42 protein-coding genes and 3 pseudogenes are annotated in these 44,837 nt (G+C 68.9%); 16 read left to right on the top strand and 29 right to left on the bottom strand.

The window, feature by feature from the left end:
- Positions 1-392: pseudogene (locus FCU40_RS11835) on the bottom strand (hypothetical protein); the annotation flags it as partial.
- A 24-nt stretch (positions 393-416) separates the two neighbouring features.
- Between FCU40_RS11835 and FCU40_RS11830 the strand changes: the two are divergent.
- The 4 genes from FCU40_RS11830 (at position 417) to FCU40_RS11815 (ending at position 3,885) form a co-directional block, all read left to right on the top strand.
- The gene (locus FCU40_RS11830; RefSeq protein WP_168075107.1) at positions 417-1,982 is read left to right on the top strand and encodes a cytochrome ubiquinol oxidase subunit I; all 1,566 of its coding nucleotides are present in this window, start codon (positions 417-419) and stop codon (positions 1,980-1,982) included.
- Positions 1,983-1,996: 14 nt separating this feature from the next.
- Positions 1,997-3,148 carry a cytochrome d ubiquinol oxidase subunit II gene (gene cydB, locus FCU40_RS11825; protein ID WP_168075105.1) on the top strand — a complete coding sequence of 384 codons (1,152 nt, stop codon included), beginning with the start codon at positions 1,997-1,999 and terminating at the stop codon, positions 3,146-3,148.
- 19 nt (positions 3,149-3,167) lie between these two features.
- Positions 3,168-3,287 (top strand): cytochrome bd-I oxidase subunit CydX, encoded by a 120-nt coding sequence (cydX, locus tag FCU40_RS11820; protein ID WP_004616215.1) that lies wholly within the window; start codon positions 3,168-3,170, stop codon positions 3,285-3,287.
- Positions 3,288-3,432: 145 nt separating this feature from the next.
- Complete coding sequence (locus FCU40_RS11815; RefSeq protein ID WP_004616214.1) at positions 3,433-3,885, top strand: chemotaxis protein CheW; 453 nt, start codon at positions 3,433-3,435, stop codon at positions 3,883-3,885.
- A 230-nt stretch (positions 3,886-4,115) separates the two neighbouring features.
- Here the strand turns inward: FCU40_RS11815 and FCU40_RS11810 are convergent, their stop codons facing one another.
- The 7 genes from FCU40_RS11810 to FCU40_RS11785 form a co-directional block, all read right to left on the bottom strand.
- Entirely contained in the window at positions 4,116-4,685 is a 570-nt protein-coding gene (locus FCU40_RS11810; protein WP_004616211.1) for a DUF3035 domain-containing protein, read from the bottom strand.
- A gap of 97 nt (positions 4,686-4,782) precedes the next feature.
- The gene (gene lspA, locus FCU40_RS11805; protein ID WP_004616210.1) at positions 4,783-5,280 is read right to left on the bottom strand and encodes a signal peptidase II; all 498 of its coding nucleotides are present in this window, start codon (positions 5,278-5,280) and stop codon (positions 4,783-4,785) included.
- Between the two features lie 142 nt (positions 5,281-5,422).
- A complete protein-coding gene (ileS, locus tag FCU40_RS11800; RefSeq protein ID WP_168075103.1) occupies positions 5,423-8,332 on the bottom strand; it encodes an isoleucine--tRNA ligase in 2,910 nt (969 codons plus the stop codon).
- Between the two features lie 79 nt (positions 8,333-8,411).
- A complete protein-coding gene (locus tag FCU40_RS23100) occupies positions 8,412-8,456 on the bottom strand; it encodes a hypothetical protein (RefSeq protein ID WP_175582077.1) in 45 nt (14 codons plus the stop codon).
- Positions 8,457-8,619: 163 nt separating this feature from the next.
- The gene (locus FCU40_RS11795; RefSeq protein WP_004616207.1) at positions 8,620-9,561 is read right to left on the bottom strand and encodes a bifunctional riboflavin kinase/FAD synthetase; all 942 of its coding nucleotides are present in this window, start codon (positions 9,559-9,561) and stop codon (positions 8,620-8,622) included.
- Complete coding sequence (locus FCU40_RS11790; RefSeq protein ID WP_168075101.1) at positions 9,561-9,986, bottom strand: MaoC family dehydratase; 426 nt, start codon at positions 9,984-9,986, stop codon at positions 9,561-9,563. Before FCU40_RS11790 ends, FCU40_RS11795 begins: the two co-directional genes overlap by 1 nt.
- Before the next feature lie 28 nt (positions 9,987-10,014).
- Positions 10,015-10,875 carry a TIGR01459 family HAD-type hydrolase gene (locus FCU40_RS11785; protein WP_168075100.1) on the bottom strand — a complete coding sequence of 287 codons (861 nt, stop codon included), beginning with the start codon at positions 10,873-10,875 and terminating at the stop codon, positions 10,015-10,017.
- A 173-nt stretch (positions 10,876-11,048) separates the two neighbouring features.
- Here FCU40_RS11785 and FCU40_RS11780 point away from each other — a divergent pair, with 173 nt between their 5' ends.
- On the top strand, positions 11,049-11,615 hold the full coding sequence (locus FCU40_RS11780; protein ID WP_168075099.1) for an NnrU family protein: 567 nt from the start codon (positions 11,049-11,051) through the stop codon (positions 11,613-11,615).
- 122 nt (positions 11,616-11,737) lie between these two features.
- Here FCU40_RS11780 and FCU40_RS11775 read toward each other — a convergent pair whose 3' ends face one another.
- The 3 genes from FCU40_RS11775 to FCU40_RS11765 form a co-directional block, all read right to left on the bottom strand.
- On the bottom strand, positions 11,738-12,439 hold the full coding sequence (locus tag FCU40_RS11775) for a 2OG-Fe(II) oxygenase (RefSeq protein ID WP_168075098.1): 702 nt from the start codon (positions 12,437-12,439) through the stop codon (positions 11,738-11,740).
- The gene (locus tag FCU40_RS11770) at positions 12,436-13,161 is read right to left on the bottom strand and encodes a methylated-DNA--[protein]-cysteine S-methyltransferase (RefSeq protein WP_168075097.1); all 726 of its coding nucleotides are present in this window, start codon (positions 13,159-13,161) and stop codon (positions 12,436-12,438) included. Before FCU40_RS11770 ends, FCU40_RS11775 begins: the two co-directional genes overlap by 4 nt.
- Positions 13,162-13,489: 328 nt before the next feature.
- The gene (locus FCU40_RS11765) at positions 13,490-14,764 is read right to left on the bottom strand and encodes an EAL domain-containing protein (protein ID WP_194246539.1); all 1,275 of its coding nucleotides are present in this window, start codon (positions 14,762-14,764) and stop codon (positions 13,490-13,492) included.
- Positions 14,765-14,953: 189 nt separating this feature from the next.
- Between FCU40_RS11765 and FCU40_RS11760 the strand changes: the two genes are divergently transcribed.
- From FCU40_RS11760 to FCU40_RS11745, 4 genes are all read left to right on the top strand, one after another.
- A complete protein-coding gene (locus FCU40_RS11760) occupies positions 14,954-15,277 on the top strand; it encodes a FeoA family protein (protein ID WP_004616192.1) in 324 nt (107 codons plus the stop codon).
- A gap of 85 nt (positions 15,278-15,362) precedes the next feature.
- The gene (feoB, locus tag FCU40_RS11755; RefSeq protein ID WP_168075109.1) at positions 15,363-17,207 is read left to right on the top strand and encodes a ferrous iron transport protein B; all 1,845 of its coding nucleotides are present in this window, start codon (positions 15,363-15,365) and stop codon (positions 17,205-17,207) included.
- Between the two features lie 49 nt (positions 17,208-17,256).
- The gene (locus FCU40_RS11750) at positions 17,257-17,526 is read left to right on the top strand and encodes a hypothetical protein (RefSeq protein WP_168075095.1); all 270 of its coding nucleotides are present in this window, start codon (positions 17,257-17,259) and stop codon (positions 17,524-17,526) included.
- Positions 17,510-17,890 carry a type II toxin-antitoxin system VapC family toxin gene (locus FCU40_RS11745; RefSeq protein WP_168075094.1) on the top strand — a complete coding sequence of 127 codons (381 nt, stop codon included), beginning with the start codon at positions 17,510-17,512 and terminating at the stop codon, positions 17,888-17,890. The genes FCU40_RS11750 and FCU40_RS11745 overlap by 17 nt, the downstream gene beginning before the upstream one ends.
- 2 nt (positions 17,891-17,892) lie before the next feature.
- On the opposite strand, the gene FCU40_RS11740 is transcribed toward FCU40_RS11745, so the two are convergent.
- From FCU40_RS11740 to epmA, 6 genes and pseudogenes are all read right to left on the bottom strand, one after another.
- The gene (locus FCU40_RS11740) at positions 17,893-18,771 is read right to left on the bottom strand and encodes a 3-hydroxybutyryl-CoA dehydrogenase (protein WP_004616184.1); all 879 of its coding nucleotides are present in this window, start codon (positions 18,769-18,771) and stop codon (positions 17,893-17,895) included.
- Positions 18,772-18,935: 164 nt separating this feature from the next.
- Positions 18,936-19,970: a lysine-2,3-aminomutase-like protein gene (locus FCU40_RS11735; RefSeq protein WP_168075093.1), complete on the bottom strand. Its 1,035-nt coding sequence runs from the start codon at positions 19,968-19,970 to the stop codon at positions 18,936-18,938.
- A 65-nt stretch (positions 19,971-20,035) separates the two neighbouring features.
- Positions 20,036-20,737 carry a VIT family protein gene (locus FCU40_RS11730; RefSeq protein WP_004616179.1) on the bottom strand — a complete coding sequence of 234 codons (702 nt, stop codon included), beginning with the start codon at positions 20,735-20,737 and terminating at the stop codon, positions 20,036-20,038.
- Positions 20,738-20,815: 78 nt separating this feature from the next.
- Entirely contained in the window at positions 20,816-21,202 is a 387-nt protein-coding gene (locus FCU40_RS11725) for a TerB family tellurite resistance protein (protein WP_168075092.1), read from the bottom strand.
- Positions 21,199-21,475 (bottom strand): annotated as a pseudogene (locus tag FCU40_RS11720) (hypothetical protein). The gene FCU40_RS11725 and the pseudogene FCU40_RS11720 overlap by 4 nt, the downstream one beginning before the upstream one ends.
- A gap of 128 nt (positions 21,476-21,603) precedes the next feature.
- A complete protein-coding gene (gene epmA, locus FCU40_RS11715; RefSeq protein ID WP_168075090.1) occupies positions 21,604-22,659 on the bottom strand; it encodes an EF-P lysine aminoacylase EpmA in 1,056 nt (351 codons plus the stop codon).
- A gap of 111 nt (positions 22,660-22,770) precedes the next feature.
- Here epmA and efp point away from each other — a divergent pair, with 111 nt between their 5' ends.
- Positions 22,771-23,337 carry an elongation factor P gene (efp, locus tag FCU40_RS11710; protein ID WP_004616172.1) on the top strand — a complete coding sequence of 189 codons (567 nt, stop codon included), beginning with the start codon at positions 22,771-22,773 and terminating at the stop codon, positions 23,335-23,337.
- A 146-nt stretch (positions 23,338-23,483) separates the two neighbouring features.
- Here the strand turns inward: efp and FCU40_RS11705 are convergent, their stop codons facing one another.
- The 3 genes from FCU40_RS11705 to FCU40_RS11695 form a co-directional block, all read right to left on the bottom strand.
- Entirely contained in the window at positions 23,484-25,970 is a 2,487-nt protein-coding gene (locus tag FCU40_RS11705; protein WP_168075088.1) for a TonB-dependent receptor, read from the bottom strand.
- Between the two features lie 111 nt (positions 25,971-26,081).
- Positions 26,082-30,104: an ice nucleation protein gene (locus tag FCU40_RS11700; protein ID WP_168075086.1), complete on the bottom strand. Its 4,023-nt coding sequence runs from the start codon at positions 30,102-30,104 to the stop codon at positions 26,082-26,084.
- A gap of 141 nt (positions 30,105-30,245) precedes the next feature.
- Positions 30,246-31,160 (bottom strand): LysR family transcriptional regulator, encoded by a 915-nt coding sequence (locus FCU40_RS11695; RefSeq protein ID WP_168075076.1) that lies wholly within the window; start codon positions 31,158-31,160, stop codon positions 30,246-30,248.
- A 92-nt stretch (positions 31,161-31,252) separates the two neighbouring features.
- Here FCU40_RS11695 and FCU40_RS11690 point away from each other — a divergent pair, with 92 nt between their 5' ends.
- On the top strand, positions 31,253-32,221 hold the full coding sequence (locus tag FCU40_RS11690) for an NAD(P)H-binding protein (protein WP_168075074.1): 969 nt from the start codon (positions 31,253-31,255) through the stop codon (positions 32,219-32,221).
- A 24-nt stretch (positions 32,222-32,245) separates the two neighbouring features.
- Here FCU40_RS11690 and FCU40_RS11685 read toward each other — a convergent pair whose 3' ends face one another.
- From FCU40_RS11685 to FCU40_RS11675, 3 genes are all read right to left on the bottom strand, one after another.
- Positions 32,246-33,958 (bottom strand): ATP-binding protein, encoded by a 1,713-nt coding sequence (locus FCU40_RS11685; protein ID WP_168075072.1) that lies wholly within the window; start codon positions 33,956-33,958, stop codon positions 32,246-32,248.
- Between the two features lie 255 nt (positions 33,959-34,213).
- Positions 34,214-35,155, bottom strand: a complete 942-nt coding sequence (locus tag FCU40_RS11680) for an electron transfer flavoprotein subunit alpha/FixB family protein (RefSeq protein WP_168075070.1) — start codon at positions 35,153-35,155, stop codon at positions 34,214-34,216.
- The gene (locus FCU40_RS11675) at positions 35,155-35,901 is read right to left on the bottom strand and encodes an electron transfer flavoprotein subunit beta/FixA family protein (RefSeq protein ID WP_168075068.1); all 747 of its coding nucleotides are present in this window, start codon (positions 35,899-35,901) and stop codon (positions 35,155-35,157) included. The genes FCU40_RS11680 and FCU40_RS11675 overlap by 1 nt, the downstream gene beginning before the upstream one ends.
- 204 nt (positions 35,902-36,105) lie before the next feature.
- Between FCU40_RS11675 and FCU40_RS11670 the strand changes: the two genes are divergently transcribed.
- Positions 36,106-36,369, top strand: a complete 264-nt coding sequence (locus FCU40_RS11670; RefSeq protein ID WP_168075066.1) for a hypothetical protein — start codon at positions 36,106-36,108, stop codon at positions 36,367-36,369.
- 1 nt (position 36,370) lies between these two features.
- On the opposite strand, the gene FCU40_RS11665 is transcribed toward FCU40_RS11670, so the two are convergent.
- Complete coding sequence (locus FCU40_RS11665) at positions 36,371-36,949, bottom strand: cob(I)yrinic acid a,c-diamide adenosyltransferase (protein WP_168075064.1); 579 nt, start codon at positions 36,947-36,949, stop codon at positions 36,371-36,373.
- 34 nt (positions 36,950-36,983) lie between these two features.
- Entirely contained in the window at positions 36,984-37,190 is a 207-nt protein-coding gene (locus FCU40_RS11660) for a twin transmembrane helix small protein (protein WP_168075063.1), read from the bottom strand.
- A 343-nt stretch (positions 37,191-37,533) separates the two neighbouring features.
- On the opposite strand from FCU40_RS11660, the gene FCU40_RS11655 reads away from it, so the two are divergent.
- The 3 genes from FCU40_RS11655 to FCU40_RS11645 all read left to right on the top strand — a co-directional run bounded on the left by FCU40_RS11655 (position 37,534) and on the right by FCU40_RS11645 (position 39,096).
- Positions 37,534-37,764 carry a hypothetical protein gene (locus tag FCU40_RS11655; RefSeq protein ID WP_004616148.1) on the top strand — a complete coding sequence of 77 codons (231 nt, stop codon included), beginning with the start codon at positions 37,534-37,536 and terminating at the stop codon, positions 37,762-37,764.
- On the top strand, positions 37,761-38,408 hold the full coding sequence (locus FCU40_RS11650; RefSeq protein WP_004616145.1) for a TetR/AcrR family transcriptional regulator: 648 nt from the start codon (positions 37,761-37,763) through the stop codon (positions 38,406-38,408). The genes FCU40_RS11655 and FCU40_RS11650 overlap by 4 nt, the downstream gene beginning before the upstream one ends.
- Positions 38,409-38,487: 79 nt before the next feature.
- Positions 38,488-39,096 (top strand): TetR/AcrR family transcriptional regulator, encoded by a 609-nt coding sequence (locus FCU40_RS11645; protein ID WP_004616144.1) that lies wholly within the window; start codon positions 38,488-38,490, stop codon positions 39,094-39,096.
- A 22-nt stretch (positions 39,097-39,118) separates the two neighbouring features.
- On the opposite strand, the gene FCU40_RS11640 is transcribed toward FCU40_RS11645, so the two are convergent.
- From FCU40_RS11640 to FCU40_RS11635, 3 genes and pseudogenes are all read right to left on the bottom strand, one after another.
- Positions 39,119-40,726, bottom strand: coding sequence for a serine hydrolase (locus FCU40_RS11640; protein WP_168075062.1), 1,608 nt, complete (start codon positions 40,724-40,726; stop codon positions 39,119-39,121).
- Positions 40,720-40,919, bottom strand: a pseudogene (locus FCU40_RS23340) (hypothetical protein); the annotation flags it as partial. The pseudogene FCU40_RS23340 and the gene FCU40_RS11640, both read right to left, overlap by 7 nt.
- 9 nt (positions 40,920-40,928) lie before the next feature.
- A complete protein-coding gene (locus FCU40_RS11635; protein ID WP_168075061.1) occupies positions 40,929-42,623 on the bottom strand; it encodes an acyl-CoA dehydrogenase family protein in 1,695 nt (564 codons plus the stop codon).
- A 122-nt stretch (positions 42,624-42,745) separates the two neighbouring features.
- On the opposite strand from FCU40_RS11635, the gene FCU40_RS11630 reads away from it, so the two are divergent.
- Positions 42,746-43,372 (top strand): glutathione S-transferase, encoded by a 627-nt coding sequence (locus FCU40_RS11630; RefSeq protein ID WP_168075060.1) that lies wholly within the window; start codon positions 42,746-42,748, stop codon positions 43,370-43,372.
- A gap of 1 nt (position 43,373) precedes the next feature.
- On the opposite strand, the gene FCU40_RS11625 is transcribed toward FCU40_RS11630, so the two are convergent.
- Positions 43,374-44,429, bottom strand: a complete 1,056-nt coding sequence (locus tag FCU40_RS11625) for an alpha/beta hydrolase (RefSeq protein ID WP_168075059.1) — start codon at positions 44,427-44,429, stop codon at positions 43,374-43,376.
- Positions 44,430-44,837: the final 408 nt, after the last annotated feature.

Raw genomic sequence — 44,837 nt, 5'->3', positions numbered from 1 at the left:
GTCTCCCGCGCCGCCTGGGCGCCGGCCGAGGCGGCCAGCAGCGACAATCCGCCGCGCAGGGCGCTAGCGGCCAGGACGAGGCCCAGCCAGACGGCCAGCGCGCCCGGACCCTTGCGCTCGGCGATGGCGTCGACCCCGAAGGCGAGGCCCGCGGCGAAGCCGATCGCGGCCGCGCCGTCCATCAGGACCCACAGCCCGGCCCGGCGAGCGGCGGGGCCGCCCAGCCGCGCGGTCCTGGTCAACCAGGCCTTGGCCTCGTGTTCGGAATTCAACTGTGCTGTGACGGCGCCCATGGGCAGAGTGTAGGGTGGCGGCGTCTCCGGTCCTTGATGCTGATCAAGGACTGGGTGGTCGCACGGGTCTAGAGCGGGGCTCTCGGTCGATGCGATCATTGGCCGTTCGTCTCGGAGTTGTCCATGGACCCCGCCGTCATAGACCTATCGCGCCTCCAATTCGCGCTCACCGCTCTCTACCACTTTTTGTTCGTGCCCCTGACCCTGGGGCTCTCCTTCATGCTGGTCATCATGGAGAGCATCTATGTGATGACCAAGCGCCCGATCTGGCGAACCGTCACGCGCTTCTGGGGCGTGCTGTTCGGGATCAATTTCGCCATCGGCGTCGCCACCGGCATCACGATGGAATTCCAGTTCGGCATGAACTGGTCCTACTACTCGCACTATGTCGGCGACATCTTCGGCGCCCCGCTGGCGATCGAAGGGCTGATGGCCTTCTTCCTGGAAGCGACCTTCGTCGGCCTGATGTTCTTCGGCTGGGACAAGCTCAGCCGCGTCGGCCACCTGGCGGTGACCTTCTTGACGGCCCTGGGCACCAACCTGTCGGCGCTGTGGATCCTGGTCGCCAACGGCTGGATGCAGAACCCGATGGGCGCGACCTTCAACCCCGACACCATGCGCATGGAGGTCTCCAGCTTCCGCGACGTGCTGTTCAACCCGGTGGCCCAGGCCAAGTTCGTCCACACCGTCAGCGCCGGCTACGTGATCGCCGCGGTGTTCGTGCTGGGGATCTCGGCGCTCTATCTGCTGCGCGGCAAGTACGTGGCGGTGGCCAAGCGGTCGATGACCGTCGCGGCCGCGTTCGGCCTGGCCTCGTCGTTGTCGGTCGTGGTGCTGGGCGACGAGAGCGGCTACGCCCTGACCGATAACCAGAAGATGAAGCTGGCGGCCCTCGAGGCCATGTGGAACACCGAGCCCGCGCCCGCCGGCCTGACCGCCTTCGGCATTCCCGACCTGAAGACGCGCACCACCCATAACGAGATCAAGATCCCCTATGTGCTGGGCCTGATCGCCACGCGCAGCGTCGACAAGCCGGTCGAGGGCATCTTCCAGCTGGTGGCCAAGGCCCAGACGCGGATCGAGTCGGGCGTCGTCGCCTATGGCGCGCTGGAGACCCTGAAGGCCAATCCCAAGGACATGGCCGCCCGCGCCACCTTCGAGGCCCATCGCCGCGACCTCGGCTACGCCCTGCTGCTGAAGCGCTATGTCGCCGATCCGCGCCAGGCCTCGCCCGACCTGATCAAGAAGACGGCCTGGGACGTGGTGCCGCCGGTGCCGGTGATGTTCTGGTCCTTCCGCGTCATGGCGGGGGTCGGCTTCCTGATGATCGCCCTGTTCGCCACGGCCTTCCTGCTGGTCACCCTGCGCAAGCATGACACCAAGTGGTTCCTGGTCCTGGCCGTGGCCGCCCTGCCGCTGCCGTGGCTGTCGGCCGAGCTGGGCTGGGTGCTGGCCGAGATGGGCCGCCAGCCCTGGGCGGTGGACGGCGTGCTGCCCACCTTCCTGGGGGCCTCCAGTCTCTCGGTCCCGCAGCTGCTGATCAGCATCACGGCCTTCACCCTGCTCTACGGGGCGCTGGCCGTGGTCGAGATCGGCCTGATCGTTCGCACCATCAACAAGGGGCCGTTCGCCAAGCACGACCCCGTCCCCGGCGGCTCGCTCCCCGAGCCCGAACCGGCCGTGGCCTAAAGGAGCGCATAGTCATGGAACTTCCCCTCGACTACGCCACGCTGCGCGTCATCTGGTGGGCGCTGGTCGGCGTGCTGCTGATCGGCTTCGCCTTGACCGACGGCTTCGACATGGGCGTCGGCGCCCTGCTGCCCTTCGTCGCCAAGACCGACGAGGAGCGCCGGATGGTGATCAACACCGTCGGCGCGACCTGGGAGGGCAACCAGGTATGGTTCATCCTGGGCGGCGGCGCGATCTTCGCGGCCTGGCCGTTCGTCTACGCCGTCAGCTTCTCGGGCTTCTACCTGGCCATGTTCGTGGTGCTGGCGGCGATGATCATGCGGCCGGTCAGCTTCAAGTACCGGTCCAAGCGGCCCAATCCGCGCTGGCGGTCGTTCTGGGACTGGGGCCTGTTCGTCGGCGGCTTCGTGCCGGTGCTCTGCTACGGCGTGGCCCTGGGCAACGTGCTGCAAGGCGCGCCCTTCCGCCTGGATGGCGACCTGCGGGCCTTCTACGACGGCGCGTTCATCGCCCTGTTCTCGCCGTTCGCCCTGCTGTGCGGCCTCCTGTCGGTGGCCATGCTGGTGCTGCATGGCGCGGCCTGGATCACCATCAAGGCCGAGGAGGGCCCGGTGACCGAGCGCGCCCGCCTGTTCGGCGAGATCGCGGCCCTGGCCAGCATCGTGCTGTTCGCGGCCGGCGGCTTCTGGGTGGCGTTCGGCGGCATGGGCTTCCGGATCGACGGCCTGGCCGACGCGGCCGGACCCTCCAACCCGCTGCGCGGCGTCGCCGCCGTCCGCGCGCCCGGCGCCTGGCTCGACAACTATGGCCGCCACGCCTGGATGATGGCCGCTCCGGTGCTGGGCTTCGCCGGCGCGGCCCTGGCCCTGGCCGGCCTCCGGTTCAACAAGGCCTGGGCGGCGTTCACCGGCTCGTCGGCCTCGGCCGCCGGGATCGTCGGAACGGTGGGTCTGTCGATGTTCCCGTTCATCCTGCCCAGCTCGATCGACCCGCGCTCCAGCCTGACGGTGTGGAACGCCTCGTCCAGCCACATGACCCTGTTCATCATGCTGGTCGTGACCGTGGTCTTCCTGCCGCTGATCCTGGCCTACACGGCCTTTGTCTACCGGGTGCTGTGGGGCCGCAGCACCACCGGCGCCCTGGCCACCAACCCCGATCTCTACTGATCCGAAGGAAACGACTCCCATGTGGTACTTCACCTGGATCCTGGGCCTGGGTCTGGCCGTCGCCTTCGGCGTGCTGAACGGCGTCTGGTACGAGTTCAACCTCGCCGACGACGGCGACGAGGGCCTGGACGAGGCTTGAGACTCATTGTGGGCGGAACGCGACAATTCGGCGCGCTCCGCCCATCTCAGCCTTAACGCTTGTTAAAGGACGATCGGGCTCTTCTAGGGACCGACCAACGCCAGACCGCTGTTCTGGTCCGTTCATTCGACCCGGGACCTTCGCCATGACCGACAACACCGCGCCCGCTCTGGAATTGATCTCGTTCTGCATCGGCGAGCAGGAGTTCTGCATCGACGTGAAGACCGTCCGCGAGATCCGCGGCTGGACGCCCGCCACCCCGATCCCGCACGCCCCGGCCTATATGCGCGGCGTCATCAATCTGCGCGGCGCGATCATGCCGGTCATCGATCTGCGCAATCGCCTGGGCCTGGGCGTCACCATCCCCGAGACCCGCCACGTGATCGTGGTCGTCGAGTGCCAGGACCGCCTGGCGGGCATCCTGGTCGACGCCGTGTCCGAGACCTTCACCGTGCCGCGCGAAAGCCTGCAGCCGGCGCCGGACGTCGGCGTCGAGGAGCTGCGCTACATCCAGGCGATCATCTCGATGGAAAACCGCCTGATCACCTATCTGCGGATGGACGACGTGTTCCCCGCCCACATCCGCGAAGCGGCCTGATCCGAGATCGAACCGACGGCGGGCCTTGACCCGCGCGGTTGATCGCCGGTCGCGCTAAAAACAACGGCCCGGAAGCATCGCCTCCGGGCCGTTCTGTATCTCAGGCTAGAGCGTGATAGCCGAAAGTGTGAGCGGTTTCGGCGGTTATCACGCTCTAAATGTTTGATTTAGAGCCTTATTTTTCCGCTCGAATGATTCCATTCGAGCGGATAAGGCTCTAAGGCCAGCCCTTACAGGCCCGGAAGCTTAATGCCGGTCTTCTTTTCGCGGGTGATGACCACGCCGCCCGTGCCGACCAGCTTCTTGAGGCGGGCCTCCTCGGCGGCGGCGTCGACCTCGACCGGGGCGTTGGCGCCCGAGGCGGCGGCGGTGGCCACCGTGGTCTTGGACTGGCCCTTGCGCCAGAACATCACCTTCTGGGCGAAGCTCTCGTCCTTGTGGGCCAGGTCGCCGTTCTCGTCGTCGACCACGAAGCGGATCAGCGGATCGGCTTTTTCGGAGCCGGCGCGGGCGACCAGCAGCTTTTCGCCTTCCGAGCGGTTGGCCGCGTTGCTCTGGCCGATCAGGGCGGCGCGAGCGGCGCTTTCCGGCTGCAGCTCCTGCGGGCGCGGCTCGCCGGGCGCCGGCGGGCGCAGGGCGTAGTCCGGCGGCACGGCCAGCGGGGCCTTGCTGACCACGCGGAATTCGTCGGGGACCACCTTGCTCATGCCCAGAGCCTTCTGGGCCGAGGTGCAGCCGGACAGCGCGATAGCGGCCACGGCGGTCAGGGCGCTCACGGTCGCGACCCGATTGAAACTCATCAAACCATGCTCCAGCAGGCCGACCCCCGGCCCAAATTTCGGACGCTCTCGATACGACATCCTCGCGCGGGCGCCAATCTCCCACGCGAATGCGGCGTCATTCGGTCTGGTGGGACAGCTTGCTTTCCTCGCCCAGGAAGCTGTCGAGCAGCAGCAGCGCTACGCCGACCGAGATGCCGGAGTCGGCGACGTTGAACACCCAGGGGAAATAGAGTCGCGAGACGTCGATGAAATCGACGACGTAGCCGTACAGCACCCGGTCGATCAGGTTGTTGCCGATCGCCCCGCCGATGATCATGCCGACGCCCAGGGCCGGCAGAAGCTTGGTCATCTTGCGGGCCCAGATGGACAGGCCCACTGCCACGACGAGCGAGAAGCCGATCAGCAGCCAGCGGCCCCAGTCTCCGTTCCGCAGCAGGCCAAAGCTCATGCCGTAATTATGGACCATGGTCAGGTGGACCGGCCCCAGCAGCGGCAGGCTGGCCCCCTGCTCGCGGCCCAAGAGGCCCAGGATCCAGAGCTTGGACGCCTGGTCCAGCACGACCGTAGCGGCGGCGACGGCGTAGGCGATCCAGCCGAGGCGGGTGATTTTCAAGCGCGTCGTCCCCCGTTCTGAAATCCTCTCCCAGAGGGAGAGGAGGGACCCGCCGCCTGGGCGGCGGGAGGTGAGGGGTTACGCCGACGGCCGGCCTATCCCCTCACCCCTGCCCCTCTCCCCATGGGAGAGGGAGATTTCCTTAGCCGTGCGTCGCGTCCCAATAGGCCACGGCGTCGGCGTCGCGAAGGCTAAGCTCCGGATAGCGCGGATCGGTTCCGACCTCCGGCAGGATGCGCCACGAGCGGGCGCACTTCTTGCCTTCGGCCTTGTTCGGATCGACCGACACGCCCTTGACCTCGTCGATGCGGAACGCGCCGGCGTCGCCGGCCGTCAGGGTCGCGGCCGAGGTTCGGAACACCTCGGCGGCGTCCAGGCCCTCGAAGGCGGCCAGCAGCTCGGGATCGGCGACATGCACGACCGGCGCGGCCTCCAGGGCCGAGCCGATGCGCTTTTCGCGGCGCTCGACCTCCAAGGCGCCCATGACGACGCTGGTGACGGTCTCGACCTTGGCCCAGCGGGCGGCCTCGGCGTCGTTGCGCCAGGCGTCGACGCGCTCGGGGATGACCCGCAGCGCCACCGGACCCGCCTCGGGGAAGCGCGTCACCCAGGCTTCTTCCATCGTGAAGCTGGCCAGCGGGGCCAGCCAGATGGTCAGGCGGTTGAACACCTCGTCCAGCACCGTGCGATAGGCCCGGCGCTTCAGGGCGTCGGGGCGGTCGCAATAGAGGCTGTCGCGGCGGACGTCGAAGTACAGAGCCGACAGGTCGCCCTGGCAGAACTCGATCAGCGGCCGGATCACGTCGCTGAAGCGATAGGCCTCGTAGGCGGCCTTCACCTGGCCATCCAGCTCCCAGAGGCGGTGCAGGATGTACTTCTCCAGCGGCGGGAAGTCGGCGTAGTCGGTGACGCGCTCTTCCTCGGTGAAGCCGGCCAGGGCCCCCAGCAGGTAGCGCATGGTGTTGCGCAGCTTGCGATAAGCGTCGGTCGTGGTGGCCAGGATCGTCTTGCCGATCCGCTGGTCCTCCGAATAGTCGACCATGGCCGCCCACAGGCGCAGGATCTCGGCGCCGGACTCCTTGGTGATCGCCTGCGGCTCGATCGTGTTGCCCTTGGACTTGGACATCTTCTCGCCGTTCTCGTCCATGGTGAAGCCATGGGTCAGGACGGCCTTGTACGGCGCGCGGCCGCGCGTGCCGGAGCCTTCCAGCAGCGAGGACTGGAACCAGCCGCGGTGCTGGTCCGAGCCTTCCAGATAGAGGTCGGCCGGCCAGTGGCTGTCTTCGCGGCCCTCGATCGTGAAGGCGTGGGTGCAGCCGCTATCGAACCAGACATCCAGGATGTCGGTGATCTTCTCGTATTGGGCCGGGTCGTGATGGCCCAGGAATTCGCTGTCGGGGCGCGTGAACCAGGCGTCGGCGCCGCCCTCGCGGATGGCGTCCAGGATCCGGGCGTTGACCTCGGGGTCGTTCAGCGGGTGGCCGGTCGCCTTGTCCACGTACATGGCCAGCGGCGTGCCCCAGTTGCGCTGGCGGCTGATCAGCCAGTCGGGTCGGGTCTCGACCATGGCGCCGATCCGGTTGCGGCCGGCCTCGGGGTGGAAGGCGGTGTCGGCCAGCGACTGGACCGCGACCTCGCGCAGGGTCTTGCCGCCCAGGCTGTCCACGGCGTGGTCCATGCGGATGAACCACTGCGGGGTGTTGCGGAAGATCACCGGGGCCTTCGAGCGCCAGCTGTGCGGATAGCTGTGCTCGACCCGGCCGCGCGCCAAGAGGTTGCCGGCCTCGATCAGCTTCTCCATGACCGCGCCGTTGGCGGGCCCGAACTTGCCGACCTTCTTGCCTTCGGTTTCGAGGACCTTCAGGCCCGCGAACAGCGGCACGTGCGGATAGTAGGCGCCGTCGGGGTCGACGGTGTCGGGGATCTCGCGGTGGCCGTGGGCCAGCCAGACCTGGTAGTCGTCGGCGCCGTGGCCCGGGGCGGTGTGGACGAAGCCGGTGCCGGCGTCGTCGGTGACGTGGTCGCCGGCCAGCATCGGCACCGCGAAGCCGTAATGGCTGTCGAGGTCGGCCAGCGGGTGGGCCAGCACCATGCCTTCGCAGTCGACGGCCTCAACGGTTTTCCAAGACGCGACCTTGGCGGCCTTGAAGACGTCGGCCGCCAGCTTGTCGGCGATGATCAGGCGGTCGCCCGGCTTGGCCCAGGGCTCGAACTCGAGACCTTCCTCCAGCGCCGTCACCTCAAACACAGAGTAGGGGATGTCGGGGTTGTAGGAGACCGCGCGGTTGGCCGGGATGGTCCAGGGCGTCGTGGTCCAGATCACCAGCTTGGCGCCGACGGCGGCGTCCGAGCCTTGCGTGACCGGGAACTTCACCCAGATCGTCGGCGAGACGTGGTCGTGGTACTCGATCTCGGCGTCGGCCAGGGCCGTGCGCTCGACCGGGCTCCACATCACCGGCTTGGAGCCGCGATAGAGCTGGCCGCTGGCCAGGAACTTGTGGAACTCGGCCACGATCGTGGCTTCCGACGAGAAGTCCATCGTGGCGTAGCGGTTCCACCAGTCGCCCAGCACGCCCAGGCGCTGGAACTCGGTCTTCTGGGCCTCGATCCACATGCCGGCATAGGCGCGGCATTCGCGGCGGAACTCCTCGGCCGGGACCTCGTCCTTGCGGCGGCCTTGGCTACGGAACTTCTCCTCGATCTTCCACTCGATCGGCAGGCCGTGGCAGTCCCAGCCGGGCACGTAGTCGACGTCGTAGCCGAGGGCGAAGCGCGACCGGACCACGAAGTCCTTCAGCGTCTTGTTCAGGGCGTGGCCGATGTGGATCGCGCCGTTGGCGTAGGGCGGGCCGTCGTGCAGCACATAGAGCGGGGCCTTGTCGGCCTGGCGACGGCTGCGGATCGCGCCGTACAGGCCCTTGGGCGACAGGGCGGCCCAGCCCTCCAGGATCTCGGGCTCCTTCTTGGGCAGGCCCGCGCGCATCGGGAACGGGGTGTCGGGAAGGAAGACGGTTTCGCGATAGTCGCGGGCGGTCGTGGCGTCGTCGGCCATGGAAAGGTGTCCGGCTTTGAAAAGGTGTCGGAAGAGAGGGCGGGAAAACCCGGCGCGCGCTGGAAATCGTCCGGCGGCGTCACGCCGGGCGGATAATTCGCGAAATCTTCCGAACGAAACTCATGGCGTTGGGGATAGCAGAGGGTTGGCGGCAAGGCCAGAGCCTGCCCCCTCCACCGGCTTCGCCGGTCCCCCTCCCCCAAAAGGGGGGAGGAGAGATCTCTCCGCCACCCTCCTGGGGGCGGACAGACCTCGCGGCGCGAGGTCAGGTGGGGGAGAATGCTGAGTCAGAACCCCGGCGCCACGATCGCCCGCGCGGTCTGCTCGTCGCGGCGGATCTGCTCGATCATCAGCTCCAGGCTGTCGAACTTCAGCTCGGGGCGCAGGAAGGCGATCAGGTCGGTTTCGATGACCTGGCCGTAGAGGTCTTCGTCGAAATCGAACAGCCAGGTCTCCAGCCGGGTCTCGACCTCGCCGGTGGTCGGGTTGTTGCCGAGGTTGGCGACGCCGGGAACCTCGCGGCCGTCGGGCAGGCGGGTGCGGGTGGCGTAGACGCCGAGCTGGGGGACCACATAGTCCTCGACCTCGACATTGGCGGTGGGGAAGCCCAGCTGGCGGCCCAGCTGCTGGCCGCGCCGGACCACGCCCTCGATCGCGAAGGGCCGACCCAGGATGTGCGCCGCCCGCTCGGGCCGACCGTCGCGCAAGGCGACGCGCACGCTGGTCGAGGAGAACTTCTCGCCGCCGTCCACGCCCACCGGCTCGGCCACGGAGACGGTGAAGCCGTACTCGTCGCCATAGGCCTTCATCAGCTCGGCGCTGCCCGAGCGGCCCCGGCCGAACGAGATGTCGAAGCCGACGGCGACGTGTTTCACGCCCAGGCCCTGGACCAGAACCTTCTCGACGAATTCGCGGTCGCCGAAGCTGGCCATCTCGAAGTCGAACGGCAGCAGATACAGAAGGTCGACGCCCAGCCCGCCCAGCGCCCGGGCCTGCTGGCCGTGGGTCATCAGCTTGAAGGTCGGTTCGGTCGGACGGAACAGGCGGCGCGGGTGCGGGTCGAAGGTGACGACGCCCAGCGGCGCGTGGGTGGCCAGCGCGGCCTTGGCGGCCTGGGCGATCACCTGCTGGTGGCCGCGATGCACGCCGTCGAAATTGCCCAGCGCCACGGCGGCGCCGCGCTCTTCGGCGGGGAGGTTCTTCCAGGCGTTGACGGTCTTCAGGGGCATCAGGCGGCCTTGCGTGGAACCATGACCACGGCCTCGCCGTCGACCACCGCCTTGCCGTTGACCGTGCAGACGGTGGAGAGGGTGACCTGGGCCTTGGTCTCGTTGATCTCGGTGATGGTGACTTGCGCGGTGACCTCGTCGCCGATCTTGACCGGGCGCTTGAACTTCAGCGCCTGCGACAGATAGATCGCGCCGGGGCCGGGCAGGGTGGTGCCCAGCACCGCGGAAATATAGCCGGCCGACAGCATCCCGTGGGCGATGCGCTGGCCAAAGCTGGTCGTGGCGGCGTAGGCGGCGTCCAGGTGCACCGGATTGGTGTCGCCGGTCACCTGCGCGAACGCGACGATATCGGCCTCGGCGACCGCGCGCGTCAGCGACGCCGACTGGCCGACGCTCAGCTCTTCCAGAAACTTGCCCTGCATCACCCTATCCCCTTGTTCTTGGCCGCGCCGATCACCAGACCAGGTCGGCGATCGCGTGGGTCGCGCCCACCGCCTCGGCGTCCAGCAGCGCGTGGACCGCGTCGGGCTCCAGTCGGCCATCCGGCCCGATCGCCTTGTCGCCATGGATGCCCTTGGCGACGAACAGGCAGGCCAGCTTCTGGTCGTGGGCGCCCTTGACGTCGGTGATGACCCCGTCGCCGATGCATAGCACGCGGGCGCGATCGACCGGCCGGCCCAGCAGCTCGGCCGCCTTGGCCATGGCCAGGTCGTAGATCGCGCCATAGGGCTTGCCGGCCATCTCGACCTTGCCGCCCAGGCTCTCATAGAGGTCGGCCAGGGCGCCGGCGCAGAAGATCAGGCGGTCGCCCCGCTGAACCACCCGGTCGGGATTGGCGCAGATGAACGGCAGGCCCCGGCCGGCCGCGACCGTCAGGCGGTCGCGATAGTCCTCGGGGACCTCGGTCTCGTCCTCGTAGAGGCCCGAGCACAGGATGAAGTCGGCGTCCTCGGGACCGGCCAGGGTCAAGTCGAAGCCGGCCCACAGCGGCCCGTCGCGTTCGGGGCCGATCTTCCAGACCTTGGCGCCCCGGTGCGGCTCGAGCAGCGCCCGGGTCGCGTCGCCCGAGGTGACGAAACCTTGCCAGGCCGAGCGCGGCACGGACAGGCCGTCCAACTGGGCGACGACGTCGTAGGACGGCCGCGGCGAGTTCGAGATCAGCACGACCGGCCCCTGGGTCCGCCCCCATTGGGTCAGGGCCTCGCAGGCGTCCGGATAGCTTCGGACCCCGTTGTGGATCACGCCCCAGACGTCGCACAGCACCACGTCGTAGCGGTCGGAGAGGGCGGAGAGGCCGTCGGGAAAGTCCATCATGACTGGGCGGTACCGGTCGCGAGCGGGAGCGTCAACAGGCGCCCTCCAGATCAACTCAGATCGGAAAGGGTTCTAGGCGTCTGGCCGTCCCGGCGCCAGTCAGGCCGCCGCGCGCCGGCTTTCGGAGATCGTTGTTCCGTGATTATTCTCCGCGTGAAGAGGGGGAGGGGCTGATGACGATTCTGATCCTGGGGCTGGTCGTGTTCCTGGGCGTCCACTCGGCGCGGATCCTGGCCGGGCCGTTCCGCGACGCCCAGGCCGCCGCCAATCCGAAGCGGTGGAAGGGGCTCTATTCGCTAGCCTCGGGGCTGGGCTTCGTCCTGATCATTGTCGGCTGGATCCAGTTCCGCCCGGCCGCGCCGCGACTTTACGATCCGCCCGCCTGGGGGCGTCACGCGACCATGGCCCTGGTCTGGATCGCCTTCGTGCTGCTGGCCGGCGCGAACGGACCGGTCGGCCGGATCAAGGCGACGGTGCGCCATCCGATGCTGCTGGGCGTGATCCTCTGGTCGACCGGCCACCTGCTGGCCAATGGCGACCAGGCCTCGACCCTGCTCTTCGGATCGTTCCTGGTCTGGGCCGTGATCGACCTGTTCGCGGCCGTGAACCGCAAGGAGCCCGCGCCGGTGGCGACGAAACCGATCGCGGACCTGATCGCGCTGGCGGCGGGGACGGGACTTTATCTGGTGTTCGTGTTCTTCCTGCATCGCCTGCTGTTCGGCGTGTCGCCGCTGGGGTGAGTTTGCTCCCCCGCTATGCGGGGGAGCTGCCGCGGAGCGGCTGAGGGGGCCAATGCGGTAGGGGTCCAGCTCGCCCCCTCCGGCCCTCCGGGCCACCTCCCCCGCGCTGCGGGGGAGGAAGACTACGTCGCGTCGTGAAAGATCACGCCCAGCGTCCTGCGTCGTCCGCCGCGCACCGCGCTGACCCCGTGACGCAGCACCCGGCGATGGACGCCGCGCGCGCCGGGCGCCGGGCGCTCGCGCACCGCGAAGATCACGCCTTCGCCCTGTCTCAGTGGGACGACCGCCGGCGCCGACTGCTGCCTTGGCCGCTGCTCGACGATCACGAACTCGCCGCCGTCGAAGTCGCGGCCCGGCTCGTCCAGCAGGAACGCCGCCTGCAGCGGAAAGACATGCTCGCCATAGAGGTCCTGGTGCAGGCAGTTGTAGTCGCCCGGGCCGTAGGTCAGCAGCAGGGGCGTGGGCCGCGCCTGCCCGGCGTCGCGGCAGCGGGTTAGCATCGCGTCCAGGCTCTCGGGGAAGCGGCGCGTCTCGCCCAGCTGTTCGGCCCAGCGGTTGGCGATCGCCGACAGCGGCCCGTACAGCCCCTGCCGCAGCCGCTGGACGACCTCCGGCAGGGGATAGCTGAAATACTTGTACTCGCCGCGCCCGAAGCCGTGGCGGGCCATGACCACCCGGCTCCGAAAGCCCTCGTCGCGCGGATAGAGGTCCGCGATGGCGGCGCAGGTCTCGGGCTTCAGCAGCGGGCCGGTCAGGGCCCAGCCGCGATCGTCCAGCTCGGTGGCGATGCGGGTCCAGTCCAATCTGGCTTGGGCGAGGCTCACGCCGCTTCCCGCGCCAGGAGGGCTCGCTTGCGCTCGACGCCCCAGCGATAGCCGGAGAGGCTCCCATCGGCGCGGACGACACGGTGGCACGGCGTGATCACCGCCAGCGGATTGGCGCCGCAGGCCTGGGCCACCGCTCGGAAGGCGCCGGGACGGCCGACGGCCTTGGCGATGTCGGCGTAGGAGGCCGTCCGGCCGGCTGGGATCTGGCGCAGGGCGGCCCAGACGGCCTGCTGCAATTCGGTCCCCCGGGTGTCGATCGGCAGGGTGAGGCGGCGGTCGGGATGGTCGATCAGGTCGGCGACGGCCTCGAGCTCGGCGGTCAGGCCTTCCGCGTCCGGGACGATGCGGGCGCGCTTGAAACGCGCTTCCAGGTCGGCCCGCAGCGCCTCGACGTCGTCGCCCAGGATCACCAGGCGCAGGCCGGCCTCCGAGCGGGCGACGAGGGCCAGGCCCAGGCTGGTGCTGGTCACCGCCCAGCGCAGGGTCTCGCGGTCGACATCGGGCTGGCAGCGCAGGCAGGCGCGCAGGCCGGCGGCGCGGGCGGCCTCGCGGGTGGCGTGGAAGTCGACGTTCTTGCGCAGCGGACGGCCGCCGCAGCTGGCGACGCAATAGACGCCCGTGGTGCGCACGCCGATATAGAAAGCGCCCTCGGCGGCGCGGTCCTTGGCCCGCAGGGCGGCCCAGCGGGCGTCGTCGTTCGGGTAGGTCGGAGCGGTCATGAGGATTGATCTCCTTTCGTAGGAGACGATGCGCCAGGCTTCGGGCCGGGTCATTCCGATGCTTGCGGTCCGACGCCGGAAACGGTCAGCAGGCTGCGTTGGTAGAAGCCGCGCCACCGCCGCCTCCACTTTCCCGTCATCCCGCGCTTCATGCGCGGGACCCATGGTTCAGCTTCTACGTGAGGGCGTAAGATCGCACTTCACCAGCAGCGGACATATGGGTCCCGCGCATGAAGCGCGGGATGACGGATGAGGAGGCGTGACCCCCAAAAACGAGAGGGCCGCCGCGATCGCCGCGACGGCCCTCTTGCTTGCTTGTCCGTGGGCCTTACCAGCCCACGGCCCGGCGACGCAGCGCGCCGCGAATGAAGTCCTGCGGCGGCTCGGCCTCGGCCAGGACGGCGTCGCGGATGGCGCGCGGCTCGCCGAACAGGTGGCCCTGGCCGTAGCCGATATCGAGATCCAGGATCTCGGCGATCTGCTTCTCGGCCTCGACCTTCTCGACGATGACCTCGATGCCGTAGCGACGGGTCAGGGCGGCGAAGTCGCTGGCGTTCAGGTCGGGCAGCGAGGTGATGACCAGCTTGCCGTCCTGCTCTTCCAGCTGGTCCAGCATCATCTGGGCGCCGACCTTCAGGTATTTCACGTCGGCGCGGGCCAGGTCCTGGAAGTCGAGATCCAGGTCGTTGACCTTGTCCAGGCTGAAGCTGAAGCCCAGGCCGGCCAGGCGGGCCATGTGGCGGGCCTCGACGGGACCCCGGCGCTCGAACGCCGCCTGGCCCAGCTCGAAGATCACCGCCCCGGCCAGGTCCTTGTTGCCCTGCATGAACTCCAGGAACTGCGGGAAGAACGTCTCGTCGCCCAGGCTGGCCAGCGAGATGTTGCAGAAGATCCCGACCTTGCGGTCCTGCTTGGCCAGCCGCCGCACGATCTGCACGCAGCGGAACAGCAGGAGGTTGTCGATGGCCGTCATCAGGCCTTCCGGCTCGGCCACGGCCAGATATTCGGCGGGCATCATGACGCGGCCGGCCTCGTCGCGCAGCCGCGAGAAGCTCTCGTAGAAGACCGTGCGGCGCTGGGGCAGGCTGACGATCGGCTGCAGGTAGAGATCGACGCGGTTCTCGGCCAGGGCGTCCTGCACCACCTGCAGCATGTGGCTGGCGTGCGGCGCGCGCTCGCGGCCCAGGCTGGTGTGGCGGGCCGACGCGGCGGCCACCTGATGGCTCAGCTGATGCTCCAGCCGGTCGTTCATCTGCTGGATCAGGTCTTCCAGCTGGTGGACCTCGGTCGACAGGGCCTCGGAGCGACGCTGGGCGTCCTGGGCGACCGACTCCACCAGGTCGGTGACGCGCGCGTCGACCTTCTCGATCTGGTCCAGCAGGATGGCGTGGGCCTCGCGCACGGTCTCGATCTCCAGGCGCAGGCCGCCGCCCATGAAGGTCTGAGAGATCAGGCCGTGAAAGGCGAAGCAGAGCCCCAGCGCGCCGATGAACGCCGAAAGACCGACAGCCGGCGTCGCCCCCGTCCTCCAGAGGAGGAGCGCGACGATCAAGGCCAGGCTGAGATACCCGCCCGTCCAGAGCGCGAACGTCAGTTTACGCATGTTTCGCCTACACGAATCGATACGGACAATCAGACCGGTCCGCGCGGCGGGAGTCGAATAGATTAACGCGCCTGCGCCATTCCGTCTCAAGACCCTGAATGGATTCAAACATATCGTACTTCAGTAGGATCCCTGAATCGACATTGGCGGCTTCGACTGATAATCGTTCGCAATCCGATCGGAGCCATTATGTCCGAAGCGTTCGCTTTGTCCCCTGATTTCAACTCGGCCGAGAGCCGCGCGGAGGTCCCGCGCTCGTTGGGCCTGGCCCGGCGCGGCGATCGCGGGGTGATCGTGAAGGTTACCGGCGTGTCGGGCGCGGCCGAGGCGATCGACGCCCAGGAACTGGAGCGCCGCCTGCTGGAGATGGGCTTCGTCGAGGGCGCGCGGATCGAGGTGCTGCACGAGGGCCTGTTCGGCCGCGACCCGATCGCCGTGCGCGTCGACGACACCCGCGTGGCGCTGCGCCGCCGCGAAGCCGGCGCGGTCGCCGTGAAGTTCGACGGACGCTAAGATCTTGGCTCTCGACACGCCTGTTCGTCAGGATCCTGGCCTTGCTTCCTCCGATCCCAAGGCGTCGGACGCCGCGCCGGCCCGCATCGCCCTGGTCGGTAATCCCAACTCCGGCAAGACCGCCCTTTTCAACGCCCTGACCGGCAGCCGCCAGAAGGTGGCCAACTATGCCGGCGTCACGGTCGAGCGGAAGGAAGGCGTGCTGACCACGCCCGCCGGCCGCCAGATGCGCGTGCTCGACCTGCCGGGCACCTATTCTCTGCGCGCCCGCAGCCCCGACGAGGTCGTCACCCGCGACGCGGTGCTGGGCCGGCTGGCTGGCGAGGCCGCGCCCGAGGCCCTGATCTGCGTCGCCGACGCCACCAACCTGCGGCTGGTCCTGCGCCTGGTGCTGGAGCTGAAGCGGGTGGGGCGGCCGTTCGTCCTGGCCCTCAACATGTACGACATCGCCCAGCGCCAGGGCCTGCGCATCGATTTGGAGCGGCTGTCCCGCGAGATCGGCGCGCCGATCGTCACCACCGTGGCGACCCGCAAGCGCGGCCTGCCCGAGCTTCTGGAACAGGTCGAGCGCCTGGTCGCCCCGCGCGGCGACGCCGTCGACAGCGTCTGGCGCGAGCCCAGCGCGGCCGAGATCCGCGCGGCCCACGCCGAGGCCCAGCGCATCTTCAAGGCCTGCGTGAAGCCGCCCGAGCGGCCCGACACCATGACCGGCAAGGTCGACGGGGTTCTGCTGCACCCGGTCGCGGGCCTGGCCATCCTGCTGACCCTGCTGTTCGTCATGTTCCAGGCGGTGTTCACCTGGGCCAAGATCCCGGCCGACGCCATGGACCACATGTTCGGCGCCTTCGGGGCCTGGACCGCCGCCCACCTGCCTCCGGGGCTTCTGGCCAGCTTCGTCTCGGACGGCCTGATCGCCGGGGTCGGCAGCGTGCTCGTGTTCCTGCCGCAGATCCTGATCCTGTTCTTCTTCATCCTGATGCTGGAGGACAGCGGCTACATGGCCCGCGCGGCCTTCCTGATGGACAAGATCATGGGCGGGGCGGGCCTGCACGGCCGGGCGTTCATCCCGCTGCTGTCCAGCTTCGCCTGCGCCATTCCCGGCATCATGTCGACGCGGGTGATCGACAACCGCCACGACCGGCTGACCACCATCCTGGTCGCGCCGCTGATGACCTGCTCGGCGCGGATCCCGGTCTATGGCCTGATCATCAGCGCCTTCATCCCGCCGCGCACGGTCTATGGCGTCCTGTCGCTGCAAGGCCTGGTGATGTTCGGCCTCTACGCCGCCGGCATCGTCAGCGCCCTGCTGGTCTCGTTCGTGATCCGGCGGGTCTTCTGGCGCGGGGCGGTCGAGCCCTTCATGATGGAGCTGCCGACCTATCGCTGGCCCGAGCCGCGCAATCTGCTGATGAACCTCTGGACCCGCGCCCGGATCTTCCTGGAGCGCGCCGGTCGGATCATCCTGCCGCTGATGGTGCTGGTCTGGGTGCTGTCGACCTTCCCCTATCCGCCGCCCGGCGCGACGGGACCGGCCATCGACTACAGCATCGCCGGCCGTATCGGCCATCTGGTCGAGCCGCTGATGCGGCCCATCGGCTTCAACTGGCAGATGACGGTGGCCCTGGTGCCGGGCTTCGCGGCGCGCGAGGTGGCGGTGGCGACCCTGGGCACGGTCTACGCGGTGGGCGGCGACGCCGACTCCCACGCCGCGCTCAGCACCTTGTTGCAACACCAGTGGTCGCTGGCCACGGCCCTGTCGTTCCTGGCCTGGTACGTCTTCGCCCCGCAGTGCGCGGCGACCCTGGGCGTGGTCAAGCGCGAGACCAACGGCTGGCTGTGGCCGTCGGTGATGTTCGCCTACATGCTGACGCTGGCCTACATCGCCTCGTTCGTCACCTACCACGTGGCCGTGGCGCTGGGAGCGGGGTAGGGGCTAACGCCAAGGTTGTTCTTCTTATGTTCCGTGCTATGCTGGGGGCATGATCGAACTCGACGTGAACGCCCCTGATGCGCGCGATCGTCTCCTAGCCCATCTGGAGGGTGGCGAGGAGGTTCGGTTGACGCGTGATGGCGTGGTCGTGGCCATCGCCAAGCCGGTCAACGCCGCCACGAAGACCAAGCGTGTCTTGGGCGTCTGGGATCATCTGGGACTAGACCTGCCCGAAGACCTGTTCATTGGGCCGGACGCGGACACCTTGGCCGGTGTCGATGGTCCGCTGTTTCCGGGCGACGATGAAGCTGCTGCTTGATACCCATGCCCTGGTCTGGGTGCTGGCCGCGTCGTTCCGGCTGCCCGCGCGCGTCGTTGGGCTGCTGGAGGACCGCGCCAACGCCGTGAGCGTCAGCGCCGCCTGCGCCTATGAAATCGAATTCAAGCGCGCCCGTAGCGCCGAGATCGCGCGCCTGCCCGCCGATCTCGAAGACGCCGCCCTGTCGCTGGGGTTCGAATGGATGCCGATAGGCGCGCGTCACGCGGTCACGGCGGGACGCTTGCCGCGCCAACACGGGGATCCTTTCGATCGGCTGATCGCGGCCCAGGGATTGGTCGAGAACGCGACGGTGGTGACCCGCGACCCTCTCGTGGCGGCCTACGGAGTCCCCACCGTCTGGTAGCCCTACCGCGTCGGGACCGGCGTCTCGCCGCGATAGTCGTAGAAGCCGCGGCCGGTCTTCTTGCCCAGCCAGCCGGCCTCGACATACTTCACCAGCAGCGGGCAGGGGCGGTACTTGCTGTCGGCCAGACCCTCGTGCAGCACGTTCATGATGCTTAGCACGGTGTCGAGACCGATAAAGTCGCCCAGCTCCAGCGGGCCCATCGGATGGTTGGCGCCCAGCTTCATCGCCGTGTCGATGGCGTCGACCGTGCCGACCCCTTCGTACAGCGTGTAGATCGCCTCGTTGATCATCGGCACCAGCACGCGGTTGACGATGAAGGCGGGGAAGTCCTCGGCGTTGCTGGTGATCTTGCCCAGCGACTTGGCGAAGGCCACGGCCGTCTCGTAGGTCGGGACGTCGGTGGCGATGCCGCGGATGATCTCGACCAGCTTCATCAGCGGGACCGGGTTCATGAAGTGCAGGCCGATGAAGCGCTCGGGGCGGTCGGTGGCCGAGGCCAGGCGCGTGATCGAGATCGACGAGGTGTTCGAAGCCAGCAGCGTGCCGTCCTTCAGGTGCGGCTGCAGGCTGCGGAAGATCGACTTCTTGATCTCCTCGTTCTCGGTGGCCGCCTCGATCGCCAGGTCGGCGGCGCCGACGGCTTCCAGGCCCTCGGCCGGCTGGATGCGGGCCAGCGCGGCCTTCATGGCGGCGTCGTCGATGATTCCGCGGCCCACCTGGCGCGCCATGTTCTTCTCGATGACGGCGATGCCCGCCTCGATGCGCTCGCGCGACACGTCGTGGAGACGCACGTCATAGCCGCCCAGGGCGACGACATGCGCGATGCCCGACCCCATCTGGCCGGCGCCGATCACGCCGACCGTCTTGATTTCACTCATGAACGCCAAGCCTTCGCTTGAAATCGCGCCGGGCCTTCGCGCCCACGCCTCGGTATGTGTCGACTTTTCTAGCACGAGAAACAGGGCTCTCGTCTAGGATTTGCTGCAATGCAACGCGAAGCGCGGCCGCAACCCCTTGCGGGGCTTGGATCTCGGCCTCTCCGTCAGGCTCGCGGCGGATAGACGCGGACGACGCCGTTCGGATCCTCGACCCCGGTTTCCGTCAGATAGTCGGGGCCGACCGGAACCTTGCCGTGGCCGCCGGGGATATCCAGCACATAGGTCGGCTGGGCCAGGCCCGACAGGGTTCCGCGCAGGGCCTTCATGATCGCCTGGCCCTCGGCCAGGGTGGTGCGCAGATGGGCGGTGCCGGGCGCATGGTCGCCATGATGCAGGTAATAGGGGCGGATGCGCGTCTCGACGAAGGCCCGCATCAGCGCGGCCAGCGTCGTCGGGTCGTCATTGACCCCCCGCAGCAGGACGGTCTGGCTCAGCATCGGAACCCCGGCGTCGATGATCCGGGCGCAGGCGGCCCGAGCGGCCGGCGTCAGTTCGCGGGCGTGGTTGGCGTGCAGGGCGACATAGACTGCCTTGGTCGAGCGCTTGAGCGCGGCGACCAGCGCCTCGGTCACCGCGTCGGGATCCACGGCGGGGACGCGGGTATGGAAGCGGACGATCTTGACGTGGTCGATCGCCTCCAGCCGGTCCATCAGTTCGGCTAGGCGGCGGGGCGACAGCACGAACGGATCGCCGCCGGTGACGATGACCTCCCAGATCTCCGGTCGGCCGGCGATATAGGCGAAGGCGGCGTCCAGCTGGGCGGGGGTCAGGTTGGCCAGGCCCTCGGGCCCGACCATCTCGCGCCGGAAGCAGAACCGGCAATAGACCGCGCAGGTGTGGGTCGGCTTGAGCAGCACCCGATCGGGGTAGCGATGGACGATTCCATCCACAGGGCTGTGGATATTGTCGCCGATCGGGTCGCCGTCCTCGCCGGGACTGACGACCAGCTCCTCGGACGCGGGGATGAACTGGCGGGCGATCGGATCGTCGTCGTCCGCGCCGTCGATCAGCGTCGCCATCGCCGGCGTGATCGCCACCGCGTAGCGGGCGGCCACCGTCTCCAGCGCCGGCAGGCGCTCGGGCGGCACGAGTCCGGCCTGGGCCAGGGACCGTGCGTCACGGAGGGTCTTGGAGGTCATGAGGCGGCGGGATATGCGGGATTTCCGGCCGGGACGCAAATTTCAGCGCCTGGAGCCCCTTGGCTTTAGACGACGGCTCCGAAGAGCTTGCCGATCAGGGCCGTCGCGGCCAAGGCGAGCGCGCCCCAGAACATCACCCGCAGCATGGGCTTCAACGGCTTGGCGCCGCCCGCCCACGCTCCCAGGGCGCCCAGCACGGCGAGAAAGACCAGGGTGGCGATCGAGACGGCCGGCATGATCGCCGCCTGGGGCGCCAGCATCGAGACCGCCAGCGGCATGGACGCGCCCACCGCGAAGGTGGCGGCCGAGGTGAGGGCCGCCTGGACGGGGCGGGCGCTGAGGTGCTCGGAAAGACCCAACTCGTCGCGCGCATGGGCCGCCAGGGCGTCGCCCGCGTTCAACTGGATGGCCACCTGCCGCGCGAGCTCCGGCGTCAGGCCGCGCGCGACATAGATGGCCGTCATCTCGTCCAGCTCCGCCTCGGGCTGGGTCTCCAGTTCCAAACGTTCGCGCGCGAGGTCCGCCGCTTCGCTGTCGGCCTGGGACGCCACGGAGACGTATTCGCCGGCGGCCATCGACATGGCGCCGGCCACCAGCCCCGCCGTCGCGGCCAACAGGACCGGCTCGCGCCCGGACTGGGCCGCCGCCACCCCGACGATGAGCGAGGCCGTCGAGACAATGCCGTCGTTGGCGCCCAGCACGGCCGCGCGGAGCCAGCCGATCCTTGAGACGGCGTGCCGTTCGCCGTGAGTCGAGCCATTGGCCATGCGTCGCTCCTGTCGCCGCCCCGGATAGCGCCGTTACAGGACGCTCGGCCTTGATCGCGGTCAACCTTCGCGTGGAGCCTAGAGGATGCGCGCGGGGCTGACGCCCAGCCACCGGCACAGGTCGAGGACCACCGATCGCTCGTCGGCTTCCAGTCCGCCGTCGATCGCCACCGCCGCGGCGGCGGCCGCGATCGACTCCGCCTCGGGGCGCCCCTTGAGCCGCCGGATCATCAGCTCGGCCTCGACCCAGGCCTCCTCGGGCCGCGCGGCGAAGCGCGCTTCCAGGGACTCGAACGCCTCGAGGGCCTCGTCGACGCCGACACGCGGCGCGTCCGTGGCCAGCTGGGCGACCATCTGTCGGCGCTCGTCGGGCGTCACCTGGCCGTCGATCTGCGCGATCAGAAGGCAGGCGGCGACGAAGGCCTCCAGACGCTCCCGGTCGCTGGGTTCGCGCGCGGCGTTCATCGCCAGCGCGCCGCCGTCGCGTTCATCTCGAGGATCCAGAGTTGCTCCTTGAGCCGTTCGCGGCGCAGGTCCCAAAGGCGAACCAGGCTCCGGTCGGGCTCGGGTTTGCGCGCTTCCTCGTACAGCGCGCGCGTCAGCCGAGCGATCTCGGCGCGCAGTTGTCGGGCGTTCAACAGGGTCAAGGCGTGCGCTCCTCCATCAGAGGGGCGCGCTCGACGGCGGGGCGGGGAAGGCGGGGAGGGGACATCCGCCAGGACCCGGCATCGAGCGCACCCGATGCGGTCCGACATCACGTTCGACGAGGGGTGTCGAAAACGCCAGAGGGGCCCGGCCCGCTTTCTGGATTTGGGCGGCGCTCACCGGGTCTCAAGAGGGGTGCGCGAAATTTTTTCGTCGGCGCGTCAGCCGGCCACGGGCGTCCAGAGCACGTCCTCGATCCGCCGCGCGCCGGCGGCCAGCAGCGCCAGGCGGTCGAAGCCCAGGGCCGCGCCCGAGGCTTCCGGCATGTGCGCCAGGGCGGCCAGGAAGTCTTCGTCGATCGGGTATCGTTCGCCGTAGATCCGCGCCTTTTCGTCCATCTCGATCCTGAACCGGCGGCGCTGTTCGGCCGGGTCGGTCAGTTCGCCAAAGGCGTTGGCCAGCTCGACGCCGCAGGCATAGAGCTCGAAGCGCTCGGCCACGCGCGGATCGTCGGCCTTGGGGCGGGCCAGGGCCGCCTCCGAGATCGGATATTCGCACAGCACCGTCGCGCGGCCCTCGCCCAGGCGGGGTTCTACCTTCTCGACGATGATCCGGCTGAAGATGTCGGCCCAGCCGTCGTCCTCGGCCACGCGGATCCCGGCCGCGCGGGCGGCGGCGGCCAGGGCGTCGCGATCCGTGGCCCCGTCGGCGGCCACGCTGGCCAAGAGGTCGACGCCGGCGTGGCGATCGAACGCCTCGGCCACGGTCAGGCGTTCGGGCTCGGCGAACGGATCGCAGGCCATGCCCCGGAAGTCGAAGCGCCGCCCGCCCGCCGTCTCGGCCGCCAGGGCCAGCAGGTCGGCGCAATCGTCCATCAGGCTCTGATAGGACTCGCCGGCCCGGTACCACTCCAGCATCGTGAACTCGGGATGATGCAGCGGCCCGCGCTCGCGGTTGCGCCACACCTTGCCGAGGCTGAAGATCTTCGTCTCGCCGGCGGCCAGCAGCTTCTTGCAGGCGAATTCCGGCGAGGTGTGCAGATAGAGCGGCGAGGCCTCGCCCGAGGTGGTCAGGGCCTGGGTGGCGAAGGCGTGCAGGTGCGCTTCGTTGCCGGGCGAGACCTGCAGGGCGGCCGCCTCGATCTCCTCGAAGCCCCGCGCCTCGAACCAGGCGCGGAAGGCCCGCGTGATCCGGTTACGCGCCAGAAGAAACGGGCGACGGTCGGCGTGGACGCCGGGGCGCCACCAGGTCGGGGAGGTATCGGACAAGGCTAACAACCGAAGAGACTGGAGATTTCGGCCCGTTCGCTATACGAGGGCGCTCACGGATCAATAGCACGAACGCGCCCGCGGCCTCGCGCGCGCTTTCCACCCAAGGACGGTAACTACGTGAAGGTCGCAGCCAGCTCGCTCCGCAAAGGCTCCGTCGTCGATCTGGACGGCAAGCTCTATGTCGTTCTGAGCGCCGAGAACATCCACCCCGGCAAGGGCACCCCGGTGACCCAGCTGAACATGCGCCGCATCTCGGATGGCGTGAAGGTTTCGGAACGCTACCGCACGACCGAGCAGGTCGAGCGCGCCTTCGTCGACGACCGCGACCACACCTTCCTGTACCAGGACGGCGAAGGCTTCCACTTCATGAACCCGGAAACCTACGACCAGCTGGTCGCCACCGAGGACGTGATCGGCGACGCCGCGCCGTATCTGCAGGAAGGCATGACCGTCATCCTGTCGACCCACAACGACGTGCCGATCGCCATCGACCTGCCGCGCACCGTGATCCTCGAGATCGTCGACACCGAACCGTCGGTGAAGGGCCAGACCGCCAGCTCGTCGTACAAGCCGGCCGTGCTGAGCAACGGCGTCAAGACGACCGTGCCGCCGTACATCACCTCGGGCACCCGGGTGGTGATCCTGACGGAAGACGGCTCCTACGTGGAACGCGCCAAGGACTAAGCGCTCCGCGGCGACGCCGAAAAGACGAAAGGCCCGACGGGAAACCGCCGGGCCTTTTTCTTGCGCTGTCCTTGTCGTTCGACAGGCCCGGGTCGGAAACCTCACCCTCGGCTTGTCGAAGGGCGAGGCTTCCGCTCTCCCCGGTTCTAGAAGTCCGCCGACAGCGTGACGAAGCCCTGGCGCGGCGGTTGCGGGAAGGCCGCGTAGCCGCCCGAGTTGCTGGTGACGCCGGCGCTCGAGACGCCCTTCTTGTCGAACAGGTTGGTGACATTGGCGGTGACGCGCAGGCCCTTGACCAGGCTGTCGGCCGGCATGTCGAAGGTGTAGCCGGCCTGCAGGTCCACCAGCATCAGGCCCTTCACCGACAGGTCGTTCAGATAGGTGACGTAGCGGCGGCCGACATAGTCGCCGCTGATCTGGGCGTCGAACTTGCCGAAGTTGAAGCGGGCGATGGTCTTGTTCATCCACTTCGGCGTCAGGGGCACGTACTTGCCGCCGGTGGCCACGGTGACCGGGGTCGAGACGCCGTTCACCAGGGTTGTGCCGCTCTGATAGTCCTGATCGTACTTCGACGAGTTGTACGACACGGCGTTGTAGAGCTGGAAGTGCTCGCCGAACTTCAGCGTGCCGGCCACGTCCACGCCCTTGGTCGTGACGCCGCCGACATTGGCCAGGATGGCCGGCGCCGGGTTGATGAAGTTGTAGGGCGCGATGTTCAGCAGGCGGTTGCTGAACTTGACGTCATAAGCGTTGATCTGGCCGTCGAAGCCGGTGATCACGCCCCAGTTCACGTCGTGGCGGGTGCGCAGGCCGGCTTCGTAGGTCCACGAGGTTTCCGGCTTCACCGTCGACTTGAAGAGGTCGAAGGCCGCCTGGGTGCCCAGGCTCCACGGCGAGAAGCCGTAGAAGCCGCTGCCCGCGCCGTAGGGGATGATCTGGCGCATGTTCTGCTGGACGTTGACGAAGATCTGCTCGTTCGGGGTCACGTCCCACAGAACGCCGACCTGCGGCAGGAACCACTTGTCCGACTTGATCGTGCCCGACGGATAGTGGACCGGCACGGCCACGGTCGGCAGGTTCTGCTGGTTGATCGGGAACTTGCCGGTGGCGTTCTGCAGGCTGGACTTGAAGCCGGCCTGCAGAAGCAGGTTCGGCGCGATCCGCCACTGGTCCTGCAGGTGCAGCTGGACGTCGTTGGTGAAGAAGGTCGCGTAGTACTGCGTGAAGGCCTTCTTGCCGCGCGGCACGTCATAGGGCGACAGGTCGTTGTTCTCGGCCGTCATCGGATACCAGACGCGGTGCTGGGCCGGCTCGTTGTGCTCGAGCCAGACGCCGCCCTTGATCTGGTGATCGCCCAGCGTCCACTCGGCCGTCGAGATCAGGCCGGGGCGGTTGATGCGATATTCGGTGGTGCGCACCGCGTAGCCGCTGCCGCCCATCAGGTTGACGATGTTCTGCAGCGTGGCCGCGCTGGTGGTCGAGCCGACGACCAGGTTCGGATAGTAGGTGGCGAACAGCCCCGGCAGGCCGGCCGTGTTGACCGGGCCCGACACGATGCCGCGGCCGAAATTGTAGTGGTAGTAGGCCTGGTTGGTCCAAGTGAAGTTCGGGACCGGCTTCCAGGCGTACTTGACGTAGGACAGGATGTCCTCGCGCTGGGCGGCGCTGAAGCAGTTCGAGAAGTTGTTGCCCTGGGCCGGGGGCGGCGTGCCCGGGCCGCCCGTCAGGTTGGCCGTGCAGCCGGCCAGGTTCGGATAGATGAAGGGGCGCGAATAGGGCGTGAAGCCCTGGGCCGCGGCGGTCTGCTGGTTGCCGAAGGCGGTCGCGTCTTCGTTGGGCTCCACCTTCATCTGCCAGTCGGCGTAGAAGGTCAGTTGGCCGTGGTCGTCGTCGTGGACGATCTTCAGGTTCACCTGGTGGCCGCGCTGATGGCCGTCGAAGTCCCAGGCCTTGGCGTCCTGGTAGACGTAGGAGATGAAGCCCTTCCAGCCATTGCCCAGATCGCCGCTGTCGGCGCGGACGAAGGTGCGGGTGGCTTCATAGCTGCCCAGGGTCTGGCGCAGGTTCAGGCCGCGCTGGGCCGACGGGTCGCGGCTGTAGGTTTCGATCGCGCCGCCCAGGTTGCTGGTCGAGGCCACGCCCAGCGAGCCGGCCCCCGACGACAGGGTCACGCGGCTGACGTTCTCGGACGTCACCGCGCGCGAGACCGACAGGCCGTTGTAGTTGCCGTAGGCCTGGTCGCCCAGCGGCACGCCGTCCATCGTGAAGCCCAGCTGCTGGGTCGAGAAGCCGTGGACGAACAGCGACAGGTTCTGCTCGTTGTTGCCCCACGGATCGGCGGTCCGATAGATGACGCCGGGCAGGAACTGGATGGCCTTCAGCGGGCTGGCGCCCGGCAGGACGCGCTGGATCTGCTCGCTCTGCATCGCCACGGCCGAGCGCGTCTCGCGCTGGCCGGTGATGACGATCTGCTCGACATTGGTCGAGTCGGTGTCGGCCGGCGTCGCCGCATCGGCGGCCGCCGGAGCGGCGGGGGCCGTGGCGGCCTGGGCGCCGCCGGCGACCAGCAGGGCCGCCAGGGCCGCGCCGCACCACAGGCGCGACTGAAGGTTGGAAATCTTGGTCGATTGCATCTTGCCTTATCCCCTCGGCCAATGCGGCTTCTGGGAGGGCAATAGGATCGGCTCAAGACGGCTGGACGACAGTCGTGCGACGCCCTTGTGACGCTTGTTATGAGAACGTTATCAGAGGCCGATCGCCTGCAACTGGGCGGGGCTCATGGCGTCCAGCTGAGCGACCGTCAGCTTGTTGACCTGGGCCCGCGACAGGGTCGACAGCTGCCCCGGCGAGAAGGCCGCGATCTGGGCGCCGGTGAAGCCCGGGATCTGGCTGGGCATGATCTGGCCCATCTGGGCGGTGGTCAGGGTCTGGATCGCCGAGGTCGGCAACTGGCCGATCTGGGTCGTGGTCAGCGCCCCCAGCTGGAAGCCCGACATCCGCGACAGCCCATCGCTGGCGAAGGCGTCCAGCTGGCCGGCCGAGAATCCGCGCACCTGGGTGGCCGAGAGGCTGGCGAACTGGTCGTCGCTGAGCGCGCTCAACGCCGTGTTCGACAGGGCGCCGACCTGAGACGCGGTCAGGGCGGCCACCTGGGCCTTGGACAACTCGCCGATGTCGGCCGCCGACAGGCCTCGCACCTGCACCGGCGTCAGGGCCGAGATCTGGGCCGAGGTCAGGGCCGCCACCTGGGTGGCGGTGAAGGCCGAGATGTCGGCGGGCGAGAAGCCCTCCATCTGCGCGGCCCCAAGGGCGCCGATCTGGGTGGCGGTGATCTCGGCGATGTCGGTCGTGGTGAACCGCTCGATCTGGCTGGTGGTCAGGCCCCGGATCTGGGTGGTGGTCAAGGCCGCGAACTGGCTGGCGTTGAGGCCCGACAGCACCTCGCCGGGCAGGGCGCCGATCTGCTGCGCCGACAGGGCGGCCACTTGGCTGGCGGAGAACGCGCCGAAGGTCGCGGCGCTCAGGCTGGCCATTTCGCTGGTCGACAGGCCGGACAGCTGGGTCGGGCTGAGCGCGGCAAGGCGACTGGCGCCCAGGGCCGCGAAGGCCGTCGTCGACAGGGACCCCAGCTGGGCGCCGCTCAGGCCGGCCAGCTCTGTGGCGGTGAGGCCGCCGATCAGGGCGGCCGACAGGCCTCCGGTCTGGGTGGCGGCCAGCTGCGAGAGCCGGCCGCGCACGACCGTGTCGGGTAGGGCCGCCAGCTGGGTCGGCGTCAGGCCCGAGAACTGCGTGGCGGTCAGGCCCGCCAGCTGGGTGGTCGACAGGCTGGCCAGGTTGGTCGGCGCCAGGGCGGCCAGCTGGCTCGGCGTCAGGCCCGAGACCTGGGTCGCGCTGAACTCGCCGAAGTCGGCGGCCGAGAGGCCCGATATCTGGGTGGTCGACAGGGCCTGCAACTGGGTGGTCGACAGCCGCGCCACCTGCTCCGGGGTCAGGGCCGAGAAGGCCGTCGCGCTCAGGGCCGACAGGAAGCCGCCGGTCAGGCCGCCGACCTGGGTGGTCGCCAGCGCCGCCAGCTGGGACCCGCTCAACGCCCCGGCCTGGGTGGACGACAGGCCCGACAGCTGGGCCGAGCTGAGGGCGGAGACCTGGGTGGTCGACAGCGCCGGCAGGATGTCGCTGGCCGCCGCGCCAAGCTGGGTGGGGGTCAGGACCGCCAGCTGGGTGGTCGACAGGGCCGGAACCTGGCTGGGACGCAGGGCGGCGATCTGCGAGGGGACCATCGCCTTGATCTGGCTGGTGGTCAGGGCCGCCAGTTGGCCCGCGCCCAGCGCCGCGACCTCGGTGGCGGGCAGTCCGGCCAGCTGGGTCGGGGCCAGCGCCGCGACCTGGCTAGGGGTGAACTCGGCGATGTCCTCGGGCGACAGACCGCGCAGCTGGGTGGCGGTGATCGCCGCCACCTGGGTGGTGGTCAGGGCGGCGGTCTGGACCGCGCTCAGGGCCGACAGGGCGGTTGGAGACAGCGCCGCGATCTGCGTGCCGGCCAGCAGCTTCAGGCGATCGGCGCTCAAGGCGGCGACGGCGTTGGCCGACAGGCCGGCGATCTGGGTCGCGCGCAGGGCGCTCCATTGGGTGTCGGACAGGCCCGCCAGGTGCGTCGGATCCAGCGCGCCCAGCTGCGTTGTGCTGAGGCCCTGGATCTGGGTGACGCCCCACAGGGACCATTGCGTCGCCGAGAACGCGCCGATCAGGTCGGGTGACAGGGCGCCGACCTGGGTCGGGGTCAGGGCGCTGACCTGGGTGGTCGAGAGACTGTCGAACACCGTCGTCGACAGGCCGCGCACCTGGGTGACGGTCAGGCCCCGGATCTGGCCGGCGTCGAGGCGCGACAGGGCGTCCGGCGGCAGGAGGGCCAGGATGCCCGTCGACAGCTGGGCCAGCTGGGTCGGCGACAGCGCCGCCACCTGGGTGGCGTTCAAGGCCTGGGCCATCGTGCTGGACAGATTGATCAGCTGGTCGCTGGTCAGGCCCCGGATCTGGGTCGCGCCCAGGGCCGCGGTCCTTGTTCCGTCGAGGTCGCGCAGCGCCGCCGCCGGGATCTTGGACACCTGCTGCGCGGTCAGGCCGCCGATGGTGGTCGTCGACAGATGCGAGATCATCGCGCCCAGCTGGACGCCGTCCATCGCCGCCAGTTGGGTCGCGGAAAACCGCGCGACATCGGCGTCGTTCAGACCCTTCAGCTGGGTGGCGGTCAGGCCCTTGATCTGCGCCGCGCCAAGGCGGGCCACCTGGCTGTCGTTCAGCGCCGACAGCGCCTCGGGCGTCAGCCCCGACACCTGGGCGGCCGACAGGGCGCCGATCTCGGCGTCGCTCAGTGTCGCGACCTCCGTGGCCGAAAGCCCCTTGATCTGGGTGGATGTCACGCTCGACCACTGCAGGGACGACAGCTCGGCCACGCCGCGCAGGGCGGCGAGCTGACGGCTGCTCAGCGCCCCGACCTGGGCCGCGCCCAGGGCCTGGGCCTGGGTGGTGGTCAGGGCCGCGATGTCCGAGGTCGACAGCGCCTTGATCTGCAAGGGCGTCATCACCTTCAGCTGCTCGGGCCTGAAGGCGGCGAACGACGCGTCCGACAGCGCCGCCAGCCGCTCGGGCGGCAGGGCGCGGATCTGGCTGACGGTGAAGGCCTGCAGCTGGGCGCGCGTGAACTCGTTGAAGTCGTCGCCATTCAGGCCGGCCAACTGGTCGGGGCGCAGGCCGGCGATCTGTGCGGCGCCCAGCGCGCCCACCTGGGTCGTGTTCAGGCGCGAGAAGCTGGTCGCCGACAGGCCGCCCAGCGCCTGCGGGTTCAGGGCCGCGATCTGGGTGGTGGTCAGGTGGGCGACGGCCGTCGCCGAAAGGGTCGCGGTCTGGTTGCCGGCCAGGGCGCCCAGCTGGGCGGCGCTGAAGGCCGCCAGCAGCGTCGCGCCGCCCTGACCGATGGCCGTGACCGACAGCCCTCGGACCTGCGTCGCGTTCAGCGCTTCCAGCCGCGAGCCGCTCAAGGCCAGCACCTGTTCGCCCGACAGGCTGGACAGCTGCGCCACGGTCGCCGCCTTCCACTGATCGGGGGTGGTCAGGGCCATGTCCGTGGCCGACAGCCCTTTCAGCGCTTCCGGCGAGAGCCCGGCGAACTGGGTGGGGCTGAGGCTCTGGAACTGGGTCGGCGTCAGCTGGCCGATCTGAGTCGCCGACAAGGCGCCGACCTGGGCGGCGGTGAAGGCCTGGATCTGCGCGGGCTCGAACTCGCCCATGTCGCTGGCGGTCAGGCCGCGCAGTTGCGTGGCGGTCAGCGCGCGGATCTGCTGGGTCGACAGCTCGCGCACCTGGGTTTCGGACAGCGACGACACCGCCGTCGCCGAGAGGGCCGCCAGCTGGGTCGAGCGCAGGCCGTTCAGCTGGTCGCCGTTCAGGCCGCCGATCTGGGTCGCCGACAGCGCCTGCATCTGGGCCTGGTTCAGCACCAGCAGCTGGTTGGCGCTGAAGGCCACGGTCGAGGCCAGTCGCGGCAACTGGGCCGGGGTCAGCGCCTTGACCTGGGCGGGGGTGAAGGCCGCGAACTGCGCGGCGCTGAGACCGCCGATCGCCGTGACCGAGATCGCCTGGATCTGCTGAGCGGTCAGCTTGGCGAACTCGGACGGCGGCGCCGCGGCCAGGGCCGGGCCGCTCAGCGTCGCGATCTGCTGCGCCGTCAGCTTGGAAAGACTCGAGGCGTCGAAACTCGCGACCGCCATGACACACCACCGGGCTCGGAGCGGCGCCCGCGAACGCCGCCGACGGCCGTAAGCCGTCCGTTCGTGGGGGCCTGGCCTGGACGCCGCCTCTTCCGGGCGGCGATTCTGCTCAAGCTCACTCTAAGGGAAGTTGTGTTTAGTTCAAACTGTATTCGTCGATCGCGCATAGGCGGTCAGACCCTCGACCAGGGCGTTGAAGACCAGGCGCACGCGGCGGACGTCCTTCAGGTCCTCGTGGGCGACGACGAAGGTCTCCAGATCGTAGGCGAAGCTGTCGGCGAGGACGCGCTCCAGCATGGGGTCGCGCAGGGCCAGGCCCACCTGACAGATCCCCAGCCCCAGGCCCGCCCGGATCGCCGCCAGCTGGGCCAGGTCGTTGTCCGAACGGAACGCGAAGTCCTCGGGCTTCAAGCCCAGGCCCATGGCGCGGACCGTCCGGACGCCCGCCGTGTCGGTCTCGTAGCCGATCAGCGGCAGGCGGCGGGCCTCGTCCAGCGTGGCGGGGCGGCCCCAGGCGTCCAGCACGCGCTTGTGGGCGTGCATTCCCAGCGTGATGACGCCCACCCGGCGGGCGACCAGGGCGTCCTGGGTCGGACGAACCATCCGCACGGCGATGTCGGCCTCGCGGCGCAGCAGGTCCTCGTTGCGATTGGTCAGGGCCAGTTCGAAGATCAGGCCGGGATGGTCCTGGCGCAGCGCGGCCAGGATCGGCGGCAGCACCTCCATGCCCACGACCTCGCTGGCGGTGATCCGCACCACGCCGGCGGCCGCTTCCGCCTCGGCCGACGCCGCCCGGGCCAGGGCGGCGGCGGCGCTGGCCATGGCCCGGGCGTGCCGCGCCAGAGCGGTCCCCACCGATGTCGGGGTCAGGCCCGAGGGCGAGCGGGTGAACAGCGCCACGCCCAGCTGGGTCTCCAGGTCCTCGATCCGCCGCCGCACGGTCGGCTGGGCCGCGCCCAGCGCGCGGGCGGCGGCCGAGAGGCTGCCGGTGTCGATCACCGCCAGGAAGGCGCGGTGACGCTCCCAGTCGACGGCGGCGGAGAGGTCGTTGCTCATAGATTTTTGATAGGCTGGTCAGTCATTCTAGGCAATTTATATCAAGCTTGTCGCGACGCATCCTGCGGTCATCGCAATCCCAGGAGCCGGACATGACCGCCCCCGCCAAGCCCTCCAAGATCGCTCTCGTCCTCGGCGCCCATGGCGGCGTCGGCTGGGAGACCGCCGCCGCCCTGGTCCGCCACGGCTGGACCGTCCGCGCCCTGGTGCGCGATCCCGGCAAGGGCGGGCGGCCGGGCGTGACCTATTTGAAGGGCGACGTCATGGACCCGCCGGCCGTGATCGACGCCGCGCGGGGCGCCGCGATCATCGTCCACGCCGTCAACCCGCCCGGCTATCGCGGCTGGAGCCGGCTGGTCCTGCCGATGCTGGACAGCACCATCGCCGCCGCGCGGGCCAGCGGCGCGCGGATCCTGCTGCCTGGCACGATCTACAACTACGACCCCGCCGAGCAGCCCCTGATCGACGAGACCGCGCCCCAGCGGGCCAGGACCCGCAAGGGCAGGATCCGCGTCGAGATGGAAGCCCGCCTGGAGGCCGCCGCCGGCGACGGCGCGCGGAGCCTGATCCTGCGGGCCGGCGACTATTTCGGTCCGCGCGCCGCCAGCAACTGGTTCGCCTCGGGCCTGGTCACGCCGGGCAAGCCGGTGAAGACCATCCTCTATCCGGGCGACAAGGGCGTCGGCCACGCCTGGGCCTATCTGCCCGACGTCGGCGAGACCTTCGCCCGCCTGGCCGATCGCGAGGGCGAGCTGCCAGACTTCGCGCGGTTCCACTTCGACGGCGTCTGGGACGCCGACGGGACGGCCATGGTCCGCGCGGTCGCGCGCGCCGCCGGCCTGAAGCGCCCCGATGTCCGCCGGCTGCCCTGGGCCCTGCTGCCCCTGGCCGGACCGTTCAACGAGACCTTGCGCGAACTGCTGGAAATGCGCCCCTTCTGGCGTTTTCCGACGCGCCTGGACAACCGTCGGCTGGTCGCCTTCCTCGGCGAGGAGCCCCGCACCCCGCTGGACAGGGCGGTGGTCGAGACGATGCGCGGTCTGAGCGTGCCGGTGCGATAGGGCCGACGACCGCGCGCCGGAAAACTACGCCGGCGCGCCCGCCCGCCGATCCAGGCGTCCGATCGTCGACACCAGGGCCGCCATTTCGATGGGCTTTTCGATGAAGGCGTCCATGCCGGCCGATAGGGCGGCCGAGCGTTCCTCGTCCATGACCCCGGCCGTCAGGCAGACGATCGGCAGGTCCTTGAAGCGCGGCTCGGCGCGGATTCGCCGGGTCGCCTCCAGTCCGCCCATCACCGGCATGTTGAAGTCGATCAGCATCATGTCGAAGTCGCGGTCATTCAGGGCTTCGATGGCGTGCTGGCCGTTGTCGGCCTCGACGATCTCGCAGCCCAGCGGCGACAGCATCATGCCGATGACCTTGCGATTGACCGGATAGTCGTCGACGACCAGCAGGCGCAGCGGATTGCCGTCCTTGGGCTGGAAGCTGGCCGAGGCGCCGGCGGCGGGCAGGGCGCATCGGAAGGTCAGGGTGAAGGTCGAGCCGCGTCCCTCGACGCTGCGGGCCGTGACGGCCCCGCCCATCATCTTGGCCAGCCGGCGGGTGATGTTGAGGCCCAATCCGGTCCCGCCTGTCCGCCGGGCCGTCGCCGCGTCCGCCTGGACGAACGGCGTGAACAGCTTTTCCAGCACCTGCGGACTCATGCCGACACCGGTGTCGGCGACAACGATCTTGGCCATGACCGCGCCGGGTTCCGGGGCGGGTTCGCACGACACCCGCACCTGGATTTGACCGGCGGGCGTGAACTTGACCGCGTTGGAGATCAGGTTCGCCAGGCATTGGCGCACGCGGAGCGGATCGAAGACCAGCGAGCCCGGCATGGCCTCGTCGATGAGCAGGGTGATCTCGGTGCCGCGCTCGCGGGCCAGGGGGACGTTCAGGCGCACCACCCGGTCGGCCAGATGGGCGAGATCGCTGGTGATCGGCGCGATTTCCAGCTTGCCGGCCTCGATCTTGGCCAGGTCCAGCACGTCGTTCAGCAGGGCCAGCAGGGTCCGGCCGGATTCCTCGAGCAAGTCCACCTGCTCGTACTGGCTGGGCGCCAGAGGCTCCAGCTTCATGGACTGGGCGATGCCCAACATGCCGTTCAGGGGCGTGCGTAGTTCGTGGCTCATCAGGGCCAGGAACTCGGACTTGGCCTGGCTGGCCGCCTCGGCCTGGCTTTTGGCCAACTCCAGGGCGCGGCCCTGCTGGGCGTTGGTTTGCGCGGCCTTGGCCGTGTAGGTGATCAGGATGGCGGCGGAGGCGCAGAGCACGAAACGCTGCTGCGGCGGAAAGTCGTTGAACACGCCGCACAGCGCCAGCAGCAGCAGCGAGGAGCCGCCGCCGATGATCAGCAGCAGGATCCTGGATCGCGCCGCGAAGGCCTGGGCGTGGACCAGGAACGCGCACACCACGCAGAGCGCCGAAAGCTTCAGGGCGAGAATTTCCTCCCGCCACAGCAGTACGGCCAGGGCCCACCAGACCAGGTTCATCCAGACCACGGCCGCGATATAGGCCAGGCGCTGGGCCGGGCTTGTCTTCTGGTCGCTCCTCTGGGGGATGCTGGACACCCAGACCCCGGCCTCGGCGCTGGCGACGGCCAAGCCCCAGAGCCAGCCGCCCAGGCTATCGACCGTGAAGCCGTAGAGCAGGGCCGTGGCGGCGCAGATCGCCAGGCGAACGCCCAGCGTGGGCAGGCTTCGGGCCGTTACCGAGGTGGCGTCTTGATCCAGCCAATCGGTCGAACGCGACAAAACCGTTCCCTTACAATTTCGGGGTCGCCTTTCCCGTGAACGCCGGGGGCGCCGCCGTGAGACGGATAGTCAACCCATAATGGATTCCGTCGCGATGTCGAGGCTCGCGTGGTTCCCAGCGCGCCGATATCGGCGTGCGCCGTCCTCGGTTCAGCTTTCGTAGGGGGAGCGCGTCTCGCTTTGCCTGAGGCGCGCAACAAAAAGGCCCGGAGGTAGAGCCCCCGGGCCTTTCTATCTTAGTGGATGGCGGGGCGGTTACTTGCCCGCGGCCGTCAGGGCGTCCATCAGTTCCGGCACGGCGGTCTTGTAGTCGGCGACCAGGCCGTAGTCGGCGACCTGGAAGATCGGCGCGTCGGCGTCCTTGTTGATCGCGACGATCACCTTGGAGTCCTTCATGCCGGCCAGGTGCTGGATGGCGCCCGAGATGCCGATGGCGACATAGAGCTGCGGCGCCACGACCTTGCCGGTCTGACCGACCTGATAGTCGTTCGGGGCGTAGCCGGCGTCGACGGCCGCGCGCGAGGCGCCGACGGCGGCGCCCAGCTTGTCGGCCAGCGGCTCGATCACGCGTTGGAACTCTTCGGCCGAACCCATGGCGCGGCCGCCCGAGACGACGATCTTGGCCGCCGCCAGTTCCGGACGGTCGGACTTGACCATCTCTTCGCTGACGAAGCGGGTCTTGGCCGCGTCGGCGCCGCCGACGGTTTCGACCGAGGCCGAGCCCCCTTCCGCCGCCGCCGCGAAGGCGGTCGGACGGACGGTGATCACCTTCTTGGCGTCGGTCGACTGGACGGTCTCCAGCGCGTTGCCGGCGTAGATCGGGCGCGTGAAGGTGTCGGCCGAGACGACCTCGATGATGTCCGAGATCGGGGCGACGTCCAGCTTGGCGGCGACGCGCGGGGCGAAGTTCTTGCCGCCCGAGGTGGCCGGAACCAGGATCGCGTCATAGCCGCCGGCCAGCGCCAGGACGGCGTCGGCCTGCGCCTCGGCGATGCCGTGGCCCAGGGCGTCGGACTCGGCGACCAGCACCTTGCGGACGCCGGCGATCTTGGCGGCCTCGGCGGCGACGCCCGAGACGCCCTTGCCCAACACCAGGATGTCGATGTCGCCCGAGATCTTCTGGGCGGCGGTCACGGTCTTGTGGGTCGCGTCGCGCAGGTGCGCGTTGTCGTTATCGGCGACGACGAGAACAGCCATTACAGCACCCCCGCGGTGTTGAGCTTGGAGACGAGGTCGGCGGCGGTTTCCACCTTCACGCCGGCCGAGCGCTTGGCCGGCTCGGCGACCTTGACGACCTTCAGGCGCGGCGTGACATCGACGCCGTAGTCGGCGACCGCCTTGGTGACGATCTCCTTCTTCTTGGCCTTCATGATGTTGGGCAGAGACGCATAGCGCGGCTCGTTCAGGCGCAGGTCGGCGGTGATCACGGCCGGCAGGTCGACGTCCAGGGTCTGCAGACCGCCATCGACTTCGCGCGTGACCTTGGCCGACGAGCCCGACGCCTCGACGGCCGAGGCGTAGGTGGCCTGCGGCCAGCCCAGCAGCGCCGACAGCATCTGGCCCACGGCGTTGTTGTCGCCGTCGATCGCCTGCTTGCCCATGACGACGAGATTCGGATTTTCCTCGGCGACCACGGCGGCCAACAGCTTGGCCACGGCCAGCGGCTCGACGTCGACGTCCGAGGTGATCAGGATCCCCCGGTCGCCGCCCATGGCCAGCGCCGTGCGGATCGTTTCCTGGGCCTGCGCGGGGCCGATGCTGACGATGACGACCTCGGTCGCCACGCCCTTTTCCTTGAGACGCACGGCTTCCTCGACCGCGATCTCACAGAAGGGGTTCATCGACATCTTGACGTTCGCGAGGTCGACACCGGTCTGGTCCGCCTTCACGCGGGCCTTGACGTTATAATCGATCACCCGTTTGACCGGGACTAGGACCTTCATCGGTTTCCACCGCCTCCAGACTGCGTTTTCTCCTGCTAGGCCACCGACTTACTGGTTCGGCGTCGCATTGCAAGTTTCCTTTAACGTCAGCGTAATGCAATAAATCGTGGTTCGTTCAAACGACTGTACGATTTCGCGAGGGCCGCGCCACGGGCGCGGGGGCGGACAATTCCCTTCCCGCCGGAAAGGCGGTAGGGAGCGGCCATGAACAAGACCTTCACGCGCCTGAAGTACATCTTCGTCGCCATCTTCCTGCTCGCGAGCGGCGGCGTCGTAGCCTACCACGCCCTGTGGGTGTGGCCGAAGCAGCGTTGCGAGGCCAGCGGCCGTCTCTGGGCCGGGCGGTGGATGAAGTGCGCGACGGTCTATTCGATCGAGACCCTGACCCGCCGACCCGGCAACGTCCCGCCGATCAACGGCGAGGCGCGCCTGAAACCGCAAGCGCCGGAGCCGGCTCCGGCGAAATAGCCTAACGCGTCGCGCCCGGCTTCCAGAGGACGTCGGCGCGGCCCCGGTCATTGCTCCAGCGGGCCGCCACGAACAGCAGGTCCGACAGGCGGTTCAGATACTTGATCGCCGGCTGGCCGACGATCTCGCCCTCCAGGCCGGCCAATGCCACGCAGGTCCGCTCGGCGCGGCGGCAGACGGTGCGGGCGACGTGCAGCGCGGCCGCGGCGGGCGAGCCGGCCGGCAGGACGAATGAGGTCAGGGGCGCCATCTCGCCGTTCAGCAGGTCGATCTCGCGTTCCAGGCGCTCGACCTGGCTGTCGAGAATGCGCAGCGGCTCCCATTCCGGCTTGCCATGCTGTTCCGGGGTCGCCAGGTCCGCGCCGAGGTCGAAGAGGTCGTTCTGGACGCGCTCCAGGATCGGATCCAGCACCGCGTCGCCCGCGGTATGCTGCCGCGCCTGGCCCACGGCGGCGTTGGTCTCGTCGACCCCGCCATAGGCTTCCACGCGCGTCGAAGCCTTGCTGACCGGGGCTCCGGTCGCCAGCCGCGTCGAGCCGTCGTCGCCCGTGCGCGTGTAGATGCGGTTCAGCGTGACCATGGGTCGCGGACTCCCGTTCGTCGAACCGCGCTAATCAGGCCCCGCCGCGACGCCACCAGAAGGCGGCGGCGACCAGGACGATGATGGCGATGAACTGCAGAACGACCCGCAGGCGCATCAGCTTGTTGGAATAGGAGCGCCCGAAGTCGCCCCCTCGAAACAGGGCGTAAAGACCGGCCCCCAGGGCGATCAGCACGGCCGCGAGCGACGCGGGAACCAGAATGTCGAAGAGATGAGACATGGCCCGCAGAATAGAGGCTGGAGCTCGGCCGTCCATAGAGCGTCGCGCCGCGAGGGCGGTTCGGCGGCCCCGCGGGGCCAAACGTTATCGACCGAATCAATTCGTCGAACCTGTTCGGTGAGCGCATTTGTCGCAGTGACGCTTTGGGAGCGCTCTCATATCTAGGCCATATCGTCCCCATTCAGTGTTTTCGGTAAGTTTTCGCGGTTGCAATGACGTCCCTCTAGCGTTATGGCCCCCGCTCCCTATTTTCCAGTGCGCGTTCGTTGAACACGATCAACTCCCCCACCGCGGATCTGTTCGACGTTTTGACTCACCCCAGCGGGGGTAGGAGATAACCGCGATGGCTCAGAGCGCGTCGCTCTTGACCGCCGCTGGGCTCTCCGCGACCGATCGCGAAGAAGCCCTGGCCGAAGTCCGTCAATTGATCACCGACCTGCGCGACGCCGCGCAGGATGGCCGTCATTTGGCCCGCCGTTACGCTGACGTTCTCCAGAACGTCGTCGATGAGTACTGCAATGAGTTCGAGAAGCGCGCCGAGGCCGCTCTCGCCCGTCTGGAGGCCGCCGCATGAGCTTTGTGTCCGTCAATATCGAGTCCGCCACCGACTCGCCGGTGAAGCTCACCCGCCGCGCCCTGGCCAAGCAGCGCACCCGCGAGCGGGTGCTCGCCGCCGCCCGCCGCCTGTTCAGCGAGCGCGGCTATGAAGGCGCCACCATCCGGGACATCGCCCAGGCCGCCGGCATGTCGACTGGCGCGGTGTTCGCCAGCTTCGCCGACAAGTCGGAGCTGTTCGAGGAAATCCTGACCGCCGACTACGAGGTCATCCACGCCCAGATGACCCAGGCGTCGCGCAACGCCAAGACCGTCGATGAAGCCCTGCTGGGCCTGTTCGCCGTCGCCTACGCCTTCCATGTCGAGCAACTGCCGCTGCTGCGCGCCAGCATCGCGGTCTCCTGGACCCGTTCGGAGGCCGCCGAGCGTCGCGCCCGCGCCGACCTCAAGCACATCTTCCGCCTGATCGGCGAAGCCCTGCGCCGCGGCGTCGAGGAAGGTCAGCTGAAGAAAGATATCGACGCCAAGCTCTTGGCGGAAATCACTTGGGATGTGTATGTCGGTAACTATCGTCGAGCCATCTATGACGGCTGGTCGGTGGAAGCTCTGCTGACGCGGCTTTCGGAACAACTGAAGGTTATTTTCGCGGGCGCTCGCGCCTGACGACATCACTGGACGCTCCGTTCGGGGGAACGGAGCGTCTTCGTTAAAAACGACGCTAGCGTGTTCGAGGGGGACGGGCGTGGGCGTAAGGGACGATCAGAAGGCGGCGACGCGCGAGAAGGTTCTCGTGGCGGCGCGGGACCTGTTCAACGAGGTCGGTTACGAGGAGACCACCATCCGCGCCATCGCCGAGCGGGCGGGTGTCTCGGTCGGCAGCGTCTTCACCACCTTCGCCTCGAAGGCCGAGGTGCTCAGCCACGTGATGAGTCATCGCCTGGCCGAGCTCTATGCCGAGTTCGACCGGGTGATTCCGTACCTGCGGGGCAGCGTGGCCGATCGGCTGAGCTCGATCTTCGCCATCCACTACGAATTCGAGACCCGGCGGGTGAAGCTGTTCCTGGCCCACGTCGCGGCCTCGTACAATCCCAACGGCGATCCGGGCGTGACGCCCTATGGCCGCAACCCGCGCCTGAACCAGATGCTGCTCGACGTGCTGGACGAGGGCGTGCGCAAGGGCGAGGTCCGGCCCGACCTGGATCTCCAGCTGCTGGTCGACACGCTGAAGGCCGCCTATGCCTGGAACTACCGCATGGCGGCCGCGTCCGGCGGGCAGGTCCCGGCCAGCGAGATGTCGGCGGTGATGGACCGGCAGATCGCCCTGATCGCCGACGGCTGGCGGCCGCGATAGCTACCGCCGCCCAGGCGCCGCCTCAGCTGATCCGGGTCAGCCGCAGGTCCTGATAGTCGTAGCTGAAATCGGCCAGGGGCGAGACCGCCTTGACCAGGGCCGACACCGCCTTGCCGTCCTTCAGCTCGAAGGTGAGGAAGGCGTCTTCCTGGGTGCGGTCGTCGAAGACGGTCTTGAAGATCTCGCCGTCGAACGGCTCCAGCTTGCCGCGCAGCAGCGGGGTCTTGTCGAACGAGACCGACAGGCCCTGCTTCTTGCCCTTCCCGGTGACGGCGACGGTGACCGTGCCGTACCAGGGGTCGCGATAGACGCCGGCATAGGCGGCCAGCGGCAGGCTGGGCTTGGCGCCGCTGCTGGGCGTGACGGCCTTGGCGGCGTCCTTGATCGTCTGGGCGTCGGCGTCGGCCTGCAGCCGCTTGGAATAGCCGATCCAGTCGAAGTCGCTCCGCCCCTGCAGCCGGTCGGGACCGCCGTAGCGCAGGGCGCGCAGCACCGCGCTCTCCTCGGCGTTGGTCATGACCATGATGCCCGACTTCCGGCCCGGCAGCAGGCCCGTATACGAGATGAAGCCGGCCAGGCCGCCGGTGTGCCACAGGATGCGCTCGCCGCGATGGTCCTGGACGAACCAGCCCAGGGCGTAGGCCTGGATCGTCGGACGCGTGGGGGCGTCGGGCGCCGGGCCTTCGGACGAGGCGGTGATCGTCTGGGGCTTCCACAGCTCCTTCGACGAGGCCTCGCTCCACAGGCGCTTGCCGTCGGCCGAGAGGCCCAGGCCCAGCTGGACCTGCATCCACTTGGCGATGTCGCGCGGCGTGGAATTGACCCCGCCGGCCGGCCCGGCCGCGTCGAAGCTGTCGTCGAACGGCAGAACCGTCTGCGGACCCAGGCCCCGGACGGGCGGACCCAGGCGGGCATGGGGCTGGGCGCGGCGGGCCCTGTCGACCAGGGCGGGGCTGGAGACGGTGTCCTTCATGCCCAGCGGCTCGAAGATCCGGGCCTTGATGACCTCTTCCCAGGACTGGCCCGTCACCGTTTCGATCAGCACCCCGGCGGCGACATAGAGGACGTTGTCATAGGCGTAGCCGCCCCGGAACTGGCCGCCGATCGGCAGGTACTTCAGGCCCGCGACGATCTCGGCGCGCGTGTGGGTGGGCGCGGGCCAAATCATCAGGTCGCCGGCCCCCAGGGTCAGGCCGCTGCGGTGGACCAGGAGGTCGCGGACGGTCATCAGCTTGGTGACCACCGGATCGCTCATCTGGAAGGCCGGCATGTACCGGGTGACCGGCGCGTCCCATTCCAGCTTGCCCTCCTCGACCAGCATGGCGATCAGGGCGGCGGTCATGGCCTTGGTGTTGGAGGCGATGCCGAAGGCGGTGGTCTCGTCGACCCGGTCCTGGGTTCCCAGCCGCTTGACGCCATAGCCCTTGGTCAGGGTGACCTGGCCGTTCTCGACCACGGCGATCCCGAGACCCGGCTCGTCGGGGAAGGCGGCCATGACCTCTTGCGCGTACTTGTCGACGGCGGCGCCGACCGCCCCGGTCTCCCGCGCCAGGGCCCTATCGCCGAACGCCGCCAGGCCCGTGGCGGCCAGGGTCGAGACGAGGGCGGCGCGGCGGGTCGTGGTCAGCATGGGCGGTCCTTCCGGTAAGGACGCGAGGCTATGCTGATGCTCGTGGAGGCGGCAAGGGCCGGAGCGCCCCCTCCGTCACAATGCTTCGCATCGCGCCACCTCCCCCGTTGCACGGGTGAGGAGGGACTTCTCCTCCCCTGCGAAGCGGGGGAGGTGGATCGGCGCGGATACGCGACGAGACGGAGGGGGCGCTCAGCGGCGCCTAGTTCCCGCCGTCCAACAGCCGCCGCGCGATCACCTGGGCCTGGATCTCGCCCGCGCCCTCGAAGATGTTGAGGATCCGGGCGTCGGCCAGCAGCCGGCTGGCCGCATATTCCATGGCGAAGCCGTTGCCGCCGTGGATCTGCAGGGCGTTGTCGGCGGCGGCCCAGGCGACGCGGGCGGCGATCAGCTTGGCCATGCCGGCCTCGAGGTCGCAGCGCTTGCCCTCGTCCTTCTGGCGGGCGGCGAAATAGGTCAGCTGGCGCACGCCCATGATCTCGGCGGCCATCATGGCCAGCTTGTTGGCGACGCGGGGGAAGGCGAAGATCGCCTGGCCGAACTGCTGGCGGTCCAGGGCGTAGCCGAGGCCGGTCTCCAGCGCCGCCTGGGCCACGCCGACGGCGCGGGCGGCGGTCTGGATGCGGGCGCTCTCGAAGGTGGCCATCAGCTGCTTGAAGCCCTGGCCGGGCGCGCCGCCCAGCAGGTTCTCGGCCGGCACGGCGAAGCCGTCGAAGCCCAGCTCGTACTCCTTCATGCCGCGATAGCCGATCACCCCGATCTCGCCGCCGCTCATGCCCTCGGCGGGGAAGGGAGCCTCGTCGGTCCCGCGCGGCTTGGGGGCCAGCAGCATCGACAGGCCGCGATAGTCGGTGGTGGCCGGGTCGGTGCGGACCAGCAGGGTCATCACGTCGGCGCGGGCGGCGTGGGTGATCCAGGTCTTGTTCCCGGTCACGACATAGTGGTCGCCCTTCAGCTCGGCGCGGGTGCGCAGGGCGCCGAGGTCGGAGCCGGTGTTCGGCTCGGTGAAGACGGCGGTCGGCAGGATCTCGGCGCTGGCGATCTTGGGCAGCCAATATTCCTTCTGCGCGTCCGTGCCGCCGGTCAGGATCAGCTCGCCGGCGATCTCCGACCGGGTGGCCAGCGAGCCGACGCCGATCCAGGCCCGCGACAGCTCCTCGGAGACCACGCACATGGCGGTCTTGCCCATGCCGCTGCCGCCATATTCCTCGGGGATGGTCAGGCCGAACACGCCCAGGGCGCCCAGCTCCTCGACCAGTTCGATCGGGATCAGCTGGTCCTTCAGGTGCCATTCGTGGGCGAAGGGCGTGACCTTCTCCTCGGCGAAGGCGTGGAACTGGTCGCGGATCATCTCGAAGGTCTCGTCGAGGCCGGTGTGCTCCAGCGTCGGGCGGCCGCGCGCCTCGGCCAGGCGCTGGGCGACGCGGCTCTTCACGGCCTGGGTTCCGCCCTCGACCATCAGCTTCATCAGGCCGTTGGAATAGAGGCGGTTCAGGACCGCGCGGTCCTCGACCAGATGCGCCGGGCGGACGATCTCACCCTGGTTCATCGGCACGCCGCCGACCAGTTGGGCGCAGTATTCCGAGAAGAGGAGCTGGGCCAGCAGGGCCTCGATCTCGCCGAAGCGCCCCTCGGCCTCCAGCCGCTCGGCCCAGCCGGCGACCTGGTTCAGGAGCTCGGCATAGGCCGCGTACCAGCCGTAGCCGTGCACCCGGTGCTGGTGGACGTCGGCCAGCTTGCGGTCGACCTTGCCGCCTTCTGGCGCGATATGGGCGAGCACGGCGGGTTTGGCCTCGGCCACGAACAGCGCCGTCGCGTCGGCGGCTTCCCGCAGCAGGCCGGTCAGGCCCGGAAGGACGAGGGTTTCGGCGTCGTCGCGCGCGATCATCGTGGTCATGGCTTGCTCCCCTTGGCCGAACAGGTGTTTTACGCCAAACAATTGTTTTCTTTCACCGTGGCCCATTTCGCATCTGCGAGCAATGCGGCGGTGCAACATCCTATGGGAAAACGGGGAGACAGATGCTGAAGGTCCACCATCTCAACGAGTCGCGCTCGCAGCGCATCCTGTGGCTGCTCGAGGAGCTGTCGCTGCCCTACGAGATCGTCTTCCACACCCGCGACGCCAAGACCCGCCTGGCCCCGCCGTCGCTGACGGACGTCCACCCGCTGGGCAAGTCGCCGGTGATCCAGGATGGCGATCTGACGGTGATCGAGTCCGGCGCGATCATCGACTACGTGATCCGCCGCCACGGCGGCGGCCGTCTGGCGCCCGATCCGGCCAGCGCCGACCATGACCGCTATCAGCAGTGGCTGCACTACGCCGAGGGCTCGGCCATGCTGCCGCTGATGCTCAACATGTATGTCGGCCGCCTGGGCGAGGCCGGCGCGCCGCTGCACCCGCGCATCCAGAGCGAGATCGCCAACCACCTGGCCTTCGTCGATCAGAGCCTGGCCGGCCGCCAGTTCTTCGTCGGCGACGACCTGACCGGCGCCGACATCCAGATGAGCTTCGTGCCCGAGGTCGCCAAGGCCATGGGCAAGCTGGCCGACTACCCCCACATGGCCGCCTGGATCGAGCGGATGCACGCCCGCCCGGCCTGGAAGACGGCGCTGGACAAGAGCGGTCCTTACGCCCTGGGCGCCTAGGTTAAGGGCTGCTGGCGCTCGGAGGGGCGCCGACGACCCCGATCTCCGCGAGCCAGCGCTCCACCAGCGAGGGCCACATCGCCACCGGATGCGCCCTGTTCCGCATCGTGAAGGCGTGTCCGCCCTTCGCGAACAGATGCACTTCGGTCGGGACGTCGGCGGCGTCCAGCGCCCGCGCGTAGAGCGTGCTGTTGCAGATCGGGTCGACCGGATCGTCCCAGGCCTGCAGCAGGAAGGTCGGCGGCGTGTTCTTCGTCACGCGGATGGTCGGGTCCCAGGCGTCGCCCTTGCGGCAAAGGTGCCCCGGATAGAGGGCGATGGCGAAGTCGGGGCGGCTGCTGATCTTGTCGATGTCGTCCACCGGGGCGTAGGCGGGGGCGAGGATGTTGCTGGTCTGCGCGACCAGATAGCCGCCGGCCGAGAAGCCGATCACGCCGATCTTGTTCGGCTGAACGCCCAGCTCTCGCGCCCGCGCCCTGACGAGCCGGATGGTTCTCTGGGCGTCCTGCAGCGCGCGGGGGATCTTGGGGGTGATCTGACACCGGCACGCCGGGTTCCAGTAGTCGTTGCCGCCCGGCACGCGGTATTTCGACAGGATGCAGGTGATGCCCTGGGCCGTGATCCAGTTGCAGATCTCGGTCCCTTCGGAGGTGATCACCACCACCCGGAAGCCTCCGCCCGGGAAGACGATCATGGCCGCGCCGGTGTTTCGGCCCCGAGGCGGATAGACGGTCATGGTCGGTTCGGTGACGTCGTAGACGCCCTCCGACACCTTGCTGGACAGGGCGTCGGGCGTGGCGGAGACCGACACCCGTTCGGGCTTGCGGGGCTGGTCGGCCATGTCCGGCGCGCCGCGCGGCCAGATCGGAATCTGCTTCAGACCTGCCGGCGCGCGCCAGGGCCCCGTCGTCTCGCCGACGGTCACGCCGTCCGCGACGGTCGGATAGGCCTCGGACGCCGGGGGTAGAGGCTTGGCGTCCGTGCCGGTCCGGAAAGCCAGGCCGGCGATTCCCAGCGCGACGAACGCTCCGGCGACGATGATCCAACGCGACCGCATGACGCTCCTCCCCATCCAGACGCCGGTGACTTGGAGTACGGCCGAACGGAAAGAAGCCCAAAGGATATTAAGTCTTGGGAGACCCGAGATATTTTCATGACGCGTAACGACGTGACGGGGATACGTCGCGGTCTCGACCTGGGCTTTTCCCGCCCCGATCCACTTTTTTCGAACATGAACGGAATCTGTCGGCGCGGTTGGCGGGGCGGTTCAGCTTGGCCCTGCCATGGTGCGTCTCACGGGGTTGCTGGCCCCGCAGACATCACGAAGGGACGAGGAGTTCTCTCATGTTCGACCAAATGACCAAGACCACCAAGACCATCGCCCTGACCCTGGGCGCCGCCGCCACCGCCCTGAGCCTGGCCGCCGCCCCGCAAGCCAACGCCGGCGTCCTCGGCTGCAAGGCCT

Origin of the sequence: Caulobacter sp. SSI4214 (genome assembly GCF_012184455.1) — a bacterium.
GTDB lineage: Bacteria > Pseudomonadota > Alphaproteobacteria > Caulobacterales > Caulobacteraceae > Caulobacter > Caulobacter vibrioides_E.
Note: the sequence above shows the minus strand (reverse complement) of the source record. Positions and strands in the feature narration are given on the sequence as shown.

Coding starts and splice junctions, on each gene's coding strand:
- FCU40_RS11655 (WP_004616148.1), top strand. CDS start 37,534: ATGGCTCAGAGCGCGTCGCTCTTGACCGCCGCTGGGCTCTCCGCGACC.
- cydX (WP_004616215.1), top strand. CDS start 3,168: ATGTGGTACTTCACCTGGATCCTGGGCCTGGGTCTGGCCGTCGCCTTC.
- FCU40_RS11700 (WP_168075086.1), bottom strand. CDS start 30,104: ATGGCGGTCGCGAGTTTCGACGCCTCGAGTCTTTCCAAGCTGACGGCG.
- FCU40_RS11640 (WP_168075062.1), bottom strand. CDS start 40,726: ATGCTGACCACGACCCGCCGCGCCGCCCTCGTCTCGACCCTGGCCGCC.
- FCU40_RS11680 (WP_168075070.1), bottom strand. CDS start 35,155: ATGGCTGTTCTCGTCGTCGCCGATAACGACAACGCGCACCTGCGCGAC.
- FCU40_RS11770 (WP_168075097.1), bottom strand. CDS start 13,161: ATGACCGCTCCGACCTACCCGAACGACGACGCCCGCTGGGCCGCCCTG.
- FCU40_RS11760 (WP_004616192.1), top strand. CDS start 14,954: ATGTCCGAAGCGTTCGCTTTGTCCCCTGATTTCAACTCGGCCGAGAGC.
- FCU40_RS11665 (WP_168075064.1), bottom strand. CDS start 36,949: ATGGTCACGCTGAACCGCATCTACACGCGCACGGGCGACGACGGCTCG.
- FCU40_RS11750 (WP_168075095.1), top strand. CDS start 17,257: ATGATCGAACTCGACGTGAACGCCCCTGATGCGCGCGATCGTCTCCTA.
- ileS (WP_168075103.1), bottom strand. CDS start 8,332: ATGGCCGACGACGCCACGACCGCCCGCGACTATCGCGAAACCGTCTTC.
- FCU40_RS11730 (WP_004616179.1), bottom strand. CDS start 20,737: ATGGCCAATGGCTCGACTCACGGCGAACGGCACGCCGTCTCAAGGATC.
- FCU40_RS11635 (WP_168075061.1), bottom strand. CDS start 42,623: ATGACCACGATGATCGCGCGCGACGACGCCGAAACCCTCGTCCTTCCG.
- FCU40_RS11795 (WP_004616207.1), bottom strand. CDS start 9,561: ATGCCCCTGAAGACCGTCAACGCCTGGAAGAACCTCCCCGCCGAAGAG.
- FCU40_RS11660 (WP_168075063.1), bottom strand. CDS start 37,190: ATGTCTCATCTCTTCGACATTCTGGTTCCCGCGTCGCTCGCGGCCGTG.
- FCU40_RS11630 (WP_168075060.1), top strand. CDS start 42,746: ATGCTGAAGGTCCACCATCTCAACGAGTCGCGCTCGCAGCGCATCCTG.
- FCU40_RS11765 (WP_194246539.1), bottom strand. CDS start 14,764: ATGCGTAAACTGACGTTCGCGCTCTGGACGGGCGGGTATCTCAGCCTG.
- FCU40_RS11810 (WP_004616211.1), bottom strand. CDS start 4,685: ATGAGTTTCAATCGGGTCGCGACCGTGAGCGCCCTGACCGCCGTGGCC.
- FCU40_RS11745 (WP_168075094.1), top strand. CDS start 17,510: ATGAAGCTGCTGCTTGATACCCATGCCCTGGTCTGGGTGCTGGCCGCG.
- FCU40_RS11690 (WP_168075074.1), top strand. CDS start 31,253: ATGACCGCCCCCGCCAAGCCCTCCAAGATCGCTCTCGTCCTCGGCGCC.
- FCU40_RS11670 (WP_168075066.1), top strand. CDS start 36,106: ATGAACAAGACCTTCACGCGCCTGAAGTACATCTTCGTCGCCATCTTC.
- FCU40_RS11830 (WP_168075107.1), top strand. CDS start 417: ATGGACCCCGCCGTCATAGACCTATCGCGCCTCCAATTCGCGCTCACC.
- FCU40_RS11780 (WP_168075099.1), top strand. CDS start 11,049: ATGACGATTCTGATCCTGGGGCTGGTCGTGTTCCTGGGCGTCCACTCG.
- FCU40_RS11815 (WP_004616214.1), top strand. CDS start 3,433: ATGACCGACAACACCGCGCCCGCTCTGGAATTGATCTCGTTCTGCATC.
- FCU40_RS11625 (WP_168075059.1), bottom strand. CDS start 44,429: ATGCGGTCGCGTTGGATCATCGTCGCCGGAGCGTTCGTCGCGCTGGGA.
- FCU40_RS11725 (WP_168075092.1), bottom strand. CDS start 21,202: ATGAACGCCGCGCGCGAACCCAGCGACCGGGAGCGTCTGGAGGCCTTC.
- FCU40_RS11650 (WP_004616145.1), top strand. CDS start 37,761: ATGAGCTTTGTGTCCGTCAATATCGAGTCCGCCACCGACTCGCCGGTG.
- FCU40_RS11675 (WP_168075068.1), bottom strand. CDS start 35,901: ATGAAGGTCCTAGTCCCGGTCAAACGGGTGATCGATTATAACGTCAAG.
- FCU40_RS11695 (WP_168075076.1), bottom strand. CDS start 31,160: ATGAGCAACGACCTCTCCGCCGCCGTCGACTGGGAGCGTCACCGCGCC.
- FCU40_RS11705 (WP_168075088.1), bottom strand. CDS start 25,970: ATGCAATCGACCAAGATTTCCAACCTTCAGTCGCGCCTGTGGTGCGGC.
- FCU40_RS11740 (WP_004616184.1), bottom strand. CDS start 18,771: ATGAGTGAAATCAAGACGGTCGGCGTGATCGGCGCCGGCCAGATGGGG.
- FCU40_RS11785 (WP_168075100.1), bottom strand. CDS start 10,875: ATGATGGACTTTCCCGACGGCCTCTCCGCCCTCTCCGACCGCTACGAC.
- cydB (WP_168075105.1), top strand. CDS start 1,997: ATGGAACTTCCCCTCGACTACGCCACGCTGCGCGTCATCTGGTGGGCG.
- FCU40_RS11735 (WP_168075093.1), bottom strand. CDS start 19,970: ATGACCTCCAAGACCCTCCGTGACGCACGGTCCCTGGCCCAGGCCGGA.